The organism is Streptococcus sp. Marseille-P7376, from assembly GCF_902460385.1.
Lineage (GTDB): Bacteria > Bacillota > Bacilli > Lactobacillales > Streptococcaceae > Streptococcus > Streptococcus sinensis.
This window is the reverse complement of the sequence record NZ_CABPTS010000019.1, coordinates 1-42,368: the sequence shown is the minus strand read 5'-3', so window position 1 is coordinate 42,368 and position 42,368 is coordinate 1. Positions and strand designations below refer to the sequence as shown.

Sequence of the window (42,368 nt, the reverse complement as noted above, 5' to 3'; positions counted from 1 at the left end):
GATCTTGTGGTAAAATGCAAGCAAGTTCTAGTGGTAAAGTCGTTTGATTTGTGTTATAGTGAATGTGCATGGAATAGCCTCTCTAAATGGTTTATTGAGCAATTCTATTTTAGCAAGACTATCGCAATCATGCAAAAAGCAACGGCAAATCCGTTGCTTTTTTTGTAGCAAAGGGACTATTGTCCCAGACTCATTTTTTATTTCTCATTCTCTTTTGCTTCTGTTTCTAAATCAATGATAATCTCTTCTGAAGGAGTTATTTCCTCTTCTTCAGTTGGCATTTCAAAGACTTCTTCCTCAAAAATTTGCTCTTCTTTTTCAAATTTCTCTTTGATTTCTTGGAATTTATCCTGTGAGTAGTCTACCACTGATTTAGTTGTATCTTTTACAGATTCTAACACTGTTTCGGCTGTGATTTCACCTTTTTCGACCTTCTCTTTGGTTTGGTTGATGGTCTTCACAGCTTGGTCAGAAAAATCTTTCACTGACTGGACGACTATCTCATGTGTCTTGTCTGGATTTTCCCGATAATCACTGACAAAATCTTGTACTTTTTCCGTAACTTCTTTTCCCTTTTTACTGGTCAGAAAGTACGCTGCTGCTGCACCAGAAACGGCACCTAACAAAAGTGATGAAATTTTTCCCATAATAAACCTACTTTCTTATTTTTTGAATAATTTTGATGCAAAACGAAGAGCAGTTAAACCTGCAGTTGTTTTCGCAGTTCCTTTTCCGGCTGCAACAGCCTTCTTGCTCAGTGTGCGAGCCTGATCATTCAAGTCAGATACAGACTCAGACAGATCTGCAACTGCCGTAAATAGCGGGTCAATGGTCGCGACCTTTTGGTTTATATCATCTGTTAGAACGTTGACCTTGGCCAGTAAATCATTGGTTTGATGCAGAGTTACATTGACATCCGAAGTCAAAACTTTGATGGTATTTTCTGTCTCATCTAGCATTTTTCCAGCCTTATCGCCGAGAGTTTTGACGGTGATTGTCATGTATATTAGAAAGACAATCAATGCGACAGCAACTAAAGTATAAGCAATTTCAAGCATAGTTTTCTCCTCTCATTCTTGATAATAGGGGGCTTGTTTTTTTCTCTGATAAATGATAATGCCCAGGCCCAGTAAAATCAGGGCAACAGACAGCCACTGAGATACACGAACACCTAGGAACATGAGACTGTCGGTCCGCATACCCTCAATAATCATCCGACCAAAGCCGTACCAAATCAAATAAAAGGCTGCCAGCTCTCCCTGACGGAAAAATTTGGACCTACGTCGTAAGATCAGTATCAAGACAAAGCCAAGTAAATTCCAAACGGATTCGTATAAAAAGGTCGGCTGACGATAAGCTCCGTCTATATACATATTATTCCGAATAAAGGATGGCAGGTAGTTGAGATTCTTGACCGCTGCTCCATAGGCTTCTTGGTTAAAGAAATTACCCCAACGGCCGATACTCTGGGCAATCAGGACACTGGGTGCCGCAATATCCAGAAAATCAACGGGATTGATCAGCCTTCTCTGTGAAAAGAAATAGAGGACTAGGGCGCCGGTTATCAAACCGCCGTAGATGGCCAAGCCACCATTCCAAATCTGAAAAATCTCAATCAGAGGCTGCTTGCTATAATAAGACCATTCAAAAATCACATAGTAAAGCCGCGCTCCAAGGATAGCCAAAGGAAAGGCAATCAGGATAAAGTCTATAATATCATCTGGGATCATTTTCTTGCGTGGAGCTTCCTTCATAGCTAAGTAGACTGCTAAAATCAAGCCGCTGACAATACAAAGAGCGTACCAACGGATGCTGAAGGGACCTACTGTAAAGGCTACTGGATCAAGCATCTGTCACCTCATTCTGGCTAATCAGATTAGTCAAGCGTTCCTCAAAAATCTTAGTGGCATCAAAGCCCATTTCCTTAGCCCGATAGTTCATCGCTGCCGCTTCAATGACAACGGAAATATTACGCCCAGTCTTAACAGGAATACGGATACGCGGAATACCAACCCCTGCAATTTCCAGTTCCTCGGCGTTATTTCCTAAACGGTCAAATGCTTTATGTGAGTCATAATTTTCCAGATAAACCGCAATCTGAACCTGTGATGAATCCTTGACCGCGCTGGCGCCATATAGACTCATGACATCGATAATCCCAACTCCTCGGATTTCCAGAAGATGGCGCAGAATCTCAGCAGGCTCTCCCCAGAGGGTCATCTCATCCTTGGCATAGATGTCCACTCGGTCATCCGCAACTAGACGATGGCCTCGTTTGACAAGTTCAAGGCCAGTCTCGCTCTTACCGATTCCACTGTCCCCCTGTATCAGTACTCCCATACCATAGATATCCATCAGAACCCCATGGACGCTGGTCCGTTCTGCCAAGCGTGAATCCAGATAACTAGATATTTCACCAGATAAGCGACTGGTAGGTGTCTTACTTCTAAGGATAGCAACCTTATTTTCTTCTGCAGCTTGGAGCATTTCCTCGGGAATTTCAAGTTTTCTCGCAATAATAACCACAGGCGTTTCAGGCTGAAACATTTTCAAAAGCACTTGATAACGATTGTGCGAGGTCATCTTCATCAGATAAGACCATTCTTTCATTCCGATTAGCTGAATACGCTCAGGTGTGTAGTAATCAAAATAGCCCGTCATTTCAAGTCCTGGACGAGAAATGTCAGAAGTCTGAATTTCTTTTTCTAAGAGATTTTCATCTCCGTATATCAGATGAAGCCGTACTTTATTTAATAGGTCTTTGACCTTTACAGACATCAGTTTCTCCCTTCAAATCTTTCTTTCTCTATTATAACAAATTTTTAGGGTAAGAGCGGATTTAAGGAGACATTTTCAAAGGGAAATACAGTATTCATGCAATTTAATGCTCAAAAATCAACTAGAAGTCTGCCTACCACTGCCCTGCATTTTGTTCGCTATCAAGACTTTTATTATGACCTTCTCCACCATCGTCACTCTATGTATACAATTGACACCTTCCCCTGCCACCTGCGGCCTCTGGGCTACAGCTGTGAAAGGGAGTTGACTCGGAACTTTTTTAATGACTTTCCTCAGTATGAGATTCCCCAGATGTACCGCCTGCACAAGCGTTATAATGCTGTTAAAGATTTAGCCGAATTTTGAGACTATAAGAAAAAACATCTGGCAGACGATCTGCGAGATGCTTAACAGTAATTGAAGTTCAGTAATGGAAATGTTGAATGACAGTTTTTAGCTCATCTGAGAGCTGTTTTTTGCTGTCCAACTGTACATAGACTTCTAATAAACAGGAGCGAAAATTGGAAAAAGCAATGAAATCTTGGTTGTTTTCCAATGGAAAACTCTGTGATTGAAGCCAAAGTCTAAGTTCATGCTGCGACATTTTTTCTTTTAAGACAGCTTGATAGAGCACCTGGGCTAAGCGCCAATCTTCATCATTTCCGAAACGGACTGAAATTTTTTTAAAAACTTGATGAATGACCTCTAAAACCTCTGGCATCCTACTGGAGGGAAAGGCCGGATGACAAACCACTTCTGTCAATAAGTCTGCTCCATGTGCGAAGGCATGAACCCAACCGTATTTCCTGGAGTAACCCCTTGTGTCTCTTTCTACTGATAAGTAGGTTAGCCCCTTATCTAGTAAATATTTTCTTCCTTGCACTGATAAAGCCTGATAATACGAAGAGTCTGGATTACCATCACAGTTTAAGAGATTAGCATAAAGTAAAGCCGTGAAGGAACGTGTTAAGGTGGCTTGACCATTTTCGTCACTCTTGTAAAAAAGTCCTTGTCTTTTGACTGCTTCTTGAGCCAAGAAGTGGAACTGTTCAACTGAAAACAGGTCAGCCTGAAGTCCCCTTGCTAAGGACGAAAAGACTAACTCATCACGGATTGCAGCTTCTGGATGACCAATATGATCCAGTAACCATAAGATTTCTTCCTCATAATATAAAGGAGAAGCTTCTTCCAACTTCTTTCGTAAATTTTGATACATATTTTCACGGTCCTTTCGGGTTGCTTTCTTTGAATTTGATTATACCGCCTTGTACGCAAAAAAGCCATCCGAAGATGACTTTTTGCTGTTAAATAGCATTTTTGTCCATACCTAATTTACGTTGGATGAACTTGACAATCTCAACAATGACAATCATAGAGAAACTGCCGACTAGGACAACCGTCCATTGGGTCAAATCTAACTTGGTCACATGGAAAATCTTTTCCAGCGGATCAATCACAATGGTTGAAATCAAGAGGATGAAAGAAACCAGAATAGACCAGTTGAAGGTCTTAGACTTGAATGGACCAACTGTAAAGATAGATTGGTAAACAGATTTTACATTGTAAGCATGGAAGAGCTGGATGAGCCCCAGAGTCGCAAAGGCCATGGTAAGGGCATCCGCATGAATCGCTTTTACATCGCCGATATGAACAGGATTGGCAATAGCATAGCCATAGACGGACAGAACGAGAGCACCTTGCAGCAATCCTTGGTAGATGATGGAACTCATGACACCACCAGAGAAGAAGCTAGACTTACGGCCACGAGGTTTGTGAGTCATGACGCCTGGCTCAGCAGGTTCAACCCCCAGAGCAATAGCTGGGAAAGTATCCGTTACCAAGTTAATCCAAAGCAGGTGAACTGGTTGCAAGACATCCCAACCAAACAAGGTAGCTAGGAAGATGGTCAGCACTTCAGCTGTATTAGCTGAAAGGAGATACTGGATGGTCTTTTGAATGTTTGAGAAGACCTTACGTCCTTCTTCTACGGCGACGATAATGGTCGCAAAGTTATCATCCGCCAGAATCATATCAGAAGCTCCCTTAGAAACCTCTGTACCGGTGATTCCCATACCGATACCGATATCGGCTGTTTTCAGAGCTGGTGCATCATTAACACCGTCACCTGTCATGGCAACGACCTTACCTTGGTTTTGCCAAGCTTTCACGATACGAACCTTATGCTCAGGAGAAACCCGCGCATAAACAGAGTATTGGCCAACCACTTTTTCGAATTCTGCATCTGAAAGCTCGTTGAGCTCAGCACCAGTCAGAACATGGTCTTCTGTATCTCCTACTTCGATTATTCCCAAGCGCTTAGCAATCGCTTCAGCTGTATCTTGGTGGTCACCGGTAATCATAATCGGACGGATTCCCGCTTCTTTAGCGACACGAACAGCTTCTGCTGCTTCTGCACGTTCAGGGTCAATCATACCGATTAAGCCTGTAAAGATTAAATCATTTTCCAGATTTTCAGAAGTTAAGTCAGCCGGAACTGCATCAATAATCTTGTAGGCACCAGCTAGCACACGCAGAGCTTGGTGAGCCATGTCTGAGTTGTTAGACTTAATCAGCTGTGAAGTAGCATCATCAATCTCTGCAACATCTCCAGCCTTATCGCGAGAAACACAACGTTTCAAGAGTTGGTCAGGAGCTCCCTTAACTGCCACTAGGAATTTCCCGTTTGGCAATGGGTGAACAGTAGACATGAGCTTACGGTCTGAGTCAAATGGCAGCTCAGCTACACGAGGATACTTCTCTAAAAATCCTTTAACATCATAGCCCTTGTCCAAGGCATACTGGATGAAGGCTGTTTCTGTTGGGTCACCAATCAGCTTTCCTTCTTGGTCAATCTTGGTATCATTGGCTAAGACAACTGAACGTAAGAGCGGCAGCTCCAAACCAAGTTCAATATCTTGGCCAGCTTCATTCAGGACTCCATCGTAAAAGACTTTTTCGACCGTCATCTTATTCATGGTCAGGGTACCGGTCTTATCTGAAGCGATAATCTCAGTTGATCCTAAAGTCTCAACAGCAGGAAGCTTACGGACAATAGAATTCCGCTTAGCCAGAACCTGAGTTCCCAAAGCCAACACGATGGTAACGATAGCAGGCAGACCTTCTGGAATAGCCGCCACTGCCAAAGCTACAGAGGTCATCAGCTCATCCAGTGGATTTTTCCCTTGAATGAAGACACCGACTACAAAGGTCACCGCAGCAATCACCAAGATAGCATAGGTCAGAACCTTAGACAGACTATTAAGATTTTGCTTGAGCGGTGTGTCCGTTTCATCCGCATCCTGCAACATACCTGCGATGTGGCCTACTTCCGTATACATCCCTGTATTGACAACAACCCCTACTCCTCGGCCATAAGTGACATTGGAGTTTTGGAAGGCCATGTTGACACGGTCGCCGATACCAGCATCTGCAGCTACTTCGACAGTCAAATCTTTCTCAACTGGCACAGACTCACCTGTCAGAGCTGCTTCTTCGATTTTCAGAGAATTAGCTTCCAACAGTCGCATATCTGCTGGGACGACATCTCCAGCTTCCAATCTGACGACATCACCAGGCACTAATTCTTTGGAGTCCAATTCAGTGACATGACCGTCACGCAGTACACGCGCTGCTGGGCTTGACATGGACTTGAGAGCCTCAATGGCTTCTTCAGCCTTACCTTCCTGATAAACACCAAAGATAGCGTTAATGACCACAACTGCTAGGATAATCAAGGCATCTGCAATATCCTCACCACCTGACGTCACAACAGACAAGACAGCCGCTACCAACAGGATGATGATCATCAAATCCTTGAACTGCTCAATGAATTTCATCAAGAGAGTCTTTTTCTCTCCTTCTTCCAATTCATTACGGCCGTAGTCCGCCAAACGTTGCTGGGCTTGGCTGCTGGTCAATCCTTGTTCGGAAGCTTCCATTGCTTGCAAAACTTCCTCAGGACTTTGAGTATAAAAAGCTTGACGCTTTTGTTCTTTTGACAAAATGTCTCCTCCTTTTGATGGGCCTCTTTCAAAATAAACAAAAAAGAGACCTGTTAATTAACAAGTCTCGCTATTTCATACAAGGCCGGAAATTTCTTTCGTATTGACGACCTTGTAACGGTGTGACCGTTAGCTACTCCCTTGAGTGTATTTATTATACCAAAATTCTTGTAATTTTCAAGGCGGAGCAGCTAGTTTTCAATTTTTTCTTCTTTCCATTCGATTTTCATCTGATAGGAAGCGAAGAGCTGGTCATCATCGGCTCTTTTTAAATCATAGTGGAGTTCCAAAGCCTGATTTTCGACATCTAAGTGATAATGCTGAGTGTCTGTCACAAACTGTTGAGCCCCCAGCGGTGTTGGAATCGCCACAAAATGCTGACTATCTTTGACAAAGGATAATATGGACTTGGGCTTGGAAAAACGGGTCATGGTCAGCTTATCGGCATTAAATTTCAAAACTACCTTCTCCTTCTCCTCATTCTTATAGAGCAAGTAGTGATAGTCACCTTTTTGTGTCCATTCTACATCATAGATTTGGTCAATCAACTCTATTTGATCATCTAGTTTGATTTGATTTCTCATTCTAATTTTCATTATTGTCTCACATTTCTTTTTTCCTTTCTCTATTTTATCAAAAATTTCTTTAGAATTCTCCCTTTCTACCTCACCCTTTGAATTTCGTCCGCTGAGCATTTATGATATAATAGGACTATGGTTGAAAAAGTATTTCGAGACCCAGTCCATAATTATGTTCATGTGGATCATCAGGTCATTTATGATTTAATCAATACCAAAGAATTTCAACGGCTGCGCCGCATCAAACAGTTGGGTACTTCCGGCTATACTTTCCACGGCGGGGAGCACAGCCGTTTTTCGCATTGTCTGGGAGCCTATGAGATCGCCCGGCGCATCACCGATATTTTTAATGAAAAATACAGTAATGTCTGGGACAGTCACGAGAGCCTACTGACCATGACGGCTGCTCTTCTGCATGACTTGGGACACGGCGCCTATTCACATACTTTTGAGCGCCTCTTTGATACCAATCATGAGGACATCACACGGCAAATCATCACCAGTCCAGAGACTGAGATTCATCAGGCACTGGTGCAGGTTTCACCTGATTTCCCAGAAAAGGTAGCCAGCGTCATCAATCATACCTATCCTAATAAGCAAGTGGTTCAGCTGATTTCCAGCCAGATTGATGTGGATCGGATGGACTATCTCTTACGAGACTCCTTTTTCACCGGCGCTTCCTATGGGCAATTCGATTTGACTCGGATTCTGCGAGTGATCTGTCCAGTAGAAAACGGCATCGCCTTCAAGCGCAATGGCATGCACGCGGTGGAGGACTATGTCGTCAGTCGCTACCAGATGTACATGCAGGTCTATTTCCATCCAGCCAGCCGGGCTATGGAAGTCTTACTGCAAAATCTGCTCAAGAGGGCTAAGTTTCTCTATCCAACTCAGAAGGATTATTTTGCCTTGTCATCACCCAACCTCATTCCATTCTTTGAAAACAGGGTGACCCTGCAGGATTATCTGGCCTTGGATGATGGTGTCATGAATACCTATTTCCAAGTTTGGATGACGAGTCCAGACAAGATTTTATCTGACTTGGCTCAACGCTTTATCAACCGCAAGGTCTTTAAGTCTATCGTCTTTTCTCAAGAAAACGAAGCGCATTTGGATATCATGCGAGACCTTGTTGGACAAGTTGGCTTTGATCCTGATTACTATACTTCTATCCATCGTAATTTTGATTTACCTTATGATTTCTACCGACCCGACGTTGAAAAACCTCGGACCCAGATTGAAATCCTACAAAAAGATGGTAGCTTAGCAGAACTGTCCAGCCTGTCTCCTATCGTCCATTCGCTAGCTGGGACTAGACAGGGCGATAACCGCTTTTACTTTCCTAAGGAAATGCTGGCAGAGACTGGGCTTTTCAGCGAGAAAAACCAGACCTTTATGCACTATATCAAAAACGACCAATTTACCTACGGAGAATAATATGTCTATCAAATTAGTTGCCGTTGACATTGACGGTACCCTTTTAAATAACAAACGAGAAATCACTCCTGAAGTATTCAGCGCTGTTCAGGATGCCAAAGCTGCCGGTGTCAAAATCGTCATTGCAACTGGCCGTCCGATTCCCGGTGTCCAAAAACTGCTGGAAGACCTGAAGCTTAATCAGCCGGACAACTATGTCGTGACCTTCAACGGCGGACTGGTGCAGGATACTGTCACAGGCGAAGAATTGATCAAAGAAACACTGTCTTATGACGACTATCTGGATATCGAGCTGCTCGGACGAAAATTAGGCGTTCACATGCATGCCATCACCAAGGACGGCATCTATACAGCTAACCGCAATATTGGAAAATACACGGTCTATGAATCTAGCTTAGTCAACATGCCCGTCTACTACCGCACACCTGAGGAAATGACTGATAAAGAAATCGTCAAGTGCATGTATATTGATGAACCGGAAATTCTGGATGCAGCCATTGCTAAGCTGCCACCAGAATTAGCCGAAAAATATACACTGGTTAAGTCAGCTCCTTTCTATCTGGAAATTGTCAAAAAGACTGTCAATAAAGGGGCTGCTATCCTTCATCTGGCTGAAAAACTTGGCTTGAGCAAGGAGCAGACCATGGCTATCGGTGATGAAGAAAATGACCGCGCCATGCTGGAAGCAGTCGGCTCTCCTGTTGTCATGGAAAACGGCAGGGAGGAACTCAAGAAAATCGCCAAATACATCACCAAGTCGAACGAAGAATCCGGCGTAGCACACGCTATTAGAGAGTGGGTTTTAAAATAATGTACAGCTACAAAATTGGAATTTCAGCTCAGGAACACGACGATTTTGTCACGGCTCATCCGCAGGCCAATCTCCTGCAGAGTGCAGCCTGGGCTCAAATCAAGGACAACTGGGGAAATGAGCGCTTGGGCTTCTATAAAGACGGCCACTTGGTTGCTGCAGCCAGTGTCCTGATCAAACCACTGCCCTTGGGGATGACCATGCTTTATATCCCGCGCGGTCCCATCATGGACTATAGTAACAAGGAGCTGCTGACCTTTGTTTTGGCATCGCTCAAGAAGTTCGCCAAGGAGAAAAAAGCGCTCTTTGTCAAGTTTGATCCCAGCCTCTTTCTGGCAGAAAGCAAGATGGGCGGACCATTGCAAGACAAAGCAGAGACGATTGAGCTGATTCAAGAACTGCAGCAAGCAGGAGCTGTCTGGGTCGGACGGACCGAGTCTCTGGATGAAACCATCCAGCCTCGCTTGCAGGCCAATATACATAAAGAAGATTTTAGTGAGGAACTGCTTTCTAAAAGCACACGTCAGGCTATTCGTACAGCCCGTAATAAAGGCATTCAAATCCAATTTGGTGGAGCAGAATTACTGGATGACTTTTCAGGCCTGATGAAGAAAACGGAAAATAGAAAAAACATTCATCTGCGAGGCAAAGACTATTACCAAAAACTCTTGGATACTTATCCTGAGCACTCCTACATCACCTTGTCCAGCATTGATCTAAAGGCACGCTTGGAAGACTTGCAGGCTCAGCTGACCAAGGCACTTAAAGAAGCAGAGAAATTTACCGAGAAAACCAAGCCCGGCAAGATTGAGAATAACCAGCAAGAACAGAAACGCCTCCAAGAAGAAATTGACTTTCTGCAGGACAAAATCAGCCAAGGTGCTGCAGTCGTTCCCCTGTCTGGCACCTTGGTCTTAGAATACGGCAAGACTTCTGAAAATATCTATGCCGGAATGGACGAGGAGTACCGTCGTTATCAGCCAGCCATCATCACTTGGTACGAAACGGCCAAACATGCTTTTGAGCGCGGAGCGGATTGGCAAAATATGGGCGGAATCGAAAACGACCTCAAGGGCGGCCTCTACAGCTTTAAATCCAAGTTCAATCCGACCATTGAAGAATTCGCTGGTGAGTTTAACCTCCCGACCAATCCCCTTTATCACCTCTCCAATCTGGCCTACACTCTCAGAAAGAAACTGCGCAGCAAGCATTAAAAGAAAGGAAGCTTATGACCTTTAAACTTCTCAGCCAAGAAGAATTCATCCAGCATACCTCAGCTAGCTCCCAACGCTCTTTTATGCAGACAGTGGAAATGGCAGAGCTGCTGAGTAAGCGTGGCTTCAGCACCCAGTATGTGGGCTATACTAATCCGCAGGGACAGGTAGCGGTGTCAGCCGTCCTCTACAGTATGCCTATGACTGGCGGTCTTCATATGGAAATCAACTGCGGCCCTGTCTCTACCGATGCTCAATATCTGACTCCCTTCTATCAAGCTTTGCAGGCCTATGCTAAAAAAGAAGGCGCTCTAGAGCTCATCATCAAGCCCTACGAGACTTATCAGACCTTTGACAGCAATGGCCAGCCCACATCTGATGAAAAAGTCGAGCTTATCCAGCAACTGACTGACTTAGGCTTTTCCTTTGACGGTCTTCAGACGGGCTATCCGGGTGGGGAGCCTGATTGGCACTATGTCAAAGACTTAGCTGGTCTGACGGAGAAAGATTTGCTCAAATCCTTCAGCAAAAACGGCAAGGCAACAGTCAAAAAGGCCAATACTTTTGGTATCAAGCTTAAAAGACTGAAACGCGACCAACTTAGCATTTTTAAAGACATCACAGCTGCCACTTCTGACCGGCGGGAATATGATGACAAGTCACTGGACTACTATCAAGATTTTTATGATAGCTTTGGTCAGCAGGCGGACTTTATGACAGCCAGCCTTAACTTCCAGGACTATCTTTACAACTTACAAAAAGATCAAGAGAAACTGGGCCAGAAAATTCAGAAACTGCAAGCAGACTTGGAAAAAAATCCTCAATCTGAAAAGAAGCAAAATCAGCTGCGAGAGCTTTCCAGCCAGTTTGATAGCTTTGAAACCCGCAAAGCAGAAGCCCAAGAACTGATTGATAAGTACGGCGACCAAGACCAAATCCTGGCTGCCAGCCTCTTTATCTATACTCCCCAGGAAGCCACCTATCTTTTCAGCGGCTCCTATCCTGAGTTTAATAAATTCTACGCTCCAGCCCTGCTGCAGGAATATGTCATGACCGAAAGCATCAAGAGAGGCATTCCGTTTTATAATTTTCTCGGAATCATGGGTATTTTCGACGGATCTGACGGCGTTCTGCGCTTCAAGCAGAACTTCAATGGCTTCATCGTCCGAAAAATGGGAACTTTCCGCTACTACCCAAACCCTCTTAAGTTTAAAATCCTTAGCTTAATTAAAAAAATGCTAAGGCGTTAAAAAGAAGGGATTCTCTATTCATACTCCGATTTCTTTTCCATAGAAAAGGCTTGAAATCAGTTGATCTCAAGCCTTTTTCTTCCCCACTAATATATTTATGAAATTAAATCCGAACTTAATTATTCAATGCCAATCTCGGCACGTACGACGTCCGCAATCGTATCGACATAATAATCCACTTCTTCATGAGTTGGAGCTTCAGCCATGACACGTAGAAGGGGCTCTGTTCCACTTGGGCGGACAAGGATGCGGCCATTTCCTGCCATCTCAGTTTCCATCTTTTCAATAATCTCTCTGATAGCAGGAACTTCCATAGACTTATCTTTCATGGCATTTTCGACGCGGATATTGACCAATTTTTGTGGGTAAATCGTCACTTCTGCAGCTAATTCAGATAAGCTCTTGCCAGTTTCTTTCATCACTTTTGTTAATTGCACCGCTGACAATTGACCATCCCCAGTAGTATTATAATTCATGATAATGACATGTCCAGACTGCTCGCCGCCTAAATTGTAGCCTGATTTCCGCATTTCTTCTACCACATAGCGGTCGCCGACAGCGGTCACCGCTTTATTGATTCCTTCGCGATCCAAGGCTTTGTGGAAACCAAGATTAGACATAACAGTTGTTACAATCGTATTGTGGGCTAATTGACCTTTCCCTGAAAGATATTTACCAATGATATACATAATCTTGTCACCATCTACAATATCTCCATTTTCATCAACAGCAATCAGACGATCACTGTCCCCATCAAAAGCAAGTCCAATCGCAGCTCCCGATTCACGGACTGTTTCTTGCAAGGCTTCTGGATGTGTAGAGCCAACGTTTAAGTTAATGTTAAGACCATCTGGGCTTTCCCCAATAACTGTCAACTGGGCTCCCAAGTCTGCAAAAACTTGCCGGGCACTGGTTGAAGCTGCGCCATTTGCCGTATCAAGGGCAACATGCAAGCCTTCTAGCTCTAAACCAGTTGAAACTAGATATTGTTGATATTTCCGCAAGCCTTCTGGATAATCCATCAATCTTCCCAGACCTTCTGCACTTGGACGCGGAAGCGTATCCTCTTCGGCGTCTAGCAGAGCTTCGATTTCGAGTTCGCGTTCATCATCCAATTTGTATCCATCACCACCAAAGAATTTGATGCCGTTGTCAAGAGCAGGATTGTGGCTGGCAGAAATCATGACACCAGCGCTGGCCTTCTCTGACTTGACCAAGTAAGCCACGCCCGGAGTGGCAATCACACCAAGCTTATAAACATGAATACCGACTGATAACAACCCCGCAATCAATGCGTTCTCCAGCATTTCTCCTGAGATACGCGTATCACGGCCGACAAAGACCCGAGGCACTTCACTTTCGTGTTGGCTTAGAACGTAGCCCCCAAAACGACCTAACTTAAAAGCCAATTCTGGCGTTAATTCTACATTTGCTTCTCCACGAACACCATCGGTTCCAAAATATTTACCCATTTTATAAAAATTTCCTTTCAAATTTTACTTTACTTGCTTGATGAAGTCGAACTCGAACTTGAGCCAGATTTCGAACTGGATGACGAGTTTGAATTTTTTGTTTTTGTGATTACTTTTATGGTTGTTTCAAATGGTGTCACAACACTAGGCATGACGTTTCCGTTGGCATCAACAGCCTGGAGCGGCACCATACCACTGTAGTTTCCTGAAATCGTAACATTTGACGGTAAAATCGCCGCTACATACTCAATATTATCTAAAGTCTCTGCATCACTTGTCACCGTTACTTCTGTGTCTTCAAGAGCAACATTCGTGATGGAGACATTTTCAGCTACCTGACTATTGGTAATCAGGTGACGAACGGCTACTTTCTTACTTGCTTTCTGCCCTATCTTGACCGAAATCTTTTGCGGATTGACTGTTGCAGACAGGCCGCTTGGCAGATTTTCCACTTTTAGCTGAGCCTCCACTGTCCCTTCGGTTGCATTGGATAAATCAGCCACCACACGAAACTTCCGTGTGCTCTCTTGCATTTCACTGCTCAAGCTAACCCTATTTGCCCCGGTTAAAACAACTGTGGCTTCTGAGGTAAATCCACTGATAAAATAGCGTTCACTGTCGTATTTGATATCAATCGGCACATTCGAAATTGTATTGCTGTAGGTTTCTGAAGTTATTTGCCGGATACTGATACTATTTTGAAAACTACTGGATGTCGCATAAACAAATAAAACTATAGCAAAGAATAAAGAGGAGATAATATAGAGAATTTTTTTACTTTGTTTCATTCTTCCATCCTCCTAGCAACCTGTTTTTTAAATTCTTTTTCTCCTGTTTATCTGACAAAAAGACCTTGCGCAGCTCTAATTCAAACTCGCTTAAAGTTAGATTATGCTTGAAAACTCCATTATGTGTCGTAGAAATACCGCCTGTTTCCTCAGAAACAACAAAGGTGAAGGCATCCGAAACCTCTGAAAGTCCAATCGCTGCTCGGTGTCGGGTTCCAAATTCCTTAGAAATACCTGTACTTTCTGTCAGCGGAAAATAGGCACAAGAAACAGCAATTTTATCATCCTTGATAATAACAGCACCGTCATGCAGGGGCGTGTTGGGAATAAAAATATTAATCAAAAGTTCCCCAGATACATCCGCATCCAGTGGAATCCCTGTCGCAATGTACTCCTGCAGCGTCCGCGTTCCCTGAATGGCTACCAGAGCACCGATCTTACGCGGACTCATGTAGGCAACTGCCTTGACAAAGGCTTGAATCATTTTTTCTTCATTGCTAATCGGGGTTGCTGAGAAAATCTCGGTCGCTCGCCCCAGCTTTTCAAGACCCGTCCGAATCTCTGGTGAAAAAATCACCACGGCAGCAATCACCCCATAGGTAATGACCTGATTGATCAACCAAGAGATTGTCGTCAGACCGATGATGTTGGCCAAAATCTGGGCTAAAATAAAAATCATAACCCCACGAACCAAGATCATAATCTTCGTCCCGGCAATGGTTTTAGTAAGATAATATAAAATCCCAGTTACCAAGGCAATGTCAATAATATTAATTACAATACTCCAAGGACTGTCAAACAAATTAGACCAGTATTGGAGATTGGTTAGCTGATGAAAATTCATTACATACTCGTCCTCACATTCAAAAACAAACGTCCTCAATCATTATATCACTTTTAATGATATTTTTCTGTAACCTTCTTTACTTTTTTATGATAAAATATTTCTTATGAAGATAAATACAGCATTGGGCCTCTTGGCAGGCAAGTCCTCCCACTTTGTTCTCAGCAAAATGGGACGTGGCTCGACCCTGCCAGGGAAAGTTGCCCTAACATTCGACAAAAACATTTTACAAAACCTAGCCAAGAACTATGAGGTCGTGGTTGTTACCGGAACCAATGGTAAAACTCTAACTACAGCTCTAACAGTAGGCATTCTCAAGGAAGCCTTCGGAGAAGTGGTGACCAATCCTAGCGGTGCCAATATGATTACCGGAATCACGACAACCTTCCTGACTGCTAAAAGAGGCAAATCTGGCAAACATATCGCTGTGCTGGAAATAGATGAAGCTAGCCTGTCTCGGATTTGTGATTATATCAAACCCAGCCTCTTCGTCTTTACCAATATTTTCCGTGACCAGATGGACCGCTATGGTGAGATCTACACGACCTACCAGATGATTCTGGATGCAGCGGCCAAGGTACCTGAAGCGACTGTACTGATGAATGGTGACAGTCCGCTCTTTAACTCGGTCAGCCTGAAAAATCCTGTCCGCTACTATGGATTTGACACGGAGAAAAGCCGGGCTAAGCTGGCGCACTATAATACCGAGGGTATCCTCTGTCCTAAGTGCGAGCATATCCTCAAGTACGAGCTCAACACCTATGCTAATCTAGGAGCTTATATCTGTGAGTATTGCGGCTTTAAGCGGCCTAAACTGGATTACAGTCTGACGGCTCTCAAGACGCTTGAGCACAACCGCTCAGCCTTTACCATTGATGGACAGGACTATCAGATCAATATTGGCGGTCTCTACAATATCTATAATGCTCTAGCAGCAGTATCAGTTGCTCAATTCTTCGGCGTTGAGCCAGCTACTATCAAGGCTGGCTTTGACAAGAGCCGAGCTGTCTTTGGCCGTCAGGAAACCTTCAAAATAGGCGATAAGGAATGTACCTTAGTCTTGATTAAAAATCCGGTTGGAGCTACTCAGGCCTTGGAAATGATTGAACTGGCACCTTTTGACTTTAGCCTCTCTGTCCTGCTCAATGCCAACTATGCGGACGGCATTGATACCAGCTGGATCTGGGATGCTGATTTTGAGAAGATTTTAGAGATGGAGATTCCTCATGTCATTGCAGGCGGTGTCCGCCACTCAGAGATTGCACGCCGTTTGCGGGTGACGGGCTATCCAGCAGATCAGATTACTGAGGTCAAAGATCTGGAAGCAGTCTTCAAGTCCATTGAGCAGCAAGAAACCAAGCATACCTATATCTTAGCAACTTATACCGCCATGCTGGAATTCCGCGAACTACTGGCAGATCGACAAGTGGTCAGAAAGGAGATGAACTAATGGTATACAGATCCCTCACTTCTCCTGAAAACCAGAACTATCGCTACGATGTGAAAATTGCCCACCTCTATGGCAATCTCATGAATACCTACGGCGACAATGGCAATGTCCTCATGCTCAAGTATGTGGCTGAAAAGCTAGGCGCTAGGGTTCAAGTCGATATTGTCTCTCTAGAAGATGACTTTGACAAGGACAGTTACGACATCGTCTTTTTTGGCGGTGGTCAAGATTATGAGCAAACCATCGTAGCCCGCGACTTACCAGCAAAAAAAGAAGCTTTGGAAAGCTTTATCAATGAAAACGGTGTTGTGTTAGCTATCTGTGGCGGTTTCCAACTCTTAGGCCAATACTATATCGAAGCTTCTGGCCGACGTATCGAAGGTCTGGGCATCATGGGTCACTATACCCTCAACCAGACCAAAAACCGCTATATCGGTGACATCAAGATTCATAACGAAGAATTCAACGAGACCTACTACGGCTTTGAAAATCACCAAGGACGGACTTTCCTCTCTGACGACGAAAAACCACTGGGCAAAGTCGTCTATGGAAATGGTAACAATCAAGAAGACGGCAATGAGGGCGTCCACTATAAGAATGTCTTTGGCTCTTACTTCCATGGTCCAATCTTGTCCCGCAATGCGAACTTGGCCTACCGTCTAGTGACCACCGCTCTGAAAAACAAGTATGGCTCAGATGTTGAACTAGCTGCTTATGAAGACATCCTAGCCCAAGAAATCCCAGAAGAATATGGAGATGTCAAAAGCAAGGCAGAGTTTGAATAAATAACAGGAGAATCACTATGAAAGAAAAATTGCATTATATCCTGCTTTTAATTACCATTCTATTGGTTGCCAGTATTTCCTTGGCCAATATGCAGAGCGTTAATGTTAGCTTTATCTTGTTCAGCTTCAGACTTCCCTTAATCATATTGATTTTGGTCTCAGTGCTCCTAGGCTCTGTCACGACCTTTCTCATCAGCATGACGAAAAATTTCTCACTGAAAAAAGAGCTTAAGAAAACCAAGGAAGTACTTGAAAACTCACATAAAAAAAACTAGGTTGGAACTCCAGCCTAGTCTTTTTGTATTCTCTTTTGAAAAAGGTAGGAAATCAAAGCTAATCCCATCACTCCGAAACCAATCAGAAGGAAGGAAAGGGTGTGAACACTCGGCAGGAGCGTCATCAGAAAAGTCGCAGGAGGCATGAAAAGAATTGCCAGCGTGTAGATCGTTGAGAAAACTCGGCCTAGATACTGCTTGTCCACCTTGGTCTGAACCTGGCTGAAGAAATGAATATTAAAAACAGTCATAAAGAGCTCGCAGATGAGATTACCAGAATAAGAGAAATATGGATAAACCGGTAGCAAGGCAGAGACGCCCATGACTGCGACTCCAACACCTGTCAATAACAGGGCTACAAGAAGATTTCCCATACTGGCCTTAACCTTGCTAGCTAGAATAGCTCCGATGATTGAGCCTACAGCTCCCAAACTCAAAATAGTTGCATAAGAGCCGGTCTTGCCGTAGAGCTGATTGGTGAAAGGCAATAGATAATTAAAAGCCGCAAAGAAAAAGTTAACTGCAGAAGCTACCAAAAGCAGAAAGAAAATTTCTTTTTGCTGACGGATATAAACTAAACCTTCCTTGATATCTCTCAGGATATTTCCAAGATTGATGGGAGACTTCTGCTTGCTTGGCTCATGATTGGGCAGAAAATAAACCAAGGCAAAAGCCAGAAAGAAGCTAAGGGCATCTAGCTGAAGGGTCATTCGTAGATTTGCATACTGCATCACGATAAAAGACAGAACTGGAGCTGAGACACTGATAACCTGCAAGGCCAGCTCCAGATGAGAATTATAGGCTACGATGTCTTCCTTGTCCACAATTTCAGTGATGTAGGACTTATTAGCTGGCCGAGAAAAGGCAAATGCTATAGCCTGAACCACATTGGCAACAATCAGCGCTCCAATCATGAGTCGGTCATTAGAGATAAAGGAAATCAGCAGACAAAGCCCGGCACAAATTAAGTCCGTTGTCATCAGTACCTTACGTCTGGAAAAGCGATCCGTAATAGCCCCACCCAAAGGATTGAATAAGATGGAAGTGACTAGCTCCGATATCTGGTAAATGCCCAAGACCGTCTGCCCCAGAGCTCCTAAAGAAGCAAGCCAGATGCTGTTTCCATAGTCATAAAGCATGTTTCCAATTTTATTAATAGCAGCCCGTGTAATCAGCTGTGCAGCATGTCGATTCATAAAAATACCTCCTTCCATTTCTGAAACTATTGTATCAGAAATAGAGGGAGGTTCTTTGTTTTTCCCATATTCGGGATATTATATTTTTACAAACTTATGGAAATGCTCTTGATAATAGTCGACTTGCTCAGGTAGTTCCAGCACTTCAAAGATATGCATAGCTTCCTGCATTTGCTTGATTCCCTGCTTCTTCTCTCCCATCTGATAAGTCGCAAAACCCTTGAGATAGAGGAATACATTGCGTTCATAGAGTTTGATGCCCTTGCCAATGATTTTCTCCACGTAAGCCTCAAAATAACTAGCCTTGTCAAAAGAACAACTTTCCAAACAATGCTGGTAACAATTGAGCGCTATAATCAAGACTAATTTCTTATGGCGACCGATTTCTTTATAGTAGTCCTCCCGCTCCATGACTTCCTTGCCCAGACGGTAGACGTAGTCCACATCGTAAAAGCTATAGAGATTGCCAAAGAGGATCAGCTCATACATGGTCCAGTCTTCCACTTGAAAGAGATAATCGGCCACCTTATCCAAATCCTCTTGTCGCATGCGAAACTGACTGTCCCGCTGACAAATCAAGCCCTGCATCAAAATCCAATTCAGCTCATAGTAAAGAGGCACCTTGCTGGCCTTGGCCTTTTTCAACTGCTCCGCTTGCAAGTCCTGAAATCCCTTGATGTCATTTGAGTAGTAAAGAGGGATAATCTGACCCATCATGGCCACGTGCTCATGCTGCTGGAAATTCCGAGCCTTGTCCATAAAATTTTCAAGGGTCACATGAATATTATCCAAGAGATCTAAAAATTTCGCGAGGGTCATATCCGACTCTCCCAGCTCAAAACGAGACAGCTGAGAGGTCGAGCAGACCTGGCCCGCCGCTTCCTTCAAAGAATAATGCCCATTTAAACGAAAATCACGAAAAACTTTGCCTAAATCTTCCATTTGTTTACCACTTCAATTCCTTTAATTGCTGTTCTGCTTCCCTAGTTGCTTCTTTCAAAACTACCTTCACCGCCCCTTTGTTCGGATTCTACTTTCGGACGAGCCTCATTTCGTCAAAATCTTATAGGCCGAAAATCGGAAAAGGCAAATTCTACAAAAAGAACTCGTCCGAAAATAGAAAGTTCGGGATTTGCTCTCAGACTAACCGTCCGAAAATCTGACAGAGTCATTTTGCTCCAAAATAGCTTTTCAGAAAATCTGACGGGCTGACTTTTCTTTAAAAGAACTTAGATTACATGAAGAATATTTTATTTTCCTCGAAAAAATCTCAGAACACATATAAAAGTTCGTCTTTTGCTCTCAGGGAAACATTTCTTCATGAAGGATTTATCTTTTTATCACAGAATCAGAGATTTCACATGTAAAAATTCGGTTTTTGCTCTTTTGGGACTGATTTCACATGTGAAATTAAGTATTTCGAGCCCTGACAAGCTCACTTCTCACAGAAACTAGGCATTCTTACACAGGTTCTTTTTCCTTCTCACACCTTCTCCGCTAGTTCTTCCCATTCCAGCATGGCTTCTTCTTGTTTGGCGGTCAGCTGGTCGATTTGCTGCTGGCTCTCCATGAGTTCGCCGGCGTCGTTGGTGGCCTGCATGGCTTCCTGAAGCTGACTGATCTGGCTGTCCAAGTCTTCGATTTGCGCTTCCAATTGCTCTAGGCGACGGGCCAAACGGCGCTGTTCTTTCTGGTTTTCCTTTTGAAGCTGATAGTCATTGGCAGGTGCTGGCTTGTCAGGACTAGTCTGCTCCGTCTCCTCACGCAAGGCTTCCTGCTCTGCCTTTTTCTCCAGATAGTAGTCATAATCACCCAGATAAAGGGTAGAGCCTGTCTCTGAGAGCTCGATGATCTGGGTGGCCACGCGATTGATAAAGTAACGGTCGTGACTAACAAAAAGCAGGGTGCCGTCAAAGTCAATCAGGGCATTTTCCAGCACTTCCTTGCTATCAATGTCCAAATGGTTGGTCGGCTCGTCGAGGATGAGGAAATTGTTGTTTTCCATAGACAGCTTGGCTAAGAGCAGACGCGCCCGCTCTCCACCCGATAGCATGCCGACCGACTTCTTGACATCATCACCCGAGAAGAGGAAAGCCCCCAAGCGATTGCGAATCTCGACCTCCGGCGTTAGCTTGAAGTCATTCCACAGCTCATCAAGAACCGTATTGCTAGGGGTCAGCTTGCTCTGGGTCTGGTCATAGTAGCCCAGCTCTACATTAGCCCCCAGCTGCTCCTTGCCTCTGATGAAGGGCACTTGACCGATTAATGATTTAATCAAGGTCGTCTTCCCAATCCCATTTGGCCCGACAATAGCTACCGCATTGAACTTGCGAATGTCAAGGTTAATCGGCTCCGACAGGACTTCCTCTCCATAGCCAATAGCTGCGTCTTCCAAGGTCAGCACAACATTGCCCGAAACCTTATCAGCTTTGAAGGTCATATTGGCCGAGCGACCGCCGGTTTCTGGTCTGTCCAAACGCTCCATCTTTTCCAGCTGCTTGCGGCGGGACTGAGCCCGCTTGGTTGTGGAGGCTCGGACTAGATTGCGATTGACAAAGTCCTCCAGCGCAGCGATTTCTTTCTGCTGCTTTTCGTAGTTCTTAGCTTCGGTGGCTAGCTTCTGCTCCTTTTGGACCACAAAACTGGAGTAATTTCCCACATAGCGATCCAAGGAATGCTTGGTCAAATCCAGCGTGATGGTCGCAACCTTGTCTAAGAAATAGCGGTCGTGGCTGACGATAATCAGGGCACCGCTGTAGTTGACTAAGTAAGTCTCTAGCCAGGCAATGGTCTCGATATCCAAATGGTTGGTCGGCTCGTCCAGGACCAGCAGTTCTGGCTTTTCCAAAAGCATCTTGGCCAGAGCCAGCCGAGTATTCTGCCCGCCCGAAAGTTCAGAAATCTTCATCTGCCACATGGACAGGTCAAACTTGAAGCCATTCAAAATCGCTCGAATATCGGCCTCGTAGGTAAAACCACCTTTCTGGCGGAAATCCTCTGACAGCTGGTCATACTGGGTCATAAGAGTTGTCAATTCTTCCCCTGACAATTCTCCCATTTGCAGCTCTATCTGCCGCAAGCGTTTTTCCTGCTGGCGCAGGCTATCAAAGACCAGCAGCATCTCGTCGTAGATAGTATTCTCCGACTCAAAGCGGCTGTCCTGAGCCAGATAAGATAGGGAAAGGTCTCGTTTTTTATTAATCTGACCAGAAGTAGGCTCTTCCTCGCCCACCAAAATCTTGAGCAGGGTTGACTTCCCAGCTCCGTTTTTACCGACCAGAGCAATCCGGTCGCCTTCATCCACCTGCAGGTTAATATTGTTAAAAAGAAGCTCCCCTGCAAAAGAGCGTTCAATCTTGCTTGCTTGTAAAATAATCATAAGACCATTATAGCAGATTTCTAGGTGCAGAGCTATTAGCTTCGACTAAAAAACACAACCGAAACTCTCTGTCCCTCAATCAAATTTAAAGGGAAATTTTAAATTTTTCCGCAAGCACTCAGACCAGCAAGTCCATCTCAGTGATTGAGCACCAAGCTCCGCCTACCATCAAATCAGACTTCTATGGATTAGCATACCCAAAAAAGCCGAAAGAGCTCAACTCTAACGGCTTTACTTTCTATTCAATCATTTGTGTTTCAGCTAGTTTCTTATACCAGTGAGCGGATTTCTTCGGGTAGCGTTCCTGCGTTTCAAAGTCCACGTAGAATAAGCCGTAGCGTTTTTCATAACCGTTAGACCAAGAAAAGACATCCATCAGAGACCAGATAAAGTAGCCCTTGACATTAGCCCCGTCCGCAATCGCATCGGATAAAACTTCCAGATGCTGCTTGACATAGTCAATCCGAGCATCGTCGTAAACCGTATTGTCTACAAATTCATCTTTATAACCGAGACCATTTTCTGTGATATAGATTTTCTTGTAGTTTGGATAATCTTTCTTAATCCGCATGATTTGGTCATAGAGACCTTGAGGATAGATAATCCAATCCCAATCGGTTTTTGGTATATGGACTGGAGATTCTCTGCGTCCCACACCCTTAATCTGGTACTTAGAGCTTCCCTTTTCACCTTTTCCGTTATGAATGATTTCCGTTTCGCCTTCGAAGTCGCGCATCCAATCACTCATATAGTAGTTGATGCCAAGGAAGTCATTGAGGTCTTTAGCTGCTTCTAAAGCCGCAAAGTCTTCATCGCGCAGATCCAGCTGACCACCATTGACCTTAAGGATATGATTCACTCCTGCCAGAGTTACATCTGAATAGTGCCCCAGATAAGTCGCATCTAGGATAAATTTGTTATGAATAATATCTTCCAACTCTGCTGCTCTGACATCTGCTGGATTTGCTGGATCGTAAGGATATTTTGTCGGCAGTGCATGAACGACACCAATTTCACCCTTGTAGCCCTTGTCCTTGTAGAGCTTAACGGCACGAGCATGGGAGACCATCATGTTGTGATGAGATTGGAAAACCTTGGCCAAGTCGTACTGGATACCCGGCGGGAATTTTCCAACTAAGTACTGGCCATCACCAATGGGGCCAATTTCATTGAAAGTCGTCCAATAGCGAACTTCTGGAAATTCTTCAAAACAGAAAGCCGCATAATCTACAAAGTGCTCAATGTTGTCCCGATTGAGGAAATCTCCATTTGAATGAAGAGCCTCTGGTGTATCGAAGTGGTGAAGGGTCACAAAAGGTTCTACATGGCGCTTGTGGCATTCTGCGAAAAGATTATGGTAAAATTCCACACCTTTCGGATTGACCTCACCATAGCCTGTCGGGAAAATCCGTGACCAAGCGATGGAAATCCGAATACCATTGACACCATACTCTTCAGCCAACTTCAGATCCACAGGGTACTTATGGTAAAAGTCGCTGGCAGGTTCTGCCGTATACCAATAGTTATCCTCTAGGTACTTATCCCAGGCAACAGGTCCTTTTCCATCTGTGTGGGTTGCTCCCTCAGCTTGATAGGCTGCTGTTGCACCACCGAAAATAAAATCTTTAGGTAAGGTTTTTGTCATCTTATTTTCCTTTCAATAACATTTGGAGAGTGGGACAGAAATCGGTAATTCGTTAGAATTCGATTTCGTCGTCCCACCTCCGCACAGTTGAGTAGGGCTATAAAAGCTGATGAAATCAGCCTAGTAGAGCCCACTCAACCACTGCGTCTTGCTCGACAATCCAAAGACAATTGAGAGGCTAGGACTTTTGTCCCAAACTCTATCAAGTTGCTTCATCTCAAATAAATAGATTTAGTTGTTAAATTGCTCCTGAACGAAGGCTAACGCCCCTTTACCATCACGGGTTAGTTTGATGTATTGGCCACCTTCTGTTTTAGCTAGTTTGATACCCAATTTATCCGTTTCCGCCTTCATGTCTTCAAAGTTGGAAGCAACTTGAGGGGCCAGGATAACCAGGTCAAACTCAGGTAACATCTCACGGTGAGCACCATAACCGCCCGCCGCTGCTTTCACAGGAACCTTGTATTCAGCTGCTGCTTTATTCAAAGCGTTAGCCAGCAATCCGCTGGTACCGCCACCTGCACAGAGCACCAGAACATTGGTCTCTTCGCTAATATTGTTTTGCGCTGGAGCTTCTTCTGCTGCGCCTCCTGCATTTGCTTTATCAAGAATAGCATCTGCTTTGGCAGTGTTGAAATTCGCTGCAACTTTTTCTTTCAATTCATCATTTGATTTTCCAGAACGTTCGTCTTCCAGAATTTGTTCATCATAAACTTTAACGAATGGATAGTAGATGATAAAGTCTACTGCAATCAAAGTTGCTGCCAAAACTACAGACAGAAGTTGGAAGTTGGTTCCAAGAATAATACCCAAAGGTCCTGGAGTCGTCCAAGGCAGGTTAGCTGTAAAGCTGTTCATACCCAGAATATCAATAAAGAATTTGAAAATCCAGACATTGGCAATTGGCGCCAAGATAAATGGAATAAAGAAGACTGGATTCAATACGATTGGAGCACCAAAGAGGATGGGCTCATTTACCCCAAAGAAAGTTGGTACGACAGACGCACGGCCGATAGCCTTATTACGTTTAGACTTACAGATCCACATGAACATGAATGGGACAATCAAGGTTGCACCTGTACCTCCCATAGTAACGATAAACATTTGTGTACCAGATGTCAAAATCTTATCTGCGTGTTGTCCTTGTTGGAGAAGCTGCAGATTGACCTCCGCATTGGCATAAGTGATGGCCGCAATCGCTGGCTCAACGATAGAAGGACCATGGATCCCCACAAACCAGAAGAAGGCAAATGCTCCAAAGATAAGGGTGATCCCTAGATAACCATCAGCAGCTGAGAAGAGCGGTGCAAAGAATTTACCAACTGACTCGGCCAAACCAGCACCGACAAAGTTCCGTGCGAGAATATCTAAGACATAAAGTGATACAACAGAAAGAGTGAAAGGAATGACGTCTTTAAAGACTTGTGAGATATTCGGCGGAACCTCGTCTGGCATCCGAATGGTCACATTATTCTTCACACAGACCTTATAGATATTGACAGTTACAAAGGCTGAAATGAAGGCTGTTAGCAGTCCTTTAGTACCCAGGAAACCAGTCGCAAAACCATTTTCTATCGGATCAGCTGCTAGCAGCAATAAACCAACAATAGCTGCCAGAAGTGTAGACATATAGTTGATTTGATTGGTTTTCTCCATGCTTCGATTGACAGAATCGGTCAAAGATTTAGCCGTTGTACCAGCTACCAAAAGAGCTAAAATCCCCATAGAGTAACCGTAAGGTTTCATCAGGAGCGCTTCAATATCTTTTGGCCACTGGAAGCCCCAGGAATTTGGCACATAGGTAATCAGGATAAAGATGGAGGAGAAAAGGATAACTGGCATCCCTGCGATAAAACCATCACGGATAGCGCGTAAGTAGATGTTACGTGATAGTTTTTCAAAGAAAGGCTTCCCTTTCTCAATAATTCCAATAAGTTTGTTCATTATTTTGCTCCTCTTTTGTATAATTCAATCATGTGTTTCATCAAATCCTTGAGCAACAGGGTTGTCATCAGGTGATCCTGACCGTGCATCATGGTCACACTGTAAGCCAAATCTTCACCCGATGCTTCTTTGGTCAGCAGGTTTGTCTGAGCGTGGTGTGCTTCAATAATGCAAGCATTAGCTTCCTCCACCAAGCTTTCTGCTCGGTCAAATTCTCCTGCTTGAGCTGCATTCAATGCTTCCAACAATTTGGAACGAGCATCACCTGCATAGGCTACGATTTCAAAACCAAGTAATGTAATTTCTTCTCTGTTCATAATAGAACCTCCTTATATTTTTTAGTTATAGTAATCGTTGAATATGTAAGACTAGATAAACTCGCTCACTATGATACAAGTCTATTCCAGTTTTCTGAGCAATAATCTCATAGAGACTGCTTCCAATTTGATAGGCTTCAGGATAAGTCAGTTTAATCTGGCTCTCCATTTCTAGCAGCGCAACATTGTCATCGCGGCTTCTATCCAAGTAATCTAAGAAATAATTGAGATGAATCATGAATCGGTCATAGAAGTTACTATTATTAGCTGTTCTTCTAATTCCTTGCTTCCTTAGCTCCTCTTCCACAGCATTTAGAATGTCTTTTCGCTTATCTAAGTGACTTTGACCTACAGGAGTGGAGTCGCCTTCTGCATTGATAAAATGATATGCAATTCTGTTCACTTCATCATCAGGAAAACTATCTAAGAGCCGATCCCGATAAATAGCCACTGCTTCTTGTGCGATTTGATAAGGAACTGGGTATTTCTCTGAAGCATCCGGTAGGTCACTAGCCTTGTAGCGGCCCTGCTGGACTGCTTGATAAGAACAGTAGATATGATCCGTCAGCGTAACGTAGATGTACTCCTGAACAGGGTAATGATACTTCTTAGAAAGAGTATCAATCACATCATAAGTCACCGTGATAAAGTCCAGCGGAACATCTTTGAGCAAAGCTACAAAGTTCTCTTTTAATTCTTCTGTCCTTAATCGGAAGATTTTTTCAATCTTGCTTTCAAGAACAACATCCCCTTTCTTCTTATTAAAAGCGATGCCACTGCCAATCAGAACAACTTCTTCCTGATGCTCATTCTTAGCTAAGGCAACATTGTTATTCATAGGATGTATGATTCGATACATAGCTCCCTCCTTATCATTTTATTGAGCTTTTGTGAAATAAAAATGACCGCAAATAAACGGAAAATAACAAGAATACTTGACTTTCCCAATTCATTTGCGGTCACGCCTAATCCAACTTAGTAACGCTCACCCTATTCAACTTATGGTTTAATTATAACATATCAAAACGACAATGTAAACCCTTACTTTTGATTTTTTTAAACATTTTCATTTATTTTTGATGATTTCAAACTAAAACCAATCATTGGCCAATCTTACAGATCAAATACCAATGATTGACTTTAGTCCAAGAAAGCTTTAGACAAGCGTATTGAACTAAAATAGCTGCTTTAAACTCTCTCTTTCCAAGAGGTAGCTGTTTTTTGAAGAACCTTGTTGAGCTCATCAATGTTTTCAAATCCTGTTGTACGGAGCCACTTACGAGCTGCCTCTTCGCCTTGCTCAATGTAGTCTTTGACACTACCAGCCCAAGTCGCACGTCCGCAGAGAACGCCGTTGAAGTTAGCACCTGACTCATGAGCGAAAACAAGTGTTTCTTGGAAGAGTTTCGCAGATACACCCGCACTCAAGTAGATGTATGGCAGGTTGGTTGCCTCATCTTGTTCCTTGAAGAAAGCAGCTGCTTCAGCTTTTGTATGCACCACTTCGCCATCGCCAAATCCTTCTACATATTTGACATTGACAGGAACTTCTACTTTCAGGACATCGATGTTAAAGCGCGGATCTGAGAAGACTTTCATCGCTCCAATGACCTTGTGTGGTTTTACTTTGGCGTATTCAGCGCTGGAAGCATCCGCAATCTTTTCATCATAAGCCAAGATTTCAAGGAAGAAAGGAATATCTTCTGCCACACACTCTGAGCCCACACGCTCGATATAAGCCTGCTTTTGTTGGTTGAGCTCGTCAGAGCTATCCACATCATAGTAAAGGAGGAATTTCACCGCATCTGCACCCTGTTCTTTGATGCGTTTTGCAGACCAAACATCCAGACAGTCTGGCAGGCGCTTGGTGCTAGACGTATCATAGCCTGTCTTTTCATAGGCCAATAGCAAGCCAGCATTCTTATCCAAAGCCTTCGTAGCAGGCAGTCCATACTCAGGATCCAGCAACATAGAAGAAGCATAAGGGGTCAGCTCTTCTGCGACCAAAACTTTCAGTTCTTCCATTTGTTCTACAGTTGGTTCTGCTTCTTGGTATTGAGCCATGAGGCGTTTCAAAGCACCGCGTTGATCAAAAGCCAAGGCAGAGATAATGCCATTCTCGTCAGAAAGTTTTTCCATGTACTTGCGTTTTTGTTCTGTTAATACCATTCTTTATACCTCTTTTACTGTGATTTGATTGTATAGGCCGTCATAGTTTTCAACGTTGACATGACCGGTCATTTTTTCTTGGGCATTGAGCATGCCAAGAACATTAGCTTTTTTGAGCAGGGAGACAGCATCTTCTTGATGGCTTAAGGCTGAAGAAATCCCTGCAACAGTTGAGTCACCAGAGCCAACTGGATTGACCACTTGGATTTTAGGAATATCTACTTTATAGAAAGTATCCCAGTGCTTGGCAAAGGCTCCATCTGCACCAAGTGATACGATAATCCACTCGATTCCCTCAAAGAGCGGTTCTGAAAGGACAGCTTTTAACTCATCCAAATCTTTTGAAACCTCGCGACCTAATAACTGAGAAAGTTCCTCATTATTAGGTTTGATGGCAGTTGGTTTGACATCTGATTTGAGCACAGCTTCCAGAGCTGCTCCAGAGCAATCCAGCACTACCTTATTGCCAGCTTGATTAGTCATTTCAATCAGCTGGATATAGTATTCTGTCGGTAGACCCGCTGGCAGACTTCCTGAAATACTGACAACATCTGCCTCAGCCATCAAAGACCGGAAGTGCTCTTGGAAATCCCTTGCCTCATCAGCTGTAATAGTCGGACCTGCTTCCAGGATTTCTGTTTGCTTGCCTTCGTGCAAGATAGCAATACAATTTCTCGTATCTCCCGAAATATTATAAAATAATGGCCGCACATCTTGATGAAGATTCTGCAAGAGAAATTCACCATTAGTCCCACCAATCAGTCCCGTCGCAGCGACATTGTCTCCAATTTCCGCCAAGACCCTGGTTACGTTGAGCCCCTTTCCCCCTGCTGTCTTACTGACTTCTGAAACACGATTAACAGTATCTATTTTCAATTCTTCTAATGGATAGGAAATATCGATAGAAGGATTCATGGTCACTGTAAGAATCATCTGGTTACCTCACTAGTCGTGGTATTCTCCACGATCCCATTTTTCAAGAAATTCTGTAAAGAAATTATCATCTGCCTGATGAGCATTGTGACTTTCAACGTGCTCAATCTTGGCAATCAGCTTTTTGTTTTCTTCGGTTGGCTTGTACTCCGCATGAATGAAAGCTTCGATGATGTCACACATGAGGAGCTCACCAGTAATTTTTCCGCCAAAGCCGATAACGTTGGCGTTGAGCTCTTCCTTAGCATAGAGAGCCGAGGTCATATCGCGCACCAGAGCTGAGCGGATGCCAGGAACTTTATTAACCGCATTGTTAATCCCGACACCAGTACCGCAAATACAGATTCCCAGATCCGCCTTGCCACTGGCCACAGCTTCCCCTACCTTTTTTCCGTAGATAGGGTAGTGGGTCCGTACATGGTCATACGTTCCGTAGTCCTGTACTTCGTAGCCTTTTGATTTCAAGAAATCCACGACCGCCATTTTTTCATTGGTAACGATATGGTCACATCCAATTGCAATTTTCATTTGATTTCTCCTTTTCTTAGCACATCTTGTTGAGCATGTCAACCCGGATTTGGTGACGGCCGCCGTCATATTTCCCATTGACAAAGCCTTTGGCAATATTCTTAGCTATCCCTTCGCCAACGATTTCAGCTCCCATTGTAATCATGCGAGAGTTGTTATGGCCGCGAGTCATGTAGGCAGAGCGTTCATCTGAAACTTCCGCCGCAACCATGCCCTTGATTTTGGTCGCTACCATGAATGGGCCAGCCCCATAAGCATCGATAACAATACCAAGATTTTCCTCTTGCTTATTCACCTCAGCTGCAACTGCAAGGGTCACATCAACAAAATCCTGACCTTCTTTCGTCACATCCACCACTTCAAAGTTTTCTCCGACGAGAAAATCCTTGACCACATCTTTCAGCTTGCTTCCAGCAGCATCTGCTCCAATAATAATTGCCATGAGCATTCTCCTTTTGATTATTTTTTAACAGATTTATGTTTATCTAAATCACTATCTGTTTTCTATAATCATAATATACTCCTTTTTAAGTTTATTGTCAACACTTTTTTGTTTATTTTAATCAAATATTTTTAAATAATGTTATAGATAAACAAAAAGCTCTTATCCAGAGCATTTTTGTCTATTCCTTATGAGATAACTTTAGTATGCACTTCTAATTCCTCATGAACTGTATCGGAAGTTTGATCAATGATAACTGCTGTAATTTCAGATAGAGGACAGATGGAAGTGAAATCTTCCTTATCAATCTTAGAAGAATCAATCAACAAATATGTCTCCGTCGAGCGCTCTAAGGCCAGCTTTTGGGTGTAGGCCTCTTCAAAGGAAGAGATCATGATTTGTCCACCTTTAATGCCGTTACAGCTGAAGAACATCTTAGTAAAATACATGCGCTCCATGATAGCGTTGGTCATCTCTCCTACAAAGGCTTGACTAGTCTCCCGCATTTCCCCTCCAAGAAGAAAAACTTTAAAGGTATCTGACTTTTTCTTGAGCAGGTCATTAAAGATAGGCAGGCAGTTGGTAATCACGCGCAGATTTTGATTGCTTATTTGCTCGGACAGCACTTCTACAGAAGTCCCTGGACCAAGGAAAATGGTGTCCCCATCCTCAATCAGCTGCACAGCCTTTTTAGCAACGGCTCGCTTAGCTTCAATATTCTTGAAGAGTTTCTCTTCGTGAGGAATTTCGTGATATTGTTGGGCTTTATTACTTTTAGCTCCACCAAAAATACGAGTCAATTTCCCTTGATTTTCTAGCTCTGTCAAATCACGTCGAACAGTCATGTCAGAGACTTTCAGGCTTTCCACAATTTGAGCAACTGTAATCGTTCCAAGTCTATCTACCAGCTTAACCAATTCGTCTAATCGTTCAATCTTATTCATTTTCGACTCCTCCATCTCCCGTTTTCTTCATTATAACTCTTTTCTTTTTTATTTTCCACAGTTTTTGTTTGTTTTAAACAAAAAACTTTGGATTTTACATAAAAAATGAGCAAGCATGCTCGCTCTTCTTGCTCTGGTAGCTAATAAACTGATGCCTACTTTAGATAAAACTACTTAAAATCCCCTGATTCTGCACCACTAGGTAGATACCTAGTAAAATGAGCAAAAAAATAGAAGCAACTTAATCAGTCCTTTGACAAAGCGGATTGCCACAAGAATCATCATCGAACCGACCAGCCATATAAAGGCTGAAGTCTTAAAGAAGCCTTGAACAGCTTGACTGCTTTCGCCGAAAAATGCCTGAAGCGGCACTGGAATATGATTTTGCCAAACATCGGTCAGACCGATTTGATTGGCAATCTCTATCCCACTTTTCCAAAGCCAGGCAAAAATTCCTGAATTAAAGATAAAAAGGGAGACTTGCTCCTGAAAGCGTCTAATAAAATAGAAAATAGTTTTTAACATGATACTACGATTGATACAGTTCTCTTACAGCTTGAACATCTACTGGCTGGATACTGTAAAAAGAACCAGCCGACTGCATCACAGAATCCTCCTCGTTATGATCTAAGCCGATAGCATGACCCAATTCGTGCGCTGCTGTATTTACGATACGTTCGTGTGAATAGCCATAGCGGTCATTGAGTAAGTAGTAAGCATTCAAACGGACGGTAACCTTTGTAAAGCGCTGAGTGAGTAGATTAGTCTGAGACTCTGCTTCACCAGCTGCTGGCACATTTCCATCGTTCATTTCAGTTGCAATAATATCTGCCGAATCCTTATCTTCAGTGAGGGTAAAGGTAAAGGCCCCTGTCTGATTCCAAGAATCAATAGCTTCTTGATAAGCAGACCGAAAGGTTTCATTTTGTGTATCAATGTAAATGCTGGCGCTCGCCTGCTCCCAACGACTGCCTGTAGCGATATGCTCATCTGTCATTTGGTCGGTTTGCTGACTGTAGCTGCCAAATTCTGTTGTAAACCCTTGGCCATTGAAAAGTTGCTCCATTCGCACTACCGCAGCCTGAACTGCTTGGGACAAACCAGCTGGCCCACTATCTGTCGAAGTCGTAAAATAAAAAACACCAACGATTACTACGAAACTAAGAACTGCGGACCAAATCAAGCTCCAGACCAGCCGCCAAATAAAACGAAATAAGAAACAAATACAATTAAAAATAAATCTCATAGCAACCTCCACTTCTCGGATTGTAAGAGAAGATAGATTCTATCAATACTGTCTTAAACAAAACTAAAAAGCTCTCTTTTCTATAACTATAAAAGAAAATGACTACAAATCTGCAACCATTCCTTTTCATTCTAATTAAATTTTAAGAACCTGTAGTCAGACTGACCCGACCGCTGCTATAGTCTAGCTGAATCCCTTTTTGCACATTGGGAACGAAGACATTGAATTCCAAACTTCCATCACTGGACTTAGCCTCTAAATGCGAGCCAGATGGTACAAGATCATTGTCCGAGGTATAGATCAAAGTGACACGATAACGCACCCGCTTATTCTGATCCAAGGCACGACGAATCTGGCTTTCATAATAATTCTGGCCCGTCGAGCTGTCTTTATTAGCCTGATTGGCCCAGGCTGTTTGGACTGCAATATTGGCTGGATTGCTAGTGGAAGCATCAAAGCCCTTTAAACCACCGACCAAAGAGTAAGCCAAGAGATGCCCGCGATCCACCGCATGATGATAATCACCCGATAGATGTTTGACTTGGTGCCAACCAGCAGGAACCCAAGAAGTAGAGCCATTTCCCGTTTCTTCCCGTGATTTATACTGGCGTGTTGATTTGGTAAGCAAGGCATTGGCTACTGTGGGAACAGTATGCCCCTGAACAATCTTCGTTTTATTATCCGCATAAGGCAAACTAGAAACTTTGGCATTCAAGTTTGTTTGATTTCTATTGATGACGAAAGCCCCTGCCCCATTCCACTCGATTTTTCCTCCAAGTTGAGAGCGCACTGAGTCTGTGAGAACACTTTCTGACAGAGCTTGGTCAGGTGTGCTAGTCTCCTTATTTTGGCTGACGACTGCAGGTGTGTTTAGCGCTGGTGTTTGATTGCCATTTCCAAAAAAGTAGGCTCCCAGCGACAAGCTCAGTGCAACCAGAAGCCCTGCCACAGTCTGCACAGATTTATTACTTTTTCTTAGGATTTTCTTTCTTTTTGGCATAATTCCTTATCCATTTAAAAGGACTGTGCTAGGATAATTGCACAGTCGGGATGCTATGTCATACTCTTGGAAAATCACTGACCCGTAAATTTGGAAATAATAGTGTCCCAAGTTTTTGGCGATAAAATAGACCAAGGATTGTCTCCATTTCCAATCACACCATAACCGATGACCAGACCAAGACAAAAAATGATAAAAGCAAGTAGCAGAACCAAGGCAACAATTCCGAGCTGTTTACCTAAATATTTTAAATTTTCACTCATCGTCTTCTTCCTTTACACGTTTGATATTTGCACCAAGAGCTGCCAGCTTTTCGTGAAATTTATAGTAACCGCGGTCCAAATGGACTAACTTGCTAACTTTTGTTTCTCCATCAGCAATCAATCCCATCAAAATCAAGGTTGCACTGGCCCGAAGGTCTGTTGACATTACTTCGGCTCCTTGCAGGCTGCCACCACCCCAAATCCGGGCTGTGTCCCGCATAATGTCGGAGTGAAGCCCCATCCGCCGCATCTCTTCTAAATGCTGGAAACGATTCTCAAAGACCGTTTCAACCATGACGGATTCTCCTTGGGCTATCGCCATCAAGGCAGTAAACTGAGCCTGCATGTCCGTCGGGAAACCTGGATAAGGCAAAGTTTTGACCGAAACAGCTTTTAACTTTGAAACATCCGAGCGGATGCGAATTCCTGCATCTTCTTCGGTCACTTCTACTCCCATTTCCTGCATTTTTGATAAAAGCGGACGGTTGTGCTCCCAGATAGCGTCCTCAATCAGCAAATCACCGCCTGTCATGGCAGCACCCACCATAAAGGTCCCAGCTTCAATGCGGTCTTGGACTACATTATGCTCAGCTCCATGGAGTTTTTCCACACCGATGATTGTTATATTCTCCGTTCCTGCTCCTCTGACTCTAGCGCCCATTTTATTTAACAAAAGGGCTAAATCAACAATTTCAGGCTCTCGAGCAGCATTTTCGATAACAGTTGTGCCTTTAGCCAAAGTCGCAGCCATCATAATATTCTGCGTTGCGCCAACACTTGGGAAGTCCATATAGATATGCGCTCCCTTTAAGCGGTCTGCTTTGGCCTCAATGTAGCCCGCAGACTGTGTAATCTGAGCGCCCATTGCCTCCAAGCCCTTCAAATGAAGATCAATCGGACGGCTTCCAATCGTACAACCACCCGGCATGGATACTTTAGCATGCCCATTTCGAGCAAGAATCGGCCCTAATACAACAATTGAAGCCCGCATTTTGCTGACATATTTATAGGGAGCTTCCTCAGACAAAGGCTGAGTTGCATCCACTACTACAGTGTTTTCGTCTCGGTTAAAATTCACCTGCGTATTCAAGCCTCGAACAACATTGTTCATGGTAAAAACATCCGAAAGGACTGGAACATTTTTGAGTGTCGTTTTTCCTTCACTGACCAATACCGTTGCAGCTAACAGCGGCAGCACCGCATTTTTAGCTCCCTCAATCTTGACTGTTCCAACCAGACGATTATTTCCACCCTGAATAATAATTTTTTCCATACTAACTAGCTACTCCAAACATTAAAAATTCATCCCTACTATCATACCATAAAATCAAAAATCTGACCTTACAAAGTACCGTTAAAGATTGCCCGACTCATATCATAGATGCCAATAAAAAATAGACTGGCCATGTAGCCCAAGGCAATACTCAACAATAATATCAAAAAACGAATTTTGAGAGCATTATCAGCATTTACTTTTAGAAATCTTTCCCAACTTACTACAGTAGACAGAAGATGAAAAGCAAAGAAAATAAAGAGCAGGTGACTGCATAATCGAAATATTAATTCTATCATAGTTTTTATTATACCATAAGAGCAGTAATTCCTAGCGGAAAGAAACGTAAGCCAACAAAAAAAGAATGGCATTTCCATTCTTTTTTTGCTTATTACATTCTTGTTCCAACGTTAATCCGGTTGATGGCACGCTGAAGGGCAATTTTAGCACGGCGCTCTTGGTCAATCAGATGCTTGTCTTGAGCTTCTTCGATCTCTTTCTCAGCACGCAGTTTGGCCCGCTCGGCACGGCTAATATCAATATCACGCGCACGTTCTGCTGAGTCTGCGATAATGGTAATCACATTGTCAGCTATCTCTACAATACCACCGTTGACCGCAATCCAATCAATATGCTTATCATCATCGACCCGGCGCACCTTGACCTGATCCACTTCCAAAACAGCGATTGTATTGATATGACGAGGCAAAATCCCCATTTCTCCGTCAATCGTTTTTACGGAAACAAATGCAGCACGGTGGTCATAGACAAGACCATCCGGTGTAACGATTTGTACTGTCATTTGAGCCATCATTCACCTCTTAGAATCCCATTTTTTCAGCTTTAGCAATGACATCCTCAATTGAACCGACACCGCGGAAGGCATCTTCTGGTAACTTATCATACTTTCCTTCGAGGATTTCTTTAAAGCCACGAACCGTCTCAGCTACAGGCACATAAGATCCCGGCTGACCAGTAAATTGCTCAGCAACGTTGAAGTTTTGAGAAAGGAAGAATTGAATCCGACGCGCACGCGCAACCAAGGTCTTTTCTTCATCTGACAATTCGTCCATACCTAGGATTGCAATGATATCCTGCAATTCATGATAACGTTGCAATACGCGTTTAACTTCAGCAGCCACCGCATAGTGCTCTTCACCAACAATCTCAGGAGAAAGAGCCCGAGAGCTTGAAGCGAGAGGATCCACGGCTGGATAAATCCCCAATTGAACCAATTTACGTTCCAAGTTGGTTGTAGAATCCAAGTGGGCAAAAGCCGTCGCTGGCGCTGGGTCAGTATAGTCATCGGCTGGCACGTAGATGGCCTGGATAGAAGTTACAGACCCCTTCTTGGTTGAGGTAATCCGTTCCTGCAATTGTCCCATTTCTGTCGCAAGTGTTGGTTGGTAACCAACGGCTGACGGCATCCGACCCAAGAGCGCAGAAACTTCCGAACCTGCTTGCGTGAAACGGAAAATGTTGTCAATGAAGAGCAAGACATCTTGACCTTCCACATCACGGAAATATTCTGCAATCGTCAAGCCAGTCAAAGCAACACGCATACGTGCCCCTGGTGGCTCATTCATCTGACCGAAGACCATGGCTGTCTTTTCGATAACGCCAGACTCCTTCATTTCCCAGTAAAGGTCATTCCCTTCACGCGTCCGTTCTCCAACACCGGTAAATACAGAAATCCCACCGTGTTCTTGGGCAATGTTGTGAATCAATTCCTGAATCAGGACGGTCTTACCAACTCCGGCACCACCGAAGAGTCCGACTTTACCACCTTTCAGATAAGGTGCTAAAAGGTCGATAACCTTGATACCTGTTTCTAAGATCTCTGATGAAGTAGACAACTCATCAAAGGTTGGAGCTTTTTTATGGATTGGCTGGCGCTCTGCATCATCCGCAAAAGGAGCATCCAAGTCAATGGTATCTCCCAAAACGTTAAAGACGCGACCAAGTGTTTCTTTTCCGACTGGTACAGAAATTGGACGGCCAGTATCTAGCACTTCCATGCCACGAGTCAAGCCATCGGTTGATTCCATGGCAATGGTTCGAACCACTCCATCACCAAGCTCAAGAGCTACTTCAAGGACGATTTTTGATTTTTTTTCGTCATTTTTATAGACTACAAGTGCATTATTGATCTCAGGTAGCTTGTCCCCAGCTGCAAACGCTACGTCTACAACTGGTCCGATAACCTGAGTAATTTTGCCTGAGCTCATTCTTTTCTCCTCTTTATAATATTTATTTTCTGTGACACTATTCCAGTGCACTTGCACCCGCCACAATTTCAGTAATTTCCTGCGTGATAGCTGCTTGTCTAGCACGGTTATACTGAATGGTCAAATCATTGATCACTTTTTTGGCGTTATCCGTTGCAGTCTGCATGGCCGTCATACCGGCTGCATTTTCAGCAGTCTTGGCATCAATAATGGCTCCGTAAATCATACTTTCAGCAAACTGAGGCAAGAGCTGATCTAAAATCGCATTTCGACTGGATTCTAGTTCTAGATTGAGGATATAATTCTCATCCGCTTCACTAGGATCCAAATCGACGATTGGCAACATCTGCTCTACCCGCATCTGACTGGTCAGACTGTTGACATGGTGGTTATAACAAACATAAAGTTCATCGAAAAGTTCATTCTGATACATTTCAATCGTTTTGGAAATGATTTTCCGAACTTCATCAAAACTCGGCTGATTGGGTAAACCGCGCAACTCATAAATCGGCTGAATTCCACGTGCACGGAAGAAATCAGCTCCCATACCTCCAATAGAAATAATAACATAATCCCCATTTTCATGGTATTCTGCAATTAACTCCATCATTGATTTGAGGATGGTTGCGTTATAGCCACCGACCAAACCGCGATCTGACGTAATGACGATATAAGCCGTTTTCTGAACCGGTCTGTTCTTGAGCAGAGGATGATGACTAACATTTTCTGCCTCATGACCATGCAAAAGGTCGGTCAAGAGTTTCCGAACCTTAGAAGCATAGACCTGAAAATTTTTAGCTGCTTCTTCGGATTTCCCCAACTTAGATGCAGAAACCATCTGCATAGCATTGGTGATTTGACTGGTGTTTTTTGTGGATGCAATTTTATTTTTGATATCATTTAATGAAACTGCCATCTGACACCTCTATTCTTATTTGAAGTTAGACTGATTGATAAATTCAGTAATAGCGGCGTCCAGCACTTCTTCACTCGGCAAATCTTTCGTCTGACGAATGGTTTCATAAATGTCTTCATGATGAGCATCAAAGTAAGTGAAGATCTCATCTTCAAACCGAAGAATCTCATCCACTGGCACAGTATCCAAGAAACCGTGAGTCAGTGCATACAGGATGATAACTTGCTTTTCAACTGGCAGCGGCTCATGAACTGGCTGTTTCAATACTTCTACCGTACGGCGGCCGCGATTGAGTTTAGCCTGAGTTGCTGCATCTAAGTCGCTACCGAACTTGGTAAAGGCTTCCAGCTCACGATAAGAAGCAAGGTCGATACGCAGGGTTCCTGCAACCTTCTTCATAGCCTTGATTTGTGCAGAACCACCTACCCGTGATACAGAAGAACCCGCATCAATGGCTGGCCGGATACCTGCATTAAAGAGGCTATCACTGAGGAAAATCTGACCGTCTGTAATAGAAATCACATTGGTCGCGATATAGGCTGAGATATCTCCTGCCTGCGTTTCAATGAATGGCAAGGCAGTAATTGAACCACCACCCAGCTCATCAGAAACCTTAGCTGAACGCTCCAAGAGACGGCTATGCAGATAAAAGACATCCCCCGGGAAGGCTTCACGACCTGGCGGACGGCGAAGCAAGAGAGAAAGTTCACGGTAAGCCACCGCTTGTTTAGACAAATCATCATAAACGATGAGGACATGTTTGCCATTGTACATAAACTCTTCTGCCATCGCTACACCGGCATAAGGTGCCAAGAAAAGCAAAGGAGAAGGCTGAGAAGCAGAGGCTGTTACCACGATGGTATAGTCTAAGGCCCCATACTGGCGGAGGGTCTCAACCTGCGTCCGAACAGTAGATTCCTTTTGACCGATGGCAACATAGATACAGATCATATCTTGCCCTTTTTGGTTGAGGATAGCATCGATGGCAATACTAGTCTTACCAGTCTGACGGTCACCGATAATCAACTCCCGCTGACCGCGACCGATTGGTACCAGTGCATCAATGGCTTTCAATCCTGTTTGCAGAGGCTCAGAAACGGATTTCCGCTGCATAACCCCTGGAGCTGGCGCTTCAACAGGACGTGTTTTATCCGTAACAATCTCACCCAATCCGTCAACAGGACGACCGAGCGGATCCACGACACGACCAATCAATGCATTTCCAACAGGGACCTCCATGATTTTACCGGTCCGACGAATCGTATCGCCCTCACGAATATCTGTAAAGTCACCCAAGATGATGATCCCAATGTCAGTTGACTCCAAGTTTTGAGCCATACCGTAAGAGCCGTTTTCAAAAATCAAGAGCTCCCCGCTCATGGCATTATCAAGACCGTGGGCACGAGCGATTCCATCACCAATGTAAGTGACGACCCCAGTTTCTGTGACGTCAAAATTTGGCTGGAAATTTTCAATTTGTTGCTTAATTAAAGCGCTGATTTCTTGTGCGTTAATCGCCAAAATTCACACCACTTTCTATTTCAAATTTTCTTTTACGAGTTGTAATTGACGTTTTATACTTGCATCAATTGTCTTATTATTGGCTGAGATGACAAAGCCACCAATCAAATCGGCATCCAATTCTTGCTTGAGAGCGCGAACCTTAAGGCCCATTTTTTGCTCAATAATTGGCTTCAATCTTTCTTTTTGGCTTTCTGTCAATGCTTGAACAGATTTGACTGTCACTTCAAATTCATTGCTTTTCTTCTCAATCTGGTGCTGAATTTCTACCAACATATCGTAGAATAAAGCTGCTCGATGATTGATAATAACGACTTTGATAAAGTTATCAATCAGCTGTGAATCTGAGTTTTGGAAAAGTCGAAGAGCCTTCTCCTTCTCTCCCTCATCAACGCCAATATGTGATAAAAAGTCAGCAAGATTTGTTTCCTCAAACACGGCCCTAATTTGGCTTAGTTTTTCAAAAACATCTTGTTGCTGAGCTTTTTCAAATACTAATTGAACAAAAGGCAAGGTATATTTTTCAATTACCGCATAGTGCTTTTTGTCCATTAAGCATCTCCTAATTTATCAATATAACGATCAATGAGCTCACTGTGTGCTTTTGTATCAAGCTGCTGGCTCAAGATCTTACTTGCAAGACTTACTGTTAGGTCAGCCACATCGTCTTTAATGCTATTCAAGGCTTCTGCCTTGCTTTGAGCAATTTCCTGATTGGCTTTTGCTTTCAAACGTCCAGCTTCTTCAGCTGCATCCGCTAAAATTCCAGCCTTATTTTTTTCAGCTGTTTCCTTAGCATGTTCGATAATCGTCGTTGCTTCCTGACGACTTCCTGCTAATTCATTCTCACGTTTTTGCGCAAGTTCCTCAGCCTTTTTACGGGCTGACTCAGCCCCGTCAATATCATCCGTAATCTTTTTAGAACGTTCTTCTAAGATACTGGTAATATTGCCCCAGGCAAACTTCTTTACTAAAAAAATTAATAAAAGGAAGGAACCAGCGATGAGAATAAAGTCACCAATAATGGCACCGATAGTTACGTGCATTCCTTTTCTTCCTTTCTACTTACTATTCTTCACCGTTTATTTTCTTACCGATATACATCGAAGACAGCATGGTAAAGACATAGGCCTGGATACATGAAATAAATATCGAGAAGGCTGTCCATAACATACTACCTAGGAAAGCAGCTGGATACCAATAAAATGCTTGTTGTGACAAGGTAAGCAACAAGCCAGCCAAAACTTCCCCTGCAAAGATATTTCCGAAAATCCGCAGAGCTAAGGAGGCAAAATTGGTAAATTCTTCCAAGATATTCATTGGAGTCATAAATCCAGGTGTTGCAAAAGCTTTTAAGTAATCTTTAAAACCACGACGACGGATTCCTTCCACATGACTAATCAGCGTAATGATAAAGGACAAGGCTAGGTCATAGCCCAAATTTGCCGTCGGTGAGGTCCAGAGATTGTAGCCATTGGTGGTTTGAATTTTAGCCATCAAACCGATATTATTGGCAACTGCAATAAAGAGAAACAAGGCAAACATAAACAAAGAATAATCCTTGATATAATGTTCCCCAATATTTTCTTTGGTAAAGCCAATGACAAAATCATAGACGTATTCTAGTAAGTTTTGCTTTCCTTTTGGTCGGATGGACATTTTTCTACTGCCCCAGTAGATAAAGCCAAAGACCATCAAAACGGTCACAAGTGACATAGCAAGTAGGGTCAAATCAAAGGATATTGGGCCTAGCTGAATAGTCGGATTAAGACTCTCTTCCAAGGTTTGACACCCCCTTTTCTAAAATAGAAAAAACTATTTGATAATGAAAGACATAACCAAGGTAACGAAGAAAGTACCTTCAACAAAGGCGACACCCATGATGAGCAAGCTTCTTAATTGATCAACCATTTCTGGCTGACGTGAAGCTGCTTTAAACAGATTACTCATAATCAAACCTTCAGCTAATGAGACGCCAAAGCAGGCAATACAAAGTCCTAAAAATGTTAAATTCATGATGAATTCTCCTTTTATATTTTTTAAATGTACCCCATTAGTTTACTCCTAATAAAGGTAATAGTCAATTGTTTTTTGATATTGTAAGCGTTTTTTAGGCTTTTCTTTTTAATCCATGAAAGCCCTTAGCTCAACTGGCTTTTACTGAACGACATCCCCTTGTCAAATTCCTATTTCCAGAACCCAACAAAAAAAGAGCATAGGATTTCCAGTTAAATAATTGCTGATTCTAAACAGCAATCAGACCTATTATACTGCTGTCTGCGACATCCTGATTAAAGGTAGCTATATTTTCAACCGCATCAGCCAAGCTCTTTTGGACATTGTCACTTGTTTATTGAAACTGACTCCCAAATGCTCAAAATCAATTATTCGGCCTGCCCCTCTGACAGTTCTATCTTTATCTACAATATCTTCAACATCATCTCACTAATAAAGCTTTATTTGGATAAGCTCATTCTTATATTTTATAAAGATATACTATCTTTATTATTAATTTCTATTTTACCATATTTAAGAGAGAATTTCTAGACAATGCCAAGAGTAGGTATGACAAACGTACACAATGCCTAGAGTAGGTATGACAAACGCATAAAAAAGGCTCTATAATTTCTGTAGTGGGTAAATCCACCGCAGGGATTATGGAGCCTATTTTGTTGTAGAAAAAAAGTCCCATAAGACCTATAATGAAAAGCAACGAAACCATCATTAGAAAGAATCTTATG

Annotated in this window: 43 protein-coding genes and 2 pseudogenes; 9 read left to right on the top strand and 36 right to left on the bottom strand. The window is 43.3% G+C overall.

Annotation, left to right across the window (positions count from 1 at the left end; genetic code table 11):
* The first annotated feature begins 30 nt into the window (after nucleotides 1-30).
* Nucleotides 31-230, top strand: a pseudogene (locus FZ952_RS11830) (hypothetical protein).
* On the opposite strand, the gene FZ952_RS09135 reads toward FZ952_RS11830, so the two are convergent.
* From FZ952_RS09135 to hprK, 4 genes are read right to left on the bottom strand one after another with little or no spacing between them, the layout of a single operon-like run.
* Nucleotides 198-647, bottom strand: a complete 450-nt coding sequence (locus FZ952_RS09135; protein WP_148881442.1) for a YtxH domain-containing protein — start codon at nucleotides 645-647, stop codon at nucleotides 198-200. The pseudogene FZ952_RS11830 and the gene FZ952_RS09135 sit on opposite strands and share 33 nt — an antisense overlap.
* Before the next feature lie 15 nt (nucleotides 648-662).
* Nucleotides 663-1,058 (bottom strand): DUF948 domain-containing protein, encoded by a 396-nt coding sequence (locus FZ952_RS09130; RefSeq protein WP_037616837.1) that lies wholly within the window; start codon nucleotides 1,056-1,058, stop codon nucleotides 663-665.
* Nucleotides 1,059-1,070: 12 nt separating this feature from the next.
* Complete coding sequence (gene lgt / locus FZ952_RS09125) at nucleotides 1,071-1,850, bottom strand: prolipoprotein diacylglyceryl transferase (RefSeq protein ID WP_148881441.1); 780 nt, start codon at nucleotides 1,848-1,850, stop codon at nucleotides 1,071-1,073.
* Nucleotides 1,843-2,778, bottom strand: a complete 936-nt coding sequence (gene hprK, locus FZ952_RS09120) for an HPr(Ser) kinase/phosphatase (protein ID WP_037616842.1) — start codon at nucleotides 2,776-2,778, stop codon at nucleotides 1,843-1,845. The genes lgt and hprK overlap by 8 nt, the downstream gene beginning before the upstream one ends.
* A 96-nt stretch (nucleotides 2,779-2,874) precedes the next feature.
* On the opposite strand from hprK, the gene FZ952_RS11970 reads away from it, so the two are divergent.
* Nucleotides 2,875-3,144: a hypothetical protein gene (locus tag FZ952_RS11970; RefSeq protein WP_410468294.1), complete on the top strand. Its 270-nt coding sequence runs from the start codon at nucleotides 2,875-2,877 to the stop codon at nucleotides 3,142-3,144.
* A 58-nt stretch (nucleotides 3,145-3,202) separates the two neighbouring features.
* Here the strand turns inward: FZ952_RS11970 and FZ952_RS09110 are convergent, their stop codons facing one another.
* The 3 genes from FZ952_RS09110 to FZ952_RS09100 form a co-directional block, all read right to left on the bottom strand.
* Nucleotides 3,203-3,994 carry a DUF2785 domain-containing protein gene (locus tag FZ952_RS09110; RefSeq protein ID WP_148881440.1) on the bottom strand — a complete coding sequence of 264 codons (792 nt, stop codon included), beginning with the start codon at nucleotides 3,992-3,994 and terminating at the stop codon, nucleotides 3,203-3,205.
* A gap of 88 nt (nucleotides 3,995-4,082) precedes the next feature.
* A complete protein-coding gene (locus FZ952_RS09105) occupies nucleotides 4,083-6,779 on the bottom strand; it encodes a cation-translocating P-type ATPase (protein WP_148881439.1) in 2,697 nt (898 codons plus the stop codon).
* A gap of 191 nt (nucleotides 6,780-6,970) precedes the next feature.
* On the bottom strand, nucleotides 6,971-7,375 hold the full coding sequence (locus tag FZ952_RS09100; protein WP_187423906.1) for a DUF1934 domain-containing protein: 405 nt from the start codon (nucleotides 7,373-7,375) through the stop codon (nucleotides 6,971-6,973).
* Between the two features lie 117 nt (nucleotides 7,376-7,492).
* Between FZ952_RS09100 and FZ952_RS09095 the strand changes: the two genes are divergently transcribed.
* From FZ952_RS09095 to FZ952_RS09080, 4 genes are read left to right on the top strand one after another with little or no spacing between them, the layout of a single operon-like run.
* Nucleotides 7,493-8,794: an HD domain-containing protein gene (locus FZ952_RS09095; RefSeq protein WP_148881437.1), complete on the top strand. Its 1,302-nt coding sequence runs from the start codon at nucleotides 7,493-7,495 to the stop codon at nucleotides 8,792-8,794.
* A gap of 1 nt (nucleotide 8,795) precedes the next feature.
* Complete coding sequence (gene yidA / locus FZ952_RS09090) at nucleotides 8,796-9,605, top strand: sugar-phosphatase (protein WP_062199549.1); 810 nt, start codon at nucleotides 8,796-8,798, stop codon at nucleotides 9,603-9,605.
* Nucleotides 9,605-10,819 (top strand): aminoacyltransferase, encoded by a 1,215-nt coding sequence (locus tag FZ952_RS09085; protein WP_187423905.1) that lies wholly within the window; start codon nucleotides 9,605-9,607, stop codon nucleotides 10,817-10,819. Before yidA ends, FZ952_RS09085 begins: the two co-directional genes overlap by 1 nt.
* A 14-nt stretch (nucleotides 10,820-10,833) precedes the next feature.
* The gene (locus FZ952_RS09080; protein ID WP_148881435.1) at nucleotides 10,834-12,069 is read left to right on the top strand and encodes an aminoacyltransferase; all 1,236 of its coding nucleotides are present in this window, start codon (nucleotides 10,834-10,836) and stop codon (nucleotides 12,067-12,069) included.
* A gap of 119 nt (nucleotides 12,070-12,188) precedes the next feature.
* On the opposite strand, the gene glmM is transcribed toward FZ952_RS09080, so the two are convergent.
* The 3 genes from glmM to cdaA are packed head-to-tail and all read right to left on the bottom strand — an operon-like array spanning nucleotide 12,189 to nucleotide 15,173.
* Nucleotides 12,189-13,541: a phosphoglucosamine mutase gene (gene glmM / locus FZ952_RS09075; RefSeq protein ID WP_148881434.1), complete on the bottom strand. Its 1,353-nt coding sequence runs from the start codon at nucleotides 13,539-13,541 to the stop codon at nucleotides 12,189-12,191.
* A gap of 29 nt (nucleotides 13,542-13,570) precedes the next feature.
* Nucleotides 13,571-14,329: a YbbR-like domain-containing protein gene (locus FZ952_RS09070; RefSeq protein WP_148881433.1), complete on the bottom strand. Its 759-nt coding sequence runs from the start codon at nucleotides 14,327-14,329 to the stop codon at nucleotides 13,571-13,573.
* Nucleotides 14,316-15,173, bottom strand: a complete 858-nt coding sequence (cdaA, locus tag FZ952_RS09065; RefSeq protein ID WP_148881432.1) for a diadenylate cyclase CdaA — start codon at nucleotides 15,171-15,173, stop codon at nucleotides 14,316-14,318. The genes FZ952_RS09070 and cdaA overlap by 14 nt, the downstream gene beginning before the upstream one ends.
* A gap of 106 nt (nucleotides 15,174-15,279) precedes the next feature.
* Between cdaA and murT the strand changes: the two genes are divergently transcribed.
* The 3 genes from murT to FZ952_RS09050 are packed head-to-tail and all read left to right on the top strand — an operon-like array spanning nucleotide 15,280 to nucleotide 17,683.
* Nucleotides 15,280-16,623 carry a lipid II isoglutaminyl synthase subunit MurT gene (gene murT, locus FZ952_RS09060; protein WP_148881431.1) on the top strand — a complete coding sequence of 448 codons (1,344 nt, stop codon included), beginning with the start codon at nucleotides 15,280-15,282 and terminating at the stop codon, nucleotides 16,621-16,623.
* On the top strand, nucleotides 16,623-17,408 hold the full coding sequence (gatD, locus tag FZ952_RS09055) for a lipid II isoglutaminyl synthase subunit GatD (protein WP_148881430.1): 786 nt from the start codon (nucleotides 16,623-16,625) through the stop codon (nucleotides 17,406-17,408). Before murT ends, gatD begins: the two co-directional genes overlap by 1 nt.
* A 17-nt stretch (nucleotides 17,409-17,425) precedes the next feature.
* Nucleotides 17,426-17,683 carry a LapA family protein gene (locus FZ952_RS09050; protein ID WP_148881429.1) on the top strand — a complete coding sequence of 86 codons (258 nt, stop codon included), beginning with the start codon at nucleotides 17,426-17,428 and terminating at the stop codon, nucleotides 17,681-17,683.
* 14 nt (nucleotides 17,684-17,697) lie between these two features.
* Here the strand turns inward: FZ952_RS09050 and FZ952_RS09045 are convergent, their stop codons facing one another.
* The 26 genes and pseudogenes from FZ952_RS09045 to FZ952_RS08915 all read right to left on the bottom strand — a co-directional run bounded on the left by FZ952_RS09045 (nucleotide 17,698) and on the right by FZ952_RS08915 (nucleotide 41,643).
* On the bottom strand, nucleotides 17,698-18,879 hold the full coding sequence (locus FZ952_RS09045) for an MFS transporter (protein ID WP_148881428.1): 1,182 nt from the start codon (nucleotides 18,877-18,879) through the stop codon (nucleotides 17,698-17,700).
* A 78-nt stretch (nucleotides 18,880-18,957) separates the two neighbouring features.
* Nucleotides 18,958-19,821 (bottom strand): helix-turn-helix domain-containing protein, encoded by an 864-nt coding sequence (locus FZ952_RS09040; protein WP_148881427.1) that lies wholly within the window; start codon nucleotides 19,819-19,821, stop codon nucleotides 18,958-18,960.
* Between the two features lie 541 nt (nucleotides 19,822-20,362).
* The gene (locus FZ952_RS09035; RefSeq protein ID WP_148881426.1) at nucleotides 20,363-22,258 is read right to left on the bottom strand and encodes an ABC-F family ATP-binding cassette domain-containing protein; all 1,896 of its coding nucleotides are present in this window, start codon (nucleotides 22,256-22,258) and stop codon (nucleotides 20,363-20,365) included.
* Nucleotides 22,259-22,496: 238 nt separating this feature from the next.
* Nucleotides 22,497-23,903: a 6-phospho-beta-galactosidase gene (gene lacG / locus FZ952_RS09030; protein WP_148881425.1), complete on the bottom strand. Its 1,407-nt coding sequence runs from the start codon at nucleotides 23,901-23,903 to the stop codon at nucleotides 22,497-22,499.
* Between the two features lie 231 nt (nucleotides 23,904-24,134).
* Entirely contained in the window at nucleotides 24,135-25,847 is a 1,713-nt protein-coding gene (locus FZ952_RS09020) for a lactose-specific PTS transporter subunit EIIC (protein ID WP_148881424.1), read from the bottom strand.
* On the bottom strand, nucleotides 25,847-26,164 hold the full coding sequence (locus FZ952_RS09015) for a PTS lactose/cellobiose transporter subunit IIA (protein ID WP_148881423.1): 318 nt from the start codon (nucleotides 26,162-26,164) through the stop codon (nucleotides 25,847-25,849). Before FZ952_RS09015 ends, FZ952_RS09020 begins: the two co-directional genes overlap by 1 nt.
* A 25-nt stretch (nucleotides 26,165-26,189) precedes the next feature.
* Nucleotides 26,190-27,023, bottom strand: a complete 834-nt coding sequence (locus FZ952_RS09010; RefSeq protein WP_148881422.1) for a PRD domain-containing protein — start codon at nucleotides 27,021-27,023, stop codon at nucleotides 26,190-26,192.
* A 329-nt stretch (nucleotides 27,024-27,352) separates the two neighbouring features.
* Complete coding sequence (gene lacD / locus FZ952_RS09005; RefSeq protein ID WP_148881421.1) at nucleotides 27,353-28,333, bottom strand: tagatose-bisphosphate aldolase; 981 nt, start codon at nucleotides 28,331-28,333, stop codon at nucleotides 27,353-27,355.
* A 3-nt stretch (nucleotides 28,334-28,336) separates the two neighbouring features.
* Nucleotides 28,337-29,266 (bottom strand): tagatose-6-phosphate kinase, encoded by a 930-nt coding sequence (locus tag FZ952_RS09000; RefSeq protein WP_148881420.1) that lies wholly within the window; start codon nucleotides 29,264-29,266, stop codon nucleotides 28,337-28,339.
* Between the two features lie 12 nt (nucleotides 29,267-29,278).
* The gene (lacB, locus tag FZ952_RS08995; RefSeq protein WP_148881419.1) at nucleotides 29,279-29,794 is read right to left on the bottom strand and encodes a galactose-6-phosphate isomerase subunit LacB; all 516 of its coding nucleotides are present in this window, start codon (nucleotides 29,792-29,794) and stop codon (nucleotides 29,279-29,281) included.
* A gap of 16 nt (nucleotides 29,795-29,810) precedes the next feature.
* The gene (lacA, locus tag FZ952_RS08990) at nucleotides 29,811-30,236 is read right to left on the bottom strand and encodes a galactose-6-phosphate isomerase subunit LacA (RefSeq protein WP_062199582.1); all 426 of its coding nucleotides are present in this window, start codon (nucleotides 30,234-30,236) and stop codon (nucleotides 29,811-29,813) included.
* A 188-nt stretch (nucleotides 30,237-30,424) separates the two neighbouring features.
* On the bottom strand, nucleotides 30,425-31,180 hold the full coding sequence (locus FZ952_RS08985; protein ID WP_062199584.1) for a DeoR/GlpR family DNA-binding transcription regulator: 756 nt from the start codon (nucleotides 31,178-31,180) through the stop codon (nucleotides 30,425-30,427).
* A gap of 160 nt (nucleotides 31,181-31,340) precedes the next feature.
* Nucleotides 31,341-31,705: pseudogene (locus tag FZ952_RS08980) on the bottom strand (hypothetical protein).
* Between the two features lie 4 nt (nucleotides 31,706-31,709).
* Nucleotides 31,710-32,426 (bottom strand): matrixin family metalloprotease, encoded by a 717-nt coding sequence (locus FZ952_RS08975; protein ID WP_148881418.1) that lies wholly within the window; start codon nucleotides 32,424-32,426, stop codon nucleotides 31,710-31,712.
* Between the two features lie 142 nt (nucleotides 32,427-32,568).
* The gene (locus FZ952_RS08970; protein WP_148881417.1) at nucleotides 32,569-33,426 is read right to left on the bottom strand and encodes a DNA/RNA non-specific endonuclease; all 858 of its coding nucleotides are present in this window, start codon (nucleotides 33,424-33,426) and stop codon (nucleotides 32,569-32,571) included.
* A 74-nt stretch (nucleotides 33,427-33,500) separates the two neighbouring features.
* Nucleotides 33,501-33,689 carry a DNA-directed RNA polymerase subunit beta gene (locus FZ952_RS08965; protein WP_037616288.1) on the bottom strand — a complete coding sequence of 63 codons (189 nt, stop codon included), beginning with the start codon at nucleotides 33,687-33,689 and terminating at the stop codon, nucleotides 33,501-33,503.
* The gene (gene murA, locus FZ952_RS08960; protein ID WP_148881416.1) at nucleotides 33,682-34,962 is read right to left on the bottom strand and encodes a UDP-N-acetylglucosamine 1-carboxyvinyltransferase; all 1,281 of its coding nucleotides are present in this window, start codon (nucleotides 34,960-34,962) and stop codon (nucleotides 33,682-33,684) included. Before murA ends, FZ952_RS08965 begins: the two co-directional genes overlap by 8 nt.
* A gap of 68 nt (nucleotides 34,963-35,030) precedes the next feature.
* The gene (locus FZ952_RS08955; protein ID WP_062199880.1) at nucleotides 35,031-35,261 is read right to left on the bottom strand and encodes a DUF1146 family protein; all 231 of its coding nucleotides are present in this window, start codon (nucleotides 35,259-35,261) and stop codon (nucleotides 35,031-35,033) included.
* A 92-nt stretch (nucleotides 35,262-35,353) separates the two neighbouring features.
* Complete coding sequence (locus tag FZ952_RS08950; protein WP_148881415.1) at nucleotides 35,354-35,776, bottom strand: F0F1 ATP synthase subunit epsilon; 423 nt, start codon at nucleotides 35,774-35,776, stop codon at nucleotides 35,354-35,356.
* A gap of 7 nt (nucleotides 35,777-35,783) precedes the next feature.
* Nucleotides 35,784-37,190, bottom strand: coding sequence for a F0F1 ATP synthase subunit beta (gene atpD / locus FZ952_RS08945; RefSeq protein ID WP_005589740.1), 1,407 nt, complete (start codon nucleotides 37,188-37,190; stop codon nucleotides 35,784-35,786).
* Nucleotides 37,191-37,227: 37 nt separating this feature from the next.
* Complete coding sequence (locus FZ952_RS08940) at nucleotides 37,228-38,106, bottom strand: F0F1 ATP synthase subunit gamma (protein WP_148881414.1); 879 nt, start codon at nucleotides 38,104-38,106, stop codon at nucleotides 37,228-37,230.
* 15 nt (nucleotides 38,107-38,121) lie between these two features.
* Nucleotides 38,122-39,627 carry a F0F1 ATP synthase subunit alpha gene (gene atpA, locus FZ952_RS08935; RefSeq protein WP_148881413.1) on the bottom strand — a complete coding sequence of 502 codons (1,506 nt, stop codon included), beginning with the start codon at nucleotides 39,625-39,627 and terminating at the stop codon, nucleotides 38,122-38,124.
* Nucleotides 39,628-39,642: 15 nt separating this feature from the next.
* Nucleotides 39,643-40,179: a F0F1 ATP synthase subunit delta gene (locus tag FZ952_RS08930; RefSeq protein ID WP_148881412.1), complete on the bottom strand. Its 537-nt coding sequence runs from the start codon at nucleotides 40,177-40,179 to the stop codon at nucleotides 39,643-39,645.
* Nucleotides 40,179-40,673 (bottom strand): F0F1 ATP synthase subunit B, encoded by a 495-nt coding sequence (gene atpF, locus FZ952_RS08925; RefSeq protein ID WP_005589735.1) that lies wholly within the window; start codon nucleotides 40,671-40,673, stop codon nucleotides 40,179-40,181. The genes FZ952_RS08930 and atpF overlap by 1 nt, the downstream gene beginning before the upstream one ends.
* 22 nt (nucleotides 40,674-40,695) lie before the next feature.
* Complete coding sequence (gene atpB / locus FZ952_RS08920; RefSeq protein WP_045496788.1) at nucleotides 40,696-41,409, bottom strand: F0F1 ATP synthase subunit A; 714 nt, start codon at nucleotides 41,407-41,409, stop codon at nucleotides 40,696-40,698.
* A gap of 33 nt (nucleotides 41,410-41,442) precedes the next feature.
* Nucleotides 41,443-41,643: a F0F1 ATP synthase subunit C gene (locus FZ952_RS08915; protein ID WP_005589732.1), complete on the bottom strand. Its 201-nt coding sequence runs from the start codon at nucleotides 41,641-41,643 to the stop codon at nucleotides 41,443-41,445.
* Nucleotides 41,644-42,368 lie beyond the last annotated feature (725 nt).

Coding starts and splice junctions, on each gene's coding strand:
- FZ952_RS09135 (WP_148881442.1), bottom strand. CDS start 647: ATGGGAAAAATTTCATCACTTTTGTTAGGTGCCGTTTCTGGTGCAGCA.
- FZ952_RS09130 (WP_037616837.1), bottom strand. CDS start 1,058: ATGCTTGAAATTGCTTATACTTTAGTTGCTGTCGCATTGATTGTCTTT.
- lgt (WP_148881441.1), bottom strand. CDS start 1,850: ATGCTTGATCCAGTAGCCTTTACAGTAGGTCCCTTCAGCATCCGTTGG.
- hprK (WP_037616842.1), bottom strand. CDS start 2,778: ATGTCTGTAAAGGTCAAAGACCTATTAAATAAAGTACGGCTTCATCTG.
- FZ952_RS11970 (WP_410468294.1), top strand. CDS start 2,875: ATGCAATTTAATGCTCAAAAATCAACTAGAAGTCTGCCTACCACTGCC.
- FZ952_RS09110 (WP_148881440.1), bottom strand. CDS start 3,994: ATGTATCAAAATTTACGAAAGAAGTTGGAAGAAGCTTCTCCTTTATAT.
- FZ952_RS09100 (WP_187423906.1), bottom strand. CDS start 7,375: ATGAAAATTAGAATGAGAAATCAAATCAAACTAGATGATCAAATAGAG.
- FZ952_RS09095 (WP_148881437.1), top strand. CDS start 7,493: ATGGTTGAAAAAGTATTTCGAGACCCAGTCCATAATTATGTTCATGTG.
- yidA (WP_062199549.1), top strand. CDS start 8,796: ATGTCTATCAAATTAGTTGCCGTTGACATTGACGGTACCCTTTTAAAT.
- FZ952_RS09085 (WP_187423905.1), top strand. CDS start 9,605: ATGTACAGCTACAAAATTGGAATTTCAGCTCAGGAACACGACGATTTT.
- FZ952_RS09080 (WP_148881435.1), top strand. CDS start 10,834: ATGACCTTTAAACTTCTCAGCCAAGAAGAATTCATCCAGCATACCTCA.
- glmM (WP_148881434.1), bottom strand. CDS start 13,541: ATGGGTAAATATTTTGGAACCGATGGTGTTCGTGGAGAAGCAAATGTA.
- FZ952_RS09070 (WP_148881433.1), bottom strand. CDS start 14,329: ATGAAACAAAGTAAAAAAATTCTCTATATTATCTCCTCTTTATTCTTT.
- cdaA (WP_148881432.1), bottom strand. CDS start 15,173: ATGAATTTTCATCAGCTAACCAATCTCCAATACTGGTCTAATTTGTTT.
- murT (WP_148881431.1), top strand. CDS start 15,280: ATGAAGATAAATACAGCATTGGGCCTCTTGGCAGGCAAGTCCTCCCAC.
- gatD (WP_148881430.1), top strand. CDS start 16,623: ATGGTATACAGATCCCTCACTTCTCCTGAAAACCAGAACTATCGCTAC.
- FZ952_RS09050 (WP_148881429.1), top strand. CDS start 17,426: ATGAAAGAAAAATTGCATTATATCCTGCTTTTAATTACCATTCTATTG.
- FZ952_RS09045 (WP_148881428.1), bottom strand. CDS start 18,879: ATGAATCGACATGCTGCACAGCTGATTACACGGGCTGCTATTAATAAA.
- FZ952_RS09040 (WP_148881427.1), bottom strand. CDS start 19,821: ATGGAAGATTTAGGCAAAGTTTTTCGTGATTTTCGTTTAAATGGGCAT.
- FZ952_RS09035 (WP_148881426.1), bottom strand. CDS start 22,258: ATGATTATTTTACAAGCAAGCAAGATTGAACGCTCTTTTGCAGGGGAG.
- lacG (WP_148881425.1), bottom strand. CDS start 23,903: ATGACAAAAACCTTACCTAAAGATTTTATTTTCGGTGGTGCAACAGCA.
- FZ952_RS09020 (WP_148881424.1), bottom strand. CDS start 25,847: ATGAACAAACTTATTGGAATTATTGAGAAAGGGAAGCCTTTCTTTGAA.
- FZ952_RS09015 (WP_148881423.1), bottom strand. CDS start 26,164: ATGAACAGAGAAGAAATTACATTACTTGGTTTTGAAATCGTAGCCTAT.
- FZ952_RS09010 (WP_148881422.1), bottom strand. CDS start 27,023: ATGTATCGAATCATACATCCTATGAATAACAATGTTGCCTTAGCTAAG.
- lacD (WP_148881421.1), bottom strand. CDS start 28,333: ATGGTATTAACAGAACAAAAACGCAAGTACATGGAAAAACTTTCTGAC.
- FZ952_RS09000 (WP_148881420.1), bottom strand. CDS start 29,266: ATGATTCTTACAGTGACCATGAATCCTTCTATCGATATTTCCTATCCA.
- lacB (WP_148881419.1), bottom strand. CDS start 29,794: ATGAAAATTGCAATTGGATGTGACCATATCGTTACCAATGAAAAAATG.
- lacA (WP_062199582.1), bottom strand. CDS start 30,236: ATGGCAATTATTATTGGAGCAGATGCTGCTGGAAGCAAGCTGAAAGAT.
- FZ952_RS08985 (WP_062199584.1), bottom strand. CDS start 31,180: ATGAATAAGATTGAACGATTAGACGAATTGGTTAAGCTGGTAGATAGA.
- FZ952_RS08975 (WP_148881418.1), bottom strand. CDS start 32,426: ATGAGATTTATTTTTAATTGTATTTGTTTCTTATTTCGTTTTATTTGG.
- FZ952_RS08970 (WP_148881417.1), bottom strand. CDS start 33,426: ATGCCAAAAAGAAAGAAAATCCTAAGAAAAAGTAATAAATCTGTGCAG.
- FZ952_RS08965 (WP_037616288.1), bottom strand. CDS start 33,689: ATGAGTGAAAATTTAAAATATTTAGGTAAACAGCTCGGAATTGTTGCC.
- murA (WP_148881416.1), bottom strand. CDS start 34,962: ATGGAAAAAATTATTATTCAGGGTGGAAATAATCGTCTGGTTGGAACA.
- FZ952_RS08955 (WP_062199880.1), bottom strand. CDS start 35,261: ATGATAGAATTAATATTTCGATTATGCAGTCACCTGCTCTTTATTTTC.
- FZ952_RS08950 (WP_148881415.1), bottom strand. CDS start 35,776: ATGATGGCTCAAATGACAGTACAAATCGTTACACCGGATGGTCTTGTC.
- atpD (WP_005589740.1), bottom strand. CDS start 37,190: ATGAGCTCAGGCAAAATTACTCAGGTTATCGGACCAGTTGTAGACGTA.
- FZ952_RS08940 (WP_148881414.1), bottom strand. CDS start 38,106: ATGGCAGTTTCATTAAATGATATCAAAAATAAAATTGCATCCACAAAA.
- FZ952_RS08930 (WP_148881412.1), bottom strand. CDS start 40,179: ATGGACAAAAAGCACTATGCGGTAATTGAAAAATATACCTTGCCTTTT.
- atpF (WP_005589735.1), bottom strand. CDS start 40,673: ATGCACGTAACTATCGGTGCCATTATTGGTGACTTTATTCTCATCGCT.
- FZ952_RS08915 (WP_005589732.1), bottom strand. CDS start 41,643: ATGAATTTAACATTTTTAGGACTTTGTATTGCCTGCTTTGGCGTCTCA.